General features: G+C 55.4%; 55 protein-coding genes and 2 pseudogenes (2 of these 57 running past the window's edge). 22 read left to right on the top strand and 35 right to left on the bottom strand.

Annotated elements, in window-relative coordinates:
- From mnmG to OLX72_RS06665, 4 genes are all read right to left on the bottom strand, one after another.
- On the bottom strand, nucleotides 1-1,565 hold the 5' portion of the coding sequence (gene mnmG / locus OLX72_RS06680; protein WP_433990092.1) for a tRNA uridine-5-carboxymethylaminomethyl(34) synthesis enzyme MnmG. 316 nt of this gene lie to the left of the window's left edge; 1,565 of the gene's 1,881 nt are visible here — the first part of the coding sequence; its start codon is at nucleotides 1,563-1,565; its stop codon lies off the left edge, out of view.
- A 4-nt stretch (nucleotides 1,566-1,569) separates the two neighbouring features.
- Complete coding sequence (gene mnmE, locus OLX72_RS06675) at nucleotides 1,570-2,856, bottom strand: tRNA uridine-5-carboxymethylaminomethyl(34) synthesis GTPase MnmE (protein WP_114871914.1); 1,287 nt, start codon at nucleotides 2,854-2,856, stop codon at nucleotides 1,570-1,572.
- Nucleotides 2,857-2,885: 29 nt separating this feature from the next.
- Entirely contained in the window at nucleotides 2,886-4,187 is a 1,302-nt protein-coding gene (gene rho / locus OLX72_RS06670; RefSeq protein ID WP_114871915.1) for a transcription termination factor Rho, read from the bottom strand.
- A 124-nt stretch (nucleotides 4,188-4,311) separates the two neighbouring features.
- The gene (locus OLX72_RS06665) at nucleotides 4,312-4,761 is read right to left on the bottom strand and encodes a CopD family protein (protein WP_205389313.1); all 450 of its coding nucleotides are present in this window, start codon (nucleotides 4,759-4,761) and stop codon (nucleotides 4,312-4,314) included.
- A gap of 417 nt (nucleotides 4,762-5,178) precedes the next feature.
- Here OLX72_RS06665 and OLX72_RS06660 point away from each other — a divergent pair, with 417 nt between their 5' ends.
- From OLX72_RS06660 to dnaQ, 4 genes are read left to right on the top strand one after another with little or no spacing between them, the layout of a single operon-like run.
- Nucleotides 5,179-5,778, top strand: a complete 600-nt coding sequence (locus OLX72_RS06660) for a Maf family protein (protein WP_433990440.1) — start codon at nucleotides 5,179-5,181, stop codon at nucleotides 5,776-5,778.
- A complete protein-coding gene (locus OLX72_RS06655; RefSeq protein ID WP_114871916.1) occupies nucleotides 5,775-6,608 on the top strand; it encodes a shikimate dehydrogenase in 834 nt (277 codons plus the stop codon). The genes OLX72_RS06660 and OLX72_RS06655 overlap by 4 nt, the downstream gene beginning before the upstream one ends.
- Nucleotides 6,605-7,198, top strand: a complete 594-nt coding sequence (gene coaE, locus OLX72_RS06650) for a dephospho-CoA kinase (RefSeq protein ID WP_114871917.1) — start codon at nucleotides 6,605-6,607, stop codon at nucleotides 7,196-7,198. Before OLX72_RS06655 ends, coaE begins: the two co-directional genes overlap by 4 nt.
- Nucleotides 7,191-7,880, top strand: coding sequence for a DNA polymerase III subunit epsilon (gene dnaQ, locus OLX72_RS06645; RefSeq protein WP_433990091.1), 690 nt, complete (start codon nucleotides 7,191-7,193; stop codon nucleotides 7,878-7,880). Before coaE ends, dnaQ begins: the two co-directional genes overlap by 8 nt.
- Here the strand turns inward: dnaQ and secB are convergent.
- The gene (gene secB / locus OLX72_RS06640; protein ID WP_114871919.1) at nucleotides 7,877-8,383 is read right to left on the bottom strand and encodes a protein-export chaperone SecB; all 507 of its coding nucleotides are present in this window, start codon (nucleotides 8,381-8,383) and stop codon (nucleotides 7,877-7,879) included. The genes dnaQ and secB overlap by 4 nt on opposite strands.
- Nucleotides 8,384-8,437: 54 nt before the next feature.
- Entirely contained in the window at nucleotides 8,438-8,932 is a 495-nt protein-coding gene (locus tag OLX72_RS06635) for an FxsA family protein (RefSeq protein ID WP_114871920.1), read from the bottom strand.
- A gap of 106 nt (nucleotides 8,933-9,038) precedes the next feature.
- On the opposite strand from OLX72_RS06635, the gene OLX72_RS06630 reads away from it, so the two are divergent.
- The 3 genes from OLX72_RS06630 to OLX72_RS06620 are packed head-to-tail and all read left to right on the top strand — an operon-like array spanning nucleotide 9,039 to nucleotide 11,310.
- Nucleotides 9,039-9,698, top strand: coding sequence for a Tim44/TimA family putative adaptor protein (locus OLX72_RS06630; protein WP_433990090.1), 660 nt, complete (start codon nucleotides 9,039-9,041; stop codon nucleotides 9,696-9,698).
- A 38-nt stretch (nucleotides 9,699-9,736) separates the two neighbouring features.
- A complete protein-coding gene (gene mltA / locus OLX72_RS06625) occupies nucleotides 9,737-10,732 on the top strand; it encodes a murein transglycosylase A (protein WP_433990089.1) in 996 nt (331 codons plus the stop codon).
- Entirely contained in the window at nucleotides 10,729-11,310 is a 582-nt protein-coding gene (locus OLX72_RS06620) for a Smr/MutS family protein (protein WP_114871923.1), read from the top strand. The genes mltA and OLX72_RS06620 overlap by 4 nt, the downstream gene beginning before the upstream one ends.
- Here OLX72_RS06620 and OLX72_RS06615 read toward each other — a convergent pair.
- From OLX72_RS06615 to hslV, 4 genes are all read right to left on the bottom strand, one after another.
- Complete coding sequence (locus OLX72_RS06615; RefSeq protein ID WP_433990088.1) at nucleotides 11,307-12,524, bottom strand: MFS transporter; 1,218 nt, start codon at nucleotides 12,522-12,524, stop codon at nucleotides 11,307-11,309. The two genes, OLX72_RS06620 and OLX72_RS06615, sit on opposite strands and share 4 nt — an antisense overlap.
- Before the next feature lie 35 nt (nucleotides 12,525-12,559).
- Nucleotides 12,560-13,534, bottom strand: coding sequence for an alpha/beta hydrolase (locus tag OLX72_RS06610; RefSeq protein ID WP_162798174.1), 975 nt, complete (start codon nucleotides 13,532-13,534; stop codon nucleotides 12,560-12,562).
- Between the two features lie 172 nt (nucleotides 13,535-13,706).
- Nucleotides 13,707-15,014 carry an ATP-dependent protease ATPase subunit HslU gene (hslU, locus tag OLX72_RS06605; protein ID WP_114871926.1) on the bottom strand — a complete coding sequence of 436 codons (1,308 nt, stop codon included), beginning with the start codon at nucleotides 15,012-15,014 and terminating at the stop codon, nucleotides 13,707-13,709.
- A 45-nt stretch (nucleotides 15,015-15,059) separates the two neighbouring features.
- Nucleotides 15,060-15,617: an ATP-dependent protease subunit HslV gene (gene hslV, locus OLX72_RS06600; RefSeq protein WP_433990087.1), complete on the bottom strand. Its 558-nt coding sequence runs from the start codon at nucleotides 15,615-15,617 to the stop codon at nucleotides 15,060-15,062.
- Between the two features lie 97 nt (nucleotides 15,618-15,714).
- On the opposite strand from hslV, the gene OLX72_RS06595 reads away from it, so the two are divergent.
- On the top strand, nucleotides 15,715-16,632 hold the full coding sequence (locus tag OLX72_RS06595; protein ID WP_114871928.1) for a hypothetical protein: 918 nt from the start codon (nucleotides 15,715-15,717) through the stop codon (nucleotides 16,630-16,632).
- 50 nt (nucleotides 16,633-16,682) lie between these two features.
- Here OLX72_RS06595 and trxA read toward each other — a convergent pair whose 3' ends face one another.
- From trxA to regB, 8 genes are all read right to left on the bottom strand, one after another.
- Nucleotides 16,683-17,003, bottom strand: coding sequence for a thioredoxin (gene trxA, locus OLX72_RS06590; RefSeq protein ID WP_114871929.1), 321 nt, complete (start codon nucleotides 17,001-17,003; stop codon nucleotides 16,683-16,685).
- 39 nt (nucleotides 17,004-17,042) lie between these two features.
- Nucleotides 17,043-20,426 carry a double-strand break repair helicase AddA gene (gene addA / locus OLX72_RS06585; protein WP_433990086.1) on the bottom strand — a complete coding sequence of 1,128 codons (3,384 nt, stop codon included), beginning with the start codon at nucleotides 20,424-20,426 and terminating at the stop codon, nucleotides 17,043-17,045.
- A complete protein-coding gene (gene addB, locus OLX72_RS06580) occupies nucleotides 20,426-23,371 on the bottom strand; it encodes a double-strand break repair protein AddB (RefSeq protein WP_433990085.1) in 2,946 nt (981 codons plus the stop codon). The genes addA and addB overlap by 1 nt, the downstream gene beginning before the upstream one ends.
- The gene (locus tag OLX72_RS06575) at nucleotides 23,364-24,056 is read right to left on the bottom strand and encodes a nucleotidyltransferase family protein (protein WP_114871932.1); all 693 of its coding nucleotides are present in this window, start codon (nucleotides 24,054-24,056) and stop codon (nucleotides 23,364-23,366) included. Before OLX72_RS06575 ends, addB begins: the two co-directional genes overlap by 8 nt.
- Nucleotides 24,032-25,054: an aminoglycoside phosphotransferase family protein gene (locus OLX72_RS06570; RefSeq protein WP_433990084.1), complete on the bottom strand. Its 1,023-nt coding sequence runs from the start codon at nucleotides 25,052-25,054 to the stop codon at nucleotides 24,032-24,034. The genes OLX72_RS06575 and OLX72_RS06570 overlap by 25 nt, the downstream gene beginning before the upstream one ends.
- Complete coding sequence (tsaE, locus tag OLX72_RS06565) at nucleotides 25,051-25,524, bottom strand: tRNA (adenosine(37)-N6)-threonylcarbamoyltransferase complex ATPase subunit type 1 TsaE (protein ID WP_114871934.1); 474 nt, start codon at nucleotides 25,522-25,524, stop codon at nucleotides 25,051-25,053. The genes OLX72_RS06570 and tsaE overlap by 4 nt, the downstream gene beginning before the upstream one ends.
- 40 nt (nucleotides 25,525-25,564) lie before the next feature.
- Nucleotides 25,565-27,124 (bottom strand): PAS-domain containing protein, encoded by a 1,560-nt coding sequence (locus tag OLX72_RS06560; protein WP_114871935.1) that lies wholly within the window; start codon nucleotides 27,122-27,124, stop codon nucleotides 25,565-25,567.
- Between the two features lie 110 nt (nucleotides 27,125-27,234).
- On the bottom strand, nucleotides 27,235-28,626 hold the full coding sequence (regB, locus tag OLX72_RS06555; RefSeq protein ID WP_114871936.1) for a sensor histidine kinase RegB: 1,392 nt from the start codon (nucleotides 28,624-28,626) through the stop codon (nucleotides 27,235-27,237).
- Nucleotides 28,627-28,714: 88 nt separating this feature from the next.
- Between regB and OLX72_RS06550 the strand changes: the two genes are divergently transcribed.
- Both OLX72_RS06550 and OLX72_RS06545 read left to right on the top strand, forming a co-directional pair.
- Entirely contained in the window at nucleotides 28,715-29,341 is a 627-nt protein-coding gene (locus OLX72_RS06550; RefSeq protein WP_433990083.1) for an SCO family protein, read from the top strand.
- A gap of 73 nt (nucleotides 29,342-29,414) precedes the next feature.
- Complete coding sequence (locus OLX72_RS06545) at nucleotides 29,415-29,969, top strand: ActR/PrrA/RegA family redox response regulator transcription factor (protein WP_114871938.1); 555 nt, start codon at nucleotides 29,415-29,417, stop codon at nucleotides 29,967-29,969.
- On the opposite strand, the gene OLX72_RS06540 is transcribed toward OLX72_RS06545, so the two are convergent.
- Together OLX72_RS06540 and OLX72_RS06535 are read right to left on the bottom strand one after the other, a co-directional pair.
- A complete protein-coding gene (locus OLX72_RS06540) occupies nucleotides 29,966-30,445 on the bottom strand; it encodes an N-acetyltransferase family protein (RefSeq protein ID WP_433990082.1) in 480 nt (159 codons plus the stop codon). The two genes, OLX72_RS06545 and OLX72_RS06540, sit on opposite strands and share 4 nt — an antisense overlap.
- On the bottom strand, nucleotides 30,442-31,035 hold the full coding sequence (locus OLX72_RS06535; RefSeq protein WP_433990081.1) for an HD domain-containing protein: 594 nt from the start codon (nucleotides 31,033-31,035) through the stop codon (nucleotides 30,442-30,444). Before OLX72_RS06535 ends, OLX72_RS06540 begins: the two co-directional genes overlap by 4 nt.
- A 107-nt stretch (nucleotides 31,036-31,142) precedes the next feature.
- Between OLX72_RS06535 and ahcY the strand changes: the two genes are divergently transcribed.
- From ahcY to OLX72_RS06520, 3 genes are all read left to right on the top strand, one after another.
- A complete protein-coding gene (ahcY, locus tag OLX72_RS06530; protein WP_433990080.1) occupies nucleotides 31,143-32,531 on the top strand; it encodes an adenosylhomocysteinase in 1,389 nt (462 codons plus the stop codon).
- A gap of 165 nt (nucleotides 32,532-32,696) precedes the next feature.
- On the top strand, nucleotides 32,697-33,407 hold the full coding sequence (locus tag OLX72_RS06525; protein ID WP_433990079.1) for a transporter: 711 nt from the start codon (nucleotides 32,697-32,699) through the stop codon (nucleotides 33,405-33,407).
- Nucleotides 33,408-33,516: 109 nt separating this feature from the next.
- A complete protein-coding gene (locus OLX72_RS06520) occupies nucleotides 33,517-33,858 on the top strand; it encodes a DUF2853 family protein (protein WP_114871943.1) in 342 nt (113 codons plus the stop codon).
- Between the two features lie 229 nt (nucleotides 33,859-34,087).
- Here OLX72_RS06520 and OLX72_RS06515 read toward each other — a convergent pair whose 3' ends face one another.
- Genes OLX72_RS06515 through tsaD form a run of 5 tightly spaced genes read right to left on the bottom strand, consistent with a single transcriptional unit; the run spans nucleotide 34,088 to nucleotide 37,288 of the window.
- On the bottom strand, nucleotides 34,088-34,486 hold the full coding sequence (locus OLX72_RS06515; RefSeq protein WP_114872497.1) for a DUF1761 domain-containing protein: 399 nt from the start codon (nucleotides 34,484-34,486) through the stop codon (nucleotides 34,088-34,090).
- A gap of 52 nt (nucleotides 34,487-34,538) precedes the next feature.
- The gene (locus OLX72_RS06510; protein WP_114871944.1) at nucleotides 34,539-34,958 is read right to left on the bottom strand and encodes an EVE domain-containing protein; all 420 of its coding nucleotides are present in this window, start codon (nucleotides 34,956-34,958) and stop codon (nucleotides 34,539-34,541) included.
- Nucleotides 34,958-35,230 carry a YciI family protein gene (locus tag OLX72_RS06505; RefSeq protein ID WP_114871945.1) on the bottom strand — a complete coding sequence of 91 codons (273 nt, stop codon included), beginning with the start codon at nucleotides 35,228-35,230 and terminating at the stop codon, nucleotides 34,958-34,960. Before OLX72_RS06505 ends, OLX72_RS06510 begins: the two co-directional genes overlap by 1 nt.
- Nucleotide 35,231: 1 nt before the next feature.
- Entirely contained in the window at nucleotides 35,232-36,194 is a 963-nt protein-coding gene (locus OLX72_RS06500) for an NAD(P)H-dependent glycerol-3-phosphate dehydrogenase (protein WP_114871946.1), read from the bottom strand.
- Entirely contained in the window at nucleotides 36,191-37,288 is a 1,098-nt protein-coding gene (tsaD, locus tag OLX72_RS06495; protein ID WP_114871947.1) for a tRNA (adenosine(37)-N6)-threonylcarbamoyltransferase complex transferase subunit TsaD, read from the bottom strand. Before tsaD ends, OLX72_RS06500 begins: the two co-directional genes overlap by 4 nt.
- An 84-nt stretch (nucleotides 37,289-37,372) precedes the next feature.
- Here tsaD and OLX72_RS06490 point away from each other — a divergent pair, with 84 nt between their 5' ends.
- From OLX72_RS06490 to OLX72_RS06470, 5 genes and pseudogenes are all read left to right on the top strand, one after another.
- The gene (locus OLX72_RS06490) at nucleotides 37,373-38,089 is read left to right on the top strand and encodes a uroporphyrinogen-III synthase (RefSeq protein ID WP_114871948.1); all 717 of its coding nucleotides are present in this window, start codon (nucleotides 37,373-37,375) and stop codon (nucleotides 38,087-38,089) included.
- Between the two features lie 64 nt (nucleotides 38,090-38,153).
- Nucleotides 38,154-39,368 carry a COG4223 family protein gene (locus tag OLX72_RS06485; RefSeq protein ID WP_114871949.1) on the top strand — a complete coding sequence of 405 codons (1,215 nt, stop codon included), beginning with the start codon at nucleotides 38,154-38,156 and terminating at the stop codon, nucleotides 39,366-39,368.
- 9 nt (nucleotides 39,369-39,377) lie between these two features.
- Complete coding sequence (locus tag OLX72_RS06480; RefSeq protein WP_114871950.1) at nucleotides 39,378-40,853, top strand: heme biosynthesis protein HemY; 1,476 nt, start codon at nucleotides 39,378-39,380, stop codon at nucleotides 40,851-40,853.
- 105 nt (nucleotides 40,854-40,958) lie between these two features.
- Nucleotides 40,959-41,807, top strand: coding sequence for a flagellar motor protein MotB (locus OLX72_RS06475; RefSeq protein WP_114871951.1), 849 nt, complete (start codon nucleotides 40,959-40,961; stop codon nucleotides 41,805-41,807).
- 84 nt (nucleotides 41,808-41,891) lie between these two features.
- Nucleotides 41,892-43,206: pseudogene (locus OLX72_RS06470) on the top strand (flagellar hook protein FlgE).
- Here the strand turns inward: OLX72_RS06470 and OLX72_RS06465 are convergent.
- The 3 genes and pseudogenes from OLX72_RS06465 to OLX72_RS06455 form a co-directional block, all read right to left on the bottom strand.
- Nucleotides 43,149-43,286: pseudogene (locus tag OLX72_RS06465) on the bottom strand (flagellin); the annotation flags it as partial. The pseudogenes OLX72_RS06470 and OLX72_RS06465 sit on opposite strands and share 58 nt — an antisense overlap.
- A 210-nt stretch (nucleotides 43,287-43,496) precedes the next feature.
- Nucleotides 43,497-43,856: a hypothetical protein gene (locus tag OLX72_RS06460; RefSeq protein ID WP_433990078.1), complete on the bottom strand. Its 360-nt coding sequence runs from the start codon at nucleotides 43,854-43,856 to the stop codon at nucleotides 43,497-43,499.
- Nucleotides 43,853-44,134, bottom strand: a complete 282-nt coding sequence (locus tag OLX72_RS06455; protein WP_433990077.1) for a rod-binding protein — start codon at nucleotides 44,132-44,134, stop codon at nucleotides 43,853-43,855. The genes OLX72_RS06460 and OLX72_RS06455 overlap by 4 nt, the downstream gene beginning before the upstream one ends.
- Before the next feature lie 260 nt (nucleotides 44,135-44,394).
- Here OLX72_RS06455 and OLX72_RS06450 point away from each other — a divergent pair, with 260 nt between their 5' ends.
- Together OLX72_RS06450 and OLX72_RS06445 are read left to right on the top strand one after the other, a co-directional pair.
- Complete coding sequence (locus tag OLX72_RS06450) at nucleotides 44,395-45,792, top strand: flagellar hook-length control protein FliK (RefSeq protein WP_433990076.1); 1,398 nt, start codon at nucleotides 44,395-44,397, stop codon at nucleotides 45,790-45,792.
- Between the two features lie 9 nt (nucleotides 45,793-45,801).
- Nucleotides 45,802-46,467: a flagellar hook capping FlgD N-terminal domain-containing protein gene (locus tag OLX72_RS06445; protein ID WP_433990075.1), complete on the top strand. Its 666-nt coding sequence runs from the start codon at nucleotides 45,802-45,804 to the stop codon at nucleotides 46,465-46,467.
- Between the two features lie 34 nt (nucleotides 46,468-46,501).
- On the opposite strand, the gene OLX72_RS06440 is transcribed toward OLX72_RS06445, so the two are convergent.
- From OLX72_RS06440 to OLX72_RS06415, 6 genes are all read right to left on the bottom strand, one after another.
- Complete coding sequence (locus OLX72_RS06440; RefSeq protein ID WP_114871957.1) at nucleotides 46,502-47,821, bottom strand: UDP-glucose dehydrogenase family protein; 1,320 nt, start codon at nucleotides 47,819-47,821, stop codon at nucleotides 46,502-46,504.
- Nucleotides 47,822-47,941: 120 nt separating this feature from the next.
- Complete coding sequence (locus OLX72_RS06435; protein WP_433990074.1) at nucleotides 47,942-49,261, bottom strand: NAD(P)/FAD-dependent oxidoreductase; 1,320 nt, start codon at nucleotides 49,259-49,261, stop codon at nucleotides 47,942-47,944.
- Nucleotides 49,258-50,076, bottom strand: a complete 819-nt coding sequence (locus tag OLX72_RS06430) for an ABC transporter permease subunit (protein ID WP_114871959.1) — start codon at nucleotides 50,074-50,076, stop codon at nucleotides 49,258-49,260. Before OLX72_RS06430 ends, OLX72_RS06435 begins: the two co-directional genes overlap by 4 nt.
- Entirely contained in the window at nucleotides 50,073-50,954 is an 882-nt protein-coding gene (locus tag OLX72_RS06425; RefSeq protein ID WP_114871960.1) for an ABC transporter permease subunit, read from the bottom strand. Before OLX72_RS06425 ends, OLX72_RS06430 begins: the two co-directional genes overlap by 4 nt.
- A 4-nt stretch (nucleotides 50,955-50,958) precedes the next feature.
- Nucleotides 50,959-52,086: an ABC transporter ATP-binding protein gene (locus OLX72_RS06420; RefSeq protein WP_114871961.1), complete on the bottom strand. Its 1,128-nt coding sequence runs from the start codon at nucleotides 52,084-52,086 to the stop codon at nucleotides 50,959-50,961.
- 69 nt (nucleotides 52,087-52,155) lie between these two features.
- Nucleotides 52,156-53,241 (bottom strand): polyamine ABC transporter substrate-binding protein, encoded by a 1,086-nt coding sequence (locus OLX72_RS06415; RefSeq protein WP_205389009.1) that lies wholly within the window; start codon nucleotides 53,239-53,241, stop codon nucleotides 52,156-52,158.
- 143 nt (nucleotides 53,242-53,384) lie between these two features.
- Between OLX72_RS06415 and OLX72_RS06410 the strand changes: the two genes are divergently transcribed.
- A complete protein-coding gene (locus OLX72_RS06410) occupies nucleotides 53,385-54,080 on the top strand; it encodes a GntR family transcriptional regulator (protein ID WP_114872498.1) in 696 nt (231 codons plus the stop codon).
- A 91-nt stretch (nucleotides 54,081-54,171) separates the two neighbouring features.
- A complete protein-coding gene (locus OLX72_RS06405) occupies nucleotides 54,172-55,569 on the top strand; it encodes an aspartate aminotransferase family protein (protein WP_114871963.1) in 1,398 nt (465 codons plus the stop codon).
- Here OLX72_RS06405 and OLX72_RS06400 read toward each other — a convergent pair.
- On the bottom strand, nucleotides 55,566-56,617 hold the 3' portion of the coding sequence (locus OLX72_RS06400) for a lytic murein transglycosylase (protein ID WP_433990073.1). Its footprint extends 247 nt past the window's final position; 1,052 of the gene's 1,299 nt are visible here — the last part of the coding sequence; its start codon lies beyond the right edge, outside the window — the gene reads right to left on this strand; it ends in the stop codon at nucleotides 55,566-55,568. The two genes, OLX72_RS06405 and OLX72_RS06400, sit on opposite strands and share 4 nt — an antisense overlap.

The raw sequence follows: 56,617 nt of genomic DNA, 5'->3' as shown, positions 1-56,617 counted from the left end.
TCCAGATCTTTGCAGCCGACATTGGGGAAGGCCAGAATATCAAAGCCGGTCCTCTTCGAACCGTCCTCTTTTACGGTCAGGCCAGCCTTGTTTGCTTCCTTCGGCGTAAATGTCCGCGCAGAAAGCACCATTCTGCCCCGATCAAGTTTGTCCATTTTTGTGTTGAACGCCGCATTCCGCCGGTCCGACACGCATCCAAGTGCCTGCGCAACAGGTGTCAGCCTTTGGTCCGCATTGTCTGCGCGCAAAGAAAGCCGGAATTCCGCCCGCGATGTAAACATGCGATAGGGCTCTGACACACCACGGCTTGTCAGATCATCGATCATCACACCGATATAGCTGTCAGAACGGCTGAAAACAGTCGGCTCTTTGCCAGTCACTTCAAGCGCCGCATTCAGGCCTGCGACTAGCCCCTGCGCTGCAGCTTCTTCATATCCTGTTGTGCCGTTGATCTGTCCGGCCAGATATAGCCCCTCGACATCCTTGAGAGACAGACGCGGCGTCAACGCCCGGGGATCGATATAATCGTATTCGATGGCATAGCCCGGCTGCAGAATGACGGCCTGTTCCAGGCCAAAGATCGAACGCACATATGCTTCCTGAACATCCTGGGGCAGCGAAGTTGAAATGCCGTTCGGATAAACGGTTGGATCATCTACACCTTCAGGTTCAAGGAATATCTGATGCGATTCCTTATCTGCAAAGCGAACGATCTTGTCCTCGATAGACGGGCAGTATCTTGGCCCGATCCCGTCGATATGCCCGCCATACATCGCAGAACGATCAAGGTTTTCACGAATGATTTCATGCGTTTGTGCGTTTGTGTGCGTGATCCCGCAAGACACCTGCGCCGCCTCGGGTCGGTCAGACAGGAAAGAGAACATCGTCGGGTCTTCATCGCCCGGTTGCATTTCAAGCGCGTCCCACCGGATCGTCCGACCATCCAGCCGCGGCGGAGTACCCGTTTTTAGCCGGCCCATCGAAAGTCCGAATGAATCAATCCTTTCGGCCAGCTTTACAGATGGCTTGTCGCCCATTCGCCCACCCGGGCGCGAAACGTTCCCGATATGAATGACGCCGCGCAAAAATGTTCCAGTCGTCAGAATGACCGCGCCACATGAAATCTGGCTGCCGTCATCAAGCACGACGCCACAAACACGGTTGCCCTGCATCACGAAATCAACAATCTCGCCGATCAGGATAGAAAGGTTTTCCCGGCTTTCAGTTTCCTGCAACATCGCTGTCTGGTAAATCTTGCGGTCCGCTTGCGCGCGCGGCCCCTGCACCGCTGGCCCCTTGCGCCGGTTCAGCAGCCGAAACTGGATGCCTGCCCGGTCCGCAACGCGGCCCATAACACCATCCATTGCATCGATTTCGCGTACAAGATGACCTTTTCCTAGCCCGCCAATGGCAGGATTACAGGACATTACGCCAATACCGATTCGTGTCAGCGTAACGAGCGCGGTTCTTACGCCCATACGCGCAGCAGCATGGGCGGCCTCGGCGCCTGCGTGCCCTCCGCCAATCACGATTACATCAAAATCCGAATGTTTCACGTGAAACATCCCCTCATTTACCAAGACAGAAGCTGGCAAAGATTTCATCCAGCAGGTTTTCTACATCGACATGCCCGACAAGAGATTCAAGGGCTCGAATCGCCGATCGCAACTCCTCTGCGGCAATATCATATTGATCACTGCCCTGTCCCAGAACTTCTTGCGCCTTGGCCAACCCCGCATTTGCTCTTTCCATCGCTATTCGGTGCCGTTCGCGGGTTGCGATCCCGGCCTGCGCCGTTCTGGTTGATAGGGTGCTCGTCAAGCGCGTCACCAATTCGGAAATCCCCTCGCCCGTCTTACCCGAAACAGCATCGGTTCGGTCAAACAACATGTCGGCCTTGGGTCGAAGAACGATATCTTCCGGTTTGATCGAGATCCCCAAATCTTCTGAAGTCTCGCCCAGAAAAACCCTGATATCAGCCAGATCAGCGCGCTGGACCGCCCTCGAAATTCCGATACCTTCGACAAAGTCATCTGTTTCCCGCAAGCCAGCGGTATCAAGAAGCGTCACAGGCAGCCCGCCCAGTTCCATCCGAACTTCGATAACATCTCGCGTGGTGCCGGCATATTCTGAAGTAATCGCCGCATCCCGTCCGGCCAACGCATTCAGCAACGTGGACTTACCAACATTCGGGGCGCCAACAATAGCCACCTCGAACCCGGAGCGAATGCGTTCGTTGATCTGGACCCCGACAATTTCCTTTTCCATGTCGGTCTGCACAGAAGTCAGCAGCGCGCTCACCTCCGGCGTCACGTCGGTAGGAACGTCTTCATCGGCAAAGTCTATTGTCGCTTCCAGCAATGCGGCAGCGCGGATCAGTTTCTGGCGCCAGTCCTGCGCCAGTCGGCCCAGTTCGCCCGACAGGACACGCTGCGCCTGCCGTCTTTGCGCTTCTGAATCCGCATCAATAAGATCGGCCAGGCCTTCGACCTGCGCCAGATCAAGCCGCCCGTTTTCCAAAGCGCGCCGGGTGAATTCCCCCGGCTCGGCCATCCGCAGCCCCGGTTGCTGTGACAGAAGCCGCAGCACGGCAGATGTAACCGCGACGCTGCCGTGCACTTGAAGCTCTACCACATCTTCGCCGGTAAAGCTGGCCGGCCCCTGAAAGCACAGAACCAAAGCAGTATCGATCAAATTTCCTTGGCTGTCGCGCACATCACGCAAAGCCGTATGCCTTGGTTCAGGCAAAGATCCACATAAAAGCGTACCTGCCTGATGCGCCAAAGGCCCCGATATCCGGACAACAGCAACGCCCGCCTTACCGGGCGCCGTTGCCAGGGCAAAAATTGTATCCATCAGCTTAACACACTGTTATTAAACAGTTATTACGTGTTCATCGAGTCAAAGAACTCTGAGTTTGACTTGGTTTGCTTCAGTTTCGAAAGCAGAAATTCGATCGCATCTGTCGTTCCCATCGGGTTCAGGATACGACGCAGCACAAAAGTTTTCTGCAAGTCTACCTTATCGACAAGCAGTTCTTCTTTTCGGGTTCCCGATTTCAAAATGTCGATCGCAGGGAATACGCGTTTGTCAGCAATCTTGCGATCCAGAACAATTTCAGAGTTACCGGTACCCTTGAATTCCTCAAAGATAACTTCATCCATGCGCGAGCCAGTATCAATCAGTGCGGTGGCAATGATTGTAAGCGATCCGCCCTCTTCAATGTTGCGGGCCGCACCGAAAAACCGTTTCGGTCGTTGCAGCGCATTGGCATCCACACCACCGGTCAGAACCTTGCCCGATGACGGAACAACCGTGTTGAACGCACGCCCCAGACGGGTAATCGAATCCAGCAGGATAACTACGTCGCGCTTGTGTTCGACCAGACGCTTTGCCTTTTCGATCACCATTTCGGATACCGCAACATGTCGTGTCGCTGGTTCATCAAATGTCGAAGACACCACCTCGCCCTTCACAGAGCGTTGCATATCGGTGACCTCTTCAGGCCGCTCATCGATCAGCAGAACGATCAGATAGCACTCCGGATGGTTCTTTTCGATCGAGTTGGCAATATTCTGCAAGATCACCGTTTTACCCGTTCTTGGCGGAGCAACAATCAATGATCGCTGGCCTTTCCCGATCGGCGCAACCAGATCGATGATCCGCGCTGTACGATCCTTGATCGTCGGGTCTTCGATTTCCATTGTCAGACGCTCGTCCGGGTAGAGCGGCGTCAGGTTGTCGAACGCGATCTTGTGCCGGGCCTTTTCGGGGTCTTCGAAATTGATCCGCGTCACATTGGTCAGCGCAAAATAGCGCTCGTTGTCGCCCGGCGCGCTCATCACGCCTTCGATTGTATCACCGGTGCGCAAGGAGTGCTGACGTATCATATCAGGGGACACATAGATATCATCCGGACCCGGCAAATAGTTCGCCTCGGGCGACCGCAGAAAACCAAACCCGTCTTGCAAAACCTCCAGCACGCCATCGCCGGAAATTTCCCATCCCTCATCCGCGCGTTCGCGCAGGATCTGGAACATCATGTCGCCTTTGCGCATGGTCGATGCATTTTCGATCTCAAGCTCTTCCGCCATCGAAAGAAGGTCTTTGGGTGTTTTTGCCTTCAGATCGGCAAGGTTAAGCGTTTCTGGTGTTTCGTCGGAAACAGGATCAACAACATCTGTCATTATAAACAGTCCTTAAGTCGCACCACTTTCGTGAGCGCAAAGATGAAAATTCGGAAAGTACCGGTACCCGGACGGGCTGGATTGCCTGCTGTGTAATCCGGCCAGCAGGATCTGTCAATTCTGGCTAGAATTTCACAACCACAGACAGGACAATCACAATCAGCAGGATTGTCGGAACTTCGTTCATGATCCGGTAGGTGCGGCCGGTTACAACATTCTTGCCTGCCACAAAATCCTTGCGGCGTAACGCCAGCCAATGATGAAACCATGTCATGGCCAGTACGGCGATTGCCTTGGTCCAGGGCCAGACCGATGACCAATCAACAATACCGGGCGTGAACACCAGACATAGACCGGCGATCCAGACGGCGAACATTGCCGGATTCATGATCAGCCTAAGCAGCTTGTATTCCATCATTTCAAACACTGGGGAAAGGCCGTCAACCTTGTCGGCCTGTTCAACGTGATGAACAAACAGTCTTGGAAGATAGAACAAACCTGCCATCCATGCGATCACTGCGATAATGTGAAAAGACTTTGTCCATGGGTAAAGGCTGGCCAGTAAATCTGTCATCATCAGTCCCGTTCTAAGCTTTGGCTTACTTAATAATAAATAAAGAAAAGAAAAAGGATGATGATTAAGTAGGGATCGCAAAACCTGTGGATCATATTCTTATCCCATGTTTCATCCTCAACGGGATAACTTTCTGCATGATACCAAGGCGTGGTGAGTGTCAGAGTATTATTATTATTTATCAGATGTTTATGAGAAAATTGCCAGCAGAAGCACTGTGGACGAATTTGGTATAACCGGTGGAAACCACATGCCACGCACAGAGATGCCGTTGTTCTTGTTCCATGCTTAACAAAACATGAAAGGATCCCTGAAAATCCGTCACTTGTTCGATCTATTGTCCGCGATGGGAATTTCCGGCAAACAGGCATGCAGCAAAACAAAGGCATCCCGACAGATGCAAACAGGGTTATCCACATGAACACCACGCTGGTGCTGGCATCAGGGTCCGAAATCAGGGCGCAATTGCTGAAAAATGCCGGAGTTTCGTTCGTTAAACAGGTGGCGCGCGTGGACGAAGATATGGTGCGACGGTCGCTAGAGGTCGAACTGGCCAGCCCACGCGACATCGCGGACGCGCTGGCAGAGATGAAAGCACGGAAAGTCAGCGAAAAACACACTGACGCGCTGGTTCTGGGGTGCGATCAGGTTTTGGATTTTCAGGGCACAATACTGGCCAAGCCCGACAGTCGGGATACGGCGCGCGCACAGCTCAAGATGATGCGGGGACAGCGGCATATGCTTTTGTCCGCGGCCGTGATTTATGAAAACGGTCGCCCGATCTGGCGACATGTCGGACAGGTTCGCATGTTGATGCGCCAAAGCAGCGATGCGTATATCGACGCATATGTTGACCGGAACTGGCAAAGCATTCGCCACGCGGTGGGGTGCTACAAACTGGAAGAAGAAGGCGTGCGTCTTTTCACCCGGGTTGATGGCGACTATTTTAATGTCCTGGGCCTGCCCCTGCTGGAGTTGCTGGCTTTTCTGATGTTGCGAGGGGACCTGGAACAATGACACATCCAAGAATTCCGCTGGCTGGCGTTATCGGCAGCCCGATCGCACATTCCCGATCACCTGCCCTGCACCAGTTCTGGCTCCGAAAATACGGTATTCCCGGGTTTTACATTCCCATGGACGTCGCGACAGATAACCTGGAACAGGTTATCAGAACCTTGCCAAAAATGGGATTTGTCGGTGTGAACGTTACAATTCCGCACAAGGAAACCGTGATGAAAGTCGCTGATCTGGTGACAGACAGGGCAACGCTGATCGGTGCTGCAAACACTCTGATATTCAGAAAAGATGGAAAAATTCACGCCGATAACACCGATGGCTTCGGGTTTATCGAAAACCTGAAACAGGGCGCGCCGGCGTGGAACCCGAAATCGGGGCCAGCTGTGGTTCTGGGTGCAGGCGGGGCTGCGCGAGCAGTTGTTGCGTCTCTTGCCGATAGCGGTGTTCCGGAAATCCTGCTAACCAACCGAACCCGCGTTCGCGCTGAAAAACTACGCGATGATTTCGGAAAACGCGTGACTGTGGTGGATTGGGTGCAGGCGGGCAACCTTATGGAAGACGCGGCAATCGTCATCAATACCACGTCTCTTGGGATGATCGGAAAACCGGAATTGCGGGTTCCGCTGGATGGGTTGAGAAAGGGCACAGTGGTGACGGATCTGGTATACACCCCCTTGAAAACCAACCTGCTGACCGAGGCCGAAGCGGCGGGATGCATAACGGTGGATGGCCTGGGTATGTTGTTGTATCAGGCCGTGCCCGCGTTTGAACGCTGGTTTGGAAAGCGACCGGAGGTCGACAGCGAAACCAGAGCGGTCGTTCTGAAATGACGTTCCGGCTGGGTCTGACCGGATCAATCGGAACCGGAAAATCCACAACGGCAAAGCTGTTCGAAAAAGAAGGGTGCGCCGTCTGGGATGCAGATGCGGCTGTGCACCGGCTCTATGATGTGGGTGGCGATGCCGTGGACCCAATTGGGGCAGTGTTTCCTGATGCCATCAAGGACGGTGCGGTTTCCAGAGCCGCTTTGAAGCAGATTATCGAAAAAGACCCCGGCGCGCTGAAAAAGATCGAACAGATCGTGCATCCGCTTGTCGCGCAGGACCGCGCGGCCTTTCTGGCAAAATCGGATGCTGATGTGACGGTTTTTGATATTCCGCTTTTGTTTGAAAACGGGACCGATGCACAGATGGATGCGGTCGTTGTTGTTTCGATCGGGGCAAAGCAGCAGCGCGAAAGGGTCTTGCAGCGCGCGACCATGACGGAAGCCCAGTTCGAACATATCCTGTCCAAACAAATGCCGGATGCTGAAAAGCGCGCGCGTGCCGATTACGTTGTGATCACGGATACGGTTGAACATGCCGCCGCACAGGTGCACGATATTCTGAAAGACATACGGGGAAAACAGGCTGATGCGTGAAATCGTACTGGATACCGAAACCACAGGTTTTGATCCCGAAAGCGGGGACCGTATCGTGGAAATCGGGGCCGTTGAACTATTCAATCACGTCGCAACGGGCGCTACGTTTCACCAATATATTAATCCTGAACGTGCAATGCCGAATGAGGCCTTCGAAGTGCACGGTCTGGGCGACGATTTCTTGCGCGACAAGCCGGTTTTTGCGCTTATCGCCCAAGATTTTCTGGATTTCATCGGAGATGCCCAACTGGTTATTCACAACGCCGCTTTTGATATGAAATTTCTGAATGCAGAGCTTGGCTGGGTCAAAAAGCAGGCTCTGCCGTGGGAAAGGGCGATTGATACCCTTGCAATTGCCCGAAAGAAATTCCCCGGTTCACCGGCGTCGCTTGATGCCTTGTGCCGCCGGTTCAACATCGACAATTCGTCGCGCACACTGCACGGGGCGCTTCTTGATTCTGAAATTCTGGCCGAGGTTTATCTTGAACTGGTCGGCGGGCGGCAGCCTGATTTCGGCTTGAATACCGCAGCTTCGCAAACGGAGTCAGACGCATCAGAGCAGGTCTGGCGACCGACGGCGCGCCCGCATCGGCTTGCATCAAGGGTGACACCAGAAGAACGCGCCGCCCACGCAGAGTTTGTAAAGACGCTGGGCGACGCGTGTTTGTGGTCGAAAGCTTAAGCGTCGGCTTTGGGCGCGGCCTCGGCCGCCTGACGGCGCGCGATTTCACTGCGATATAACTGCAGAAAATCGATGTTTTCCAGATTGAGGGGTGGGAAACCGCCATCCCGGGTCACATCGCTGACGACGCGCCGCAGGAAGGGGAAAATCATCCGCGGGCATTCGATCAAAAGATACGGGTGCATCTGATCTTCCGGAACGCCTTCGACGTGGAAAATGCCGACATAGTCGATTTCCAGCAGGAACAACTCCGCGCCGCTTTCCTTGGCCTTTGACGTGACATTCAGTTTGATCGAAACTTCAAACTGATGCTCGACGCCGCGTTTCTTGGCATCAAGGTTTACCTGAACCTGAATGTCCGGTTGTACATCGCCACTTACGCCCTTTTGGGCCATGATGTTTTCAAACGACAAATCGCGAATGAACTGGCCCAGAATACGCATTTGTACCTGCGGCGGTTGTGCTTGTTCGTCTTTTCCTGCGGTTGTGCCATTCTCGGCCATGATGATCTCCTGATAAACTGTTTGCCCGCGCCTTATCAGCTTGATCGGGCAGTCTCAATCCTTGGGTATACGTGTATTCTTCCGGTTGTCGGGCTGATCTGACGGGGTTTTGACCTCTTCGAATTCGCCATCGATCACGTCGCCGCCTGTTGAGTGGTCGCGCGGCCTTGGATGCGTGTCGCCGCCCATATCAAAGCTTTGTACTTTAATGTGCGATCTGAGAAACTGGTAAATCGCAGACCGTATGGGCGGAACCAGCAAAGAAAACCCCACCGCATCCGTAAAAAAACCAGGAGTCAGCAGCAATGCCCCGGCAAACAGGATCATGGCACCATGGGCCAAAGGCTCTGTCGGGTCCTGCATCTGCGAAAAAGAAGACCGCAACTGCCCCATCGCCATGAGCCCTTGGGTGCGTACAAGCCACGCCCCGAGAATTGCGGTAAAAACGACAATCGCAAGCGTCCAGCCAAGACCAATAGCACCGCCAATCTGGATAAACAGCGCGATCTCGACCAGTGGAATGGCTAAAAAGGCTAATAACAACCACATGATCGGCGTCCTTTCGACTTGGGCATAGTGGACTTGCCCCTATCGCTCACCTACATAAGAGCGACAGTTGTATGATACCATGCCTTTTGCGCAAAATGAGGTTCCTATGAATTCACCCATGATCCAGTTGCTGGTGCTTGCCGCTATCGCAGTATTTCTGATTCTGCGGTTGAAAAACGTGCTGGGAACCCGCGAAGGCTTTGAAAAGCCGCCGGTGCCAAAGGGCGGAACCGAAACAGGAGCCCGCCGGGATTTCGAAGTGATCGAAGGTGGGCCGGACAGGGATATCATTGATCATGTTCCCGAAGACAGCGATGCCGCGGCCGCCCTGGCAGAAATGAAGCGGATCGAGCCCTCTTTCGGGGTCAGTGATTTTCTTCAGGGCGCCCGCAGCGCCTATGAAATGATATTGATGGGCTACGAGCGCGGCGACCTTTCTGCGATTCAGCCGTTTCTGGCCGAAGATGTTTTCGAAATTTTTGTCGACGGTGTAAGCGCGCGGGAAGATCAGGGCCTGACCATTGAGGCCGAATTTGTCGGTGTGCGAGAGTTGACTCTGACAGACGCAACGCTTGATCCTGAAACCAACATGGCAGAACTGACAATCCGCTTTGTCGGAGAGCTGACTTCGGTTGTGCGGGACAAGGGTGGCGACATCGTGGAAGGCAGCCCGACGAAAGTGAAGCGTCAGAAAGACAATTGGACATTTGCGCGTGTCATGGGCACCGATGATCCCAACTGGCGCCTTGTCGACACGGACGCATGATTGGGGCGGTTCGTGCAATTGCAGTAGCGGGGTGGATTATGTCCGCAACTGCCACTGGCGCCGAACCGTCCTATGATATCCTTACGTTTCAGGACCTGGATGGCTGGGAAAATGATGATCATTCCGCCGCTTTGGCCACGTTCCTGAATACATGCGCGGATCTGAAAGAGCCTGATTGGCGATCTCTTTGCGCCGTGGCGCAAAACCAGAAAGACGCAAAATCGTTCTTTGAATTGTTCTTTCGTCCGATCCAGATTTCTGATGGAAACGCGCCGTTGTTCACCGGCTATTTCGAACCGGAACTTAACGGGTCGCTGCGGTATTCATCGCGTTACAGATATCCGGTTTATTCAATGCCACCCGAGGCAAAGCTGTCCAATCCCTGGCTGACGCGTCGCGAAATTCTGGATGGCGACGCGATGCAGAACAGAAGGCTTGAAATCGCCTGGGTCGATGATCCTGTGGAACTGTTCTTTCTTCAAATTCAGGGATCCGGGCGGATCAAACTGCCGGGCGGTCAAACAATTCGTGTTGGATATGCCGGCGCGAACGGACACCCTTATCGGTCAATCGGGGTCGAACTGGTGCGGCGTGGAATCTACGATGCACATCAGGTCAGTGCCGAAGTGATCAAGAGCTGGGTCCGGCGGAACCCCGAAGAAGGCGAAGAACTGCTGTTTCACAACCCGTCATATGTTTTCTTTCGCAAGGTCAGCCACGTACCTGCCGAGAAGGGGCCGCTGGGCGCGATGAACCGTTCCATCACGACGATGCGAACAATTGCTGTAGATCCGGCCTTTACCCCGCTGGGTGCCCCCGTCTGGATTGAAAAGGACGGAGAAAACCCGCTTAGGCGGTTGATGATCGCGCAGGATACCGGATCTGCGATCAAGGGCGCCCAGAGGGCAGATGTATTCTTTGGAACCGGTGATGCGGCCGGTGAAGCAGCCGGTAAACTCAAGGATCCGGGCCGCATGGTTGTTCTGATGCCCATTCAGCGCGCATATGCCATGTTGCCGGAAGGCGATCTATGAGCAGAAAAAAGCTAAGCGCCGAAGATCTGGAGCTTTGGCGCAAGGTAACGGAACAGACCCGCCGCACGCAGCCTAAAAAACCAACAGAACTGTTTACGCCACAGTCAAAGAAACAGGTTCGTGTTGATGCGCCACGATTTCCGGCGTTTGAAGTGGGCAGCAAGCCGCGCAAACAACCGGTTGCCCATGACATTCTTCCGTCTCTGTCGGACAGGTTGGCCAGCAAACCGGTACAGATGGACCGCAAGGCGTTTGGCCGTATGAAACGCGGCAAGCTTAGCCCCGAAGGCAAAATCGATCTTCACGGAATGACATTGGAACAAGCACATCCGGCGCTGAACCGGTTTATCATGTCGGCCCACAGTGCCGGAAAACGGCTGGTTCTGGTGGTTACGGGCAAGGGGAAATCCGGGCGCGATACCGGGCCGATCCCTTTGCGAAAGGGTGTCTTGAAACACCAGGTTCCGCAATGGCTGACAATGCCGCCCTTGGGTCAGATCGTGATGCAGGTCACGCCGGCACATATCAGCCATGGTGGTGACGGTGCTTATTACGTCTATCTGCGCCGTGCGCGCTAGGCGATCAACGCTGTCTTGTAGCGCGTAATCCCGACCGTCATCATAACTGTCGTAAGAACGAAATACGCAGCGATTGCAACCATTTGCGTGTCCCATCCCATGCCAAGATCAATCAGGACTCCGGTAATGCCCGGCCCTATGGCCGATCCGAATACCATGACAGCCGCAGCCATCGCCTTGATGGAACCAATGTTCTGCGTTCCGTAGAACTCGGCCCAAAACGCATTTGGCAGGGTCGAGTTGGCCCCTGTTGTCAGCGCCATGAAAAAGAACCCGATCAACGCACCTGAAATGCTGGTTGTCATGCCGAATGCGACAAAGGCCAGCACCATCGGCAGTTGGAAAAAGGGCATCAGGCGTGGTGTTCCAAACCTGTCCAGAGCCCAGCCGGATATCAACATGGACCCGATTCCAAACAAGGTATAAAGCGGAAACAGGGATACCAGCTGGACATGTTCCCAGCCTTTGATCTCGGCATAATGTACCTGATGGAAAAACAGTGCGGTGCCAAAAGCAGATGGCCCCAACAGGGCCGGAACCATGAACCAGAACAGCGGGTGCCGCAAAGTCTGGTTTCGCGTCCAATGCCGCCCGAACATGCCAAGGCTGGGGTTTTCATGCGCCATGGATTGGGGCGTGCGTTCGTTGCGCAACAGCAAGGACAGAACCGGAATACCTGCCAGCGCGATGATCGCTGCGATAATCCACAACACCCGCCAGTCAACAAAGGCCATGAGCGCGACAAACAGAACAGGCAACAGCGCCTCGCCCACGGAAAACCCCAGCGTTGCGATCGCCAGGGCCCGCCCGCGTGTCGCAACAAACCAGCGCGCCATCGCGACCACCGCTATGTGGCTTGTCATGCCCTGCCCGGTAAAGCGCAGCGCGAAAATGACAAATACCAGCGCCCAGGCTGCTTTGACCGAAGCCATCGCGATGCAGGCACCTGCCAGCGCCAACAGGATCAGCGCGCCCAAACCGCGCACGCGAAACCTGTCGGTCAGCGCGCCAGCCCATATCATCACAATGGCCGATGTGGTTGTGCCCAGCGAATAGATGCCGCCCCATTCGCCGTGGGACAGTCCGAATTCAGACCGGATTTCGCCGGCAAAAATGGAAATGAAAAACGTCTGTCCGAAACTGGACAGAAATGTCAGCAGCCCGCCCGCAGCCAGCCACGGCGCATTCAGGCGTAAAAACGGGCCCAGCTTCATGCAGCCAAAACCCGGTTCGGTACCGCGAGCATTGCTTAACGCCCGGGTTCAAGGGTGATTTCTGTAAAGCCACCTGTGGAATTAAGGCTGACCGGCAATAAATCTGACATCCCGGAATCACCAGACATGAACCCCCGGTCCAGTTTTCGGGCGCCTTCGATCAGTGCGATCAGGTCAGGAGAGCTTCCGACGACAAAGTGGCTGGTGCTGCTGTCATCCGAAAACGCGGTTACGTCGATCACGGACACGGGCAAGTCTGATATGTCAGACGTGTTGCTGATATTGCCCAGGCGCGCCGGCTCTCCGGTAATTCTGGCCGACAAACGCAATGCAGCATCCTGACTGGACACGAAGATGACAAACGGTTGCGGCACCGGTTCAAGATACGAAACCTGATCGCGGAATACATCAACATCAATGTCCGGCGAAATCAGCACAAGCCTGTCCAAAGACCGCGCCGACCATCCCCGATCTTGCAGATCAATCTGCCGCAAGGTTTCCATCGTCAGAAAACCACCCATAGAGTGGCCGACCAGATTGATGCGTCCTATGCCGCTTTTGCTGAGCGTGACGAGCAGGTTTTGCAATTCGGTCCGGGCCGCCAGAACCGAATCCTTGTCGTATTCATATCCAAACGCGCTGCCGCGACTGGGCCACGCGAAGGTCAGAAACTCACCCTCTATCTCCAGATCGTGCTTCAGCTGGGCAGCGCGGAAAACAGCCTCGGAAAACCCATTGTTATATCCGTGGACAAATACCGTTACCTCACGCTCTAGCGGTGGCTGCGACCGTAGACCTTTTTTCAGGTCAGATATGAATGATGATTGCGAAGCGATGGGCCTGCGTTCGGCGATCACAAAATCCTTCTGTGGATCGGCGCGCTCGCCCCCTGTCGGAACCTGCCCGACGGCACGATCAGGGGGAACGGACACTGTCAGATCAAGATATTGAACGGAACGCGACCGCTCAATCGTGAACTGGCCGTTGGTGTCGATTGATCGGTTTGTCACCACAAACACCCGTTCATTTTCCCGATATTTATAGCTTTGGGCACGGGTTGTTCATCAATGACATTCGTACACGCGGCCAGTACCAGCAACGGGGCCAACCAGAATGATTTGCGCATCATAGGTACTTTCGAACATTTCATCGTCAAGCCGTACCCGATTGGCGCATTTATCGCTAGAGCACGTATCGGCTTAGGTCGGCTGACTTTGTCAAAGCGCCAAGGTTCGCATCTACGAAATCTGCGTCGACCGTTACGCGATCACCTGCCCTGTCGGGCGCGGCAAACGAAAGCTCTTCGAAAACACGCTCAAGGACCGTGTACAAACGACGCGCACCAATGTTTTCAATCGACTGGTTCACATCGGCTGCAATTTTGGCAAGCGCAGCAATACCTTCAGCGGTAAATTCGACCGTCACGTCTTCGGTGCCCATCAGAGCAGTGTATTGCAGGGTCAGTGCGTTGTCGGTTTCTGTCAGGATGCGCACAAAATCGGCCTCTGTCAGGGCGCGCAACTCGACTCGGATTGGCAATCGGCCCTGAAGCTCTGGCAGCAGGTCGGATGGTTTGGCGATGTGAAACGCGCCCGAGGCTATGAACAGGATATGATCGGTCTTGATCGGGCCGTGTTTGGTGCTGACAACGGTGCCTTCGATCAACGGAAGCAAATCGCGCTGCACGCCTTCGCGGCTTACATCACCACCCCGCGCATCGGAGCGGGCACAGACCTTGTCGATTTCATCCAGAAAGACGATGCCGTTCTGCTCTACCGCGTTTAGCGCGGCGCGCGTTACCGCTTCGTCATCCAGAAGCTTGTCGGCCTCTTCACCGATCAGAACATCATAGCTTTCCGAAACTTTCATACGGCGTTTTACGGTGCGCCCGCCCATCGCCTTTCCGAACAGATCGCCAAGGTTCAACATTCCCATATTGGCGCCGGGCTGTCCGGGGATATCAAACATCGGCATCGGGTTTGATGTATCCGCAATCTCCAGTTCGATTTCAGTGTCGTCCAGTTCCCCCGATTTAAGCTTTTTGCGGAACATTTCGCGGGTGGCTTCCCGCGCGTCTTCTCCGGCAATTGCTTCGATCACACGGGCCTCGGCGGCGGCATGCGCGTTGGCTTTGACGTCTTCGCGCATCTGATCGCGCGTCATCGCGATGGCGCTGTCGACCAGATCGCGAATGATCTGTTCAACGTCCCGGCCAACATAGCCGACTTCGGTAAATTTCGTCGCTTCAACTTTGATGAAAGGTGCGCGGGCAAGTTTCGCCAACCGCCGGCTGATTTCGGTTTTGCCAACGCCGGTCGGGCCGATCATCAGGATGTTCTTTGGATACACCTCATCGCGCAGATCATCAGGCAATTGCTTGCGCCGCCAGCGGTTTCGCAAAGCCACCGCAACTGCGCGTTTCGCATCGGACTGGCCAATGATAAACCGGTCAAGCTCTGATACGATTTCTCGTGGGGTAAGATCGGTCATGTTTTGTCCTTCCCGAAGCGGTACTTTGGTGCGCTGGGCCGCGCGTTATCTGGAAATGGTTTCGACAGTCAGATTACCGTTTGTGTAAACGCAAATATCGGCTGCGATGGCCATTGCATTTCGGGCGACCTGTTCGGCGGTGCGGTCGCTATCCATCATGCCGCGCGCGGCGGCCAAGGCATAATTGCCGCCAGACCCAATCGCAGCCACATCATGTTCCGGTTCCAGAACGTCACCGGCGCCGGTAATGACCAGCATTTCCGATCCATCCGAAACGATCAGCATCGCCTCAAGCTTTTGCAGATACTTATCGGTGCGCCAGTCCTTGGCCAGTTCCACGCTGGCGCGCGCCAGTTGCCCGGGCGTCGCCTCAAGCTTGCTTTCAAGACGCTCAAGCAGGGTAAATGCATCGGCTGTCGAACCGGCGAAACCGGCAACTACATCAAACCCGCCCGGAGAAAGGCGGCGCACCTTGCGGGCACTGCCCTTTATCACGGTTTGACCCAACGAGACCTGACCGTCACCGGCAATCACAACCTTGCCGTCTTTTTTGACACCGATGATCGTGGTGCCGTGCCACCCCGGAAAATCCTGCTTTGACATGCCTGCCTCCTGTCGCTTTGGTCTTATATGAAGTGGTGACGCCACAGGTACAAGACCCGGGCTTGTCCAGCCCCCCTGCCCCAGTTAGCGTTTGTTCATGGCTGAACCTAAAATTCTCAGGATTTATCTGGACGATGATTTGCGGCAAAGCGCAAAGCACGGAGAACACAATTTTCTGGGCAAGGTTTCCACTGTTTTACATGATTCAGGATACCGGGTTGAGTATCTGCCAAACACCGCGTCAAATCATGTGAAGGCGACGCGCCGTGATGGATACTGCATGTTTCACATGGATGGCCCGGTTGGTGATCGTTCGCTCGTCTTTCGTCGCGTCTATGCTTATCCGTTCTGGGCGATAGAACACAGTCCGGCGCGATGGGACTGGCATGTGGCGAAATCGGCGTTCGAACCAAACGAAATAGCCGGCGAAGCCGCAGAAAAATTTCACGCCTTCTGGAAAAACAGATTGTTCAACCCGCCCGTCGAACCGGCCGGGATGGACGAATTCGTCTATGTACCCTTGCAGGGCAAATTGCTGGATCACCGATCATTTCAGGCCTGTTCCCCACTTGAAATGATACGTTCTGTTCTGGAATACGATCCGCACCGCCCTGTTGTCGCGACCCTGCATCCGCGCGAACATTATGCACCGGCTGAACTGGATGCCTTGCAAGCCTTGCAAAAAGAAACCGACAGGCTGATCGTAAGGACCGGAGAGATGGCGCGCTATCTGCCGGCCTGTGACTACGTTGTCACGCAAAATTCAAGCGCTGCCTTTTTCGGGCATTTCTTTGAAAAACCCAGCGTTCTGTTCGCGAAAATTGATTTTCACCACATTGCCCAGAACGTGAACAAGGTGGGCGTGAAAAACGCGATTTGTGCCGCGCCGCAATCACGACCGGAATTCAAGAAATACATTTACTGGTTTTGGCAGATTATGTCGATCAATGCCGGGCGGCCCGAGGCCGAGGCCAACATTCGTTCAGCGTTCACCCGCGCCGGTTGGCCAATGTAAAAAGGCGCCCGATAAGGCGCCCTTTCAACTCAAGCTATTTTTAGCGATGTTCAGATCGCGCCTTCGATCCAGCTTTGCAATGCAGCCTTGGGCCGCGCGCCCGCCATGTTCGAAACAACTTCGCCATTCTTGAAGATAAACAAAGCCGGAATACCGCGAACGCCCATCGCCGCAGCAGAGTTGGGGTTGCTGTCAACGTCAACTTTGACAATTTTGACCTTGCCGCCCATTTCTGCGGATAATTCTTCCAGTGCGGGGCCGATCTGTTTGCACGGGCCGCACCATTCAGCCCAGAAATCGACCACTACGGGAATTTCTGAGTTTTTCACTTCAGCATCGAATGTGTCATCTGTCACAGCAACGGTGGCCATCTTCGGATCTCCTGGCAGGAATGCGTTTGAGGCCTGAACCTATGTAGCGGCAGAAGCATCGTCAAGATATGGTGTGCGTTTCAGGGCATCTGTCACAAGATCGTGCGGTAATCGCATAAGAGTTGGTGTGGCGGTCCACAAAATTGCGGTTTCAATTTCACGACCCGGAAAGACCTGCGATAGCGCATGCGCATAGGCCCCCAACTGACGCAAAATGCCTTCGGGAACCTCGCTGGCTGTGCCCGGCGCTGTGGCGTTGGTTTTGAAATCAATAGCCGTTACGCGATCATCGGCGACAATCAGGCGGTCGATTGTTCCGTGCAATCGATGCCGCCCCAGTTCGGCGGTAACCGGTACTTCGCGCAGCGCTGATCGCGTGAACACGCCTGACAGGTTCTCTTCACTCAAAACATTCAACGCTTCGCCGATTAGGCCGGGCGCGTCTTCCGGCGTGGCCGCATCCGGACCGTTCTGTAACAACTGCGCGGCAAGCGCGGCGCGCTGGGCGGGCGCGATATCTTCCAGGTGTTCCAGCAACAGATGGATTTGCCGCCCCTTTTTCAAGGCGCTTTCCTCGTCAGCGCCAGCGTCGCCGGGCAATGCCTTGGCGCCGCCCAGATCAGACGGGCTGATCGTTTTATGTGCTGGCGGCAAGGTCGGCACCGGAGTTTCAAAGAAAGCTTCAAGCACCGGATCGGGTGTATCGGTTTCGTCTTCGGTTTCAATCCGCAAGCCGGCCCAATCACCGTGCGACAACCGAAGCCCTTGCCCGCCTTCAAAATCATGAGACACCGCACCGGCCTGTTTCATCGCATTCTGGATCATTTCGTACCAGCTGCTGTCATCCTTTGTCAGCTCGCCAGCCGCCGCTACGATAAGCCATTTTTCCGCCCGCGTCATGGCAACATACAACAGGCGAAGCCGTTCATTCAGTTCGGCGTTCTTCAAATCGTCAAGCGCCGATGTCAGGACTTCGGGGGCTGTGTCGGCGGCCGTTTTCCAGATTGCATGTTGGCCAACCGGGATGATCTCCTTTCGGAGGGGTGGTGCATATCTGGCCGTTTCGGGCAGGATGACAATGGGCGCTTCCAGACCTTTTGCACCATGCACCGTCATCACCCGGATCTGGTTGCTTGCCCCATCCATCTGGCGCTTGATGTCCAGATCATCCGTTTGCATCCACACCAGAAAACCGGTCAGGCTGGGCACGGAATTGCGCTCGTAAGACAGGGCTTGCGACAAAAGCGCATCAATCCCGTCTTCGGCCTCGTGCCCCAGACGCGCCAACAGGTTTTTCCGGCCTTTGTGCCGTGTCAGAATACGTTCGATCAGATCATAGGGGCGCAAGAAGTCCGTTTGATCGCGCAGGTCTTGCAGGATTGCCAGCGTTTCAGGATAGGTTTCGGGTTTTTCACGCAGCGCCTGCCACAGAAAGTGGGTTGTGCGACGATGTGAAAGGCTGAAAAGATTCTGTTCGCTCCAGCCGAACAGCGGAGAACGCAGTGCGGTTGCCAGGGCAAGATCGTCTTCCGGCGTGGCCAGAAATGACAGCAAGGCCCCAAGATCCTTGACGGCGGTTTCTGCCCCGACCCGCAACCTGTCCGCACCTGCGATAGGAAGGTTTTGCCCTTTACAGGCTCTGATAATTTCGTGAAACAGAGCGGAACGGCGTTGCACCAGAATTAGAAAATCACCGGGCCGGACAAGCCGACCGGCACCTGTAGACGCACCTTTGGTTTCGTCGGGTATCACGGTTTGATCATCGATCATCCCGCGAATGGTGCGTGCAATCTGTTCCGCCAGAACAACGGTGTGGTGTTTCTCGCTTTTCTGATCCAGCGGATCATACCAAGCCCGCTCTTCGCTCTCATCGCTTTTTTCGACCACAGGCCAAAGATCAACCCGACCTGGCAAGTCCGTCTTGAACGCCTTGTGCAGGGCGTCTTTGGAAAAACCGGCAGCGCCCTGCGCGTCAAAGGTTTTATCAACAAGCCACAATATCGCTTCGGAAGACCGGAAAGAGTGCTCTAACGTCAGATCCTGTAATGCCAGCCCGACCCCGTTCAGGCGCGCCTTGAATTCGTTTTGCATCCGGTCAAATTCGTTCGGGTCTGCGCCCTGAAACGAATAAATGGATTGCTTCTTGTCCCCGACCACAAAAATGGTGCGGGTCGCATCTGTTCGTGCGCCCTGCCCGCTGGTGAATTCCTGCGCCAGTTTTTCAATCACATCCCACTGCGCCGGGCTTGTATCCTGCGCCTCGTCCACAAGGATATGATCAATCCCGCCATCCAGACGATAAAGCACCCATTGTGCGACGTCTGAATCACGCAGCAACTGGCGCGCTTTCATGATCAGATCGTCGAAATCCAGCCAGCCGCGCTGTTGCTTGCGCATGTCGTAGGTTGGCAGAAACTGGCGGGCAAATGTGTAAAGCGCTTGCGTTCTGCGTGCGGCCATCAGGCCCAACCGCATCTGCCGCCCGCGCTCAACGCGCTGCATTAAAGCATCAAGTTCCGGCATGACATGGGCCAGATCCTTTTGTCGAGGTTTTGTCGGAACAGTGCCTAACTTGGCCGAAAATGGTGATTTTTTCAGCAAAAAAGCCGATTCCAGAACGGGCAAAGCCGACCAATCCAGACGCGTTACCGATTGCAGCAACCGCCCGGTCTTTTGATCATTTGTCGAACTGTTCAGAAGGGGCCCGATCAGCGCGTCCAGCAATAATTGTTCCGACCCAAGCATGACGGACGCAAGCACGGTGTCTTCGGTAGTATCGGCGGGCAGACCGAACAGGCCCAGCAAGTCTTTGAATTTGACACCGGCTTGGAAAAGATCGCGGTTGCGCACGATTTCATCGGTCAGTTTTGTAAAATCCTCACCGGTGAAATGCTGGGCGACCTTGCTGACGCAGCCGTCTACATCAGCCTCTGCCAGCTCATCGACAATCTCGGCGCGCAACAAAGCCGCTGCCCGGTCTTCGATCTCTGCAAATTGCGGGCTTACCCCTGCTTCCAGCGGAAACCTTCGCAGCAAAGACGAACAGAAAGAATGGATCGTCTGAATTTTCAGCCCGCCGGGGGCTTCGATTGCGCGGGCAAACAGGGTACGCGCGCTTCGCAGACGTTCCGTATCAAGCGTGCCTTCCAACCCAAGATCTAGCAGCGCTGCACGCAGGGGCGCATCTTGCAGCATCGCCCATTCGCCCAGACGACCAAATAGCCGGTTTTGCATCTCGCTTGCTGCGGCCTTCGTATAGGTCAGGCACAGGATGTGCTGAGGCTGCACATTGTTTAGCAAAAGACGCGCCACACGATCCGTCAGAACCCGTGTTTTTCCTGAACCGGCATTGGCTGCAAGCCAGGTCGATTCAACGGGGTTTGCTGCCTGTACCTGTCGTTCGGTTGCTTCGTTCCGGCGCATCACGTCAAATCCTCGGGTGTTGGATCGTCGCTGTTGTCCCATTCACCAAACCGCGACAATTGATCGTAATCGCCTTTATCAGTGTCTTTTTGCAGCATGCGCCGCGCCGTAAACCCTTGGGCAGGATCCAGATAGGCAGCGATCAGTTCTTTGAGCTCTTCCCAGATTTTTGCCGCCGGTTCGTCCTGAAGCGGCGCTTCAACTTCGGTCGGTTTGGAACCCAGACCGATGAAAACGGCACGCGCAACAGTTGCCGGCCCGACGCTTTCGAAACCACCGGCTTCGATCATCGCGGCTTCCAGCAGCAACTGTTTATCGAATTTCCGCTGTTCGGCCGCGCTGGGCGGTTGGCCGGTTTTGTAATCATAAAGATAGACAGTGCCGGTTTCGTCCTGATCAATCCGGTCTGCAAACCCCTTTATTTCAAAACCCAGTTCCGGCAGCACAACGATACCGCGGGCGTCCTTTTCAAAAACCAAAGGCGTCGCGTGCCGGCGCCGTTCTTCTTCACGCTCCAGAAACCAGTCGGCGACGCGTTCCAGCCGCGCACGCCAAACCAGTTTCGTTGCGGGCCACGGCGCTTTTTCATCCAGCACCTGATCTGCAATCTGCATCAACATGTCTTTGGTCAAGCTGGATGGGTCTTGCACCGTCTGGCGTACGAATTGTTCCAGAATCGTGTGTATCAATGTCCCCCGCAACGGCGCATCGGCGGACTGAACCAGTGGATCAAGCGGACGCAGTTTTAAAATATGTTTGGCATAAATCGCATAAGGATCCCGGATCAGACGCTTAATGTCAGTCACGGCCAACTTGCGCGGTCTTGCTGCAACGGGGGGTCTTGGCGATGGGCGCGGGGCGGGGGCAACGGGTGAAACACGCTCCAACTCTCGTGTTCTGGCAAGCCATTCATCGCCGCGTGCGGTCATGTCCGCCAGGCATTTCAGACCGCCCTGTTCCGGCAAACCCCGCATCAGATTGGTCAGGCGGTTGATCCATCTGGAGGCAACGGTTTCAGCGTCTTCCGACCGCACTGAACGTGTCAGCCAGATTTCCTTTGCCGAAACGGCTTGTTGATAATCATGTGCGGACAGGCCGATACGCCGTTCCGGCAGTAGCAATCCGGCGCGATCGCGCAATGTCCGGTTCAACCAGGGATCGGGGGTCGGGGCGGCAGGCCAGATGCCTTCGTTCAAACCGCCCAGGATCAGCAGTTCGGCGCCTTGCACCCGCGCCTCAAGCGTACCCCAGATCATGATGCCGGGCGTGTTGTCATCCCTGTCGCGCACCTCGCCCTGAGACAGCAGGTTGCCGATCAGATTGTTGTAATCAAAGGCCGACATATCCCCGGCAGATGCGGCCTCGCGCTCGACCGATTGCATGACCTGAAGCGCCGACTGCCCCGCATTCTTAAGCCACAGTTCGCCGGAATCTTCCGGCGCGGACCCTGCCGAAAGCCGTTGGGAAAGATCGATGTGTATCTGTGACCAGACGGACAAGGGGCGTGCGTCACCGGTGGCATTGCCCGGCACCGTGTTGCCCAGCCAGTTGGCCCAGTCCGGCGCGGCGGGATGGTCGTGCTGGCTCGCCCAGGCCCTGAAATCGGATTCCTTGGGGTAGGGCGGGGCAGTCCTGCGCAAATAAAGCTCAAGATCCCGCGTGAACAACAAGTGCTGATTGCGGCTTCCGCCACTGTGACACAAGGGATGCTTGAGCAGTGTAAACAGGAGTTCCGCAGACATTTTCTGTGAAAAAAGCTGTGCGACATGGCGCAAGAACCGGCCCGGCGGCGAAAGGTGCAAGGGCTGGCCCGCACTGTCATCAGGTGTGATGTTCCATTGATCAAGCGCCGCCGTAACACGTCGTGTCAGCATTCTGTCAGGCGTAATCAGCGCGGCGGTCTGGCCATCCTCGGCGGCTTGACGCAAGCGCAACGCAACGGCCAGCGCCTCATCTCTGGGATGACGGGCCTGAACCAGGGTCACGCCTTGTGTCGCGCCAGCGATATCCGGCAGGGCAGGGCCTTCGGCCAGCCAGGCATCGGTGAACGGGGCAGGGCGCAAAGACAGGGAAACCAACCGGTTGCGGGCTGCGACATCCGGCCCGATATCAGCACCCCAGTTTGATATGTCGGCAGGTCGCAATCCCAATGCCAGCATCAGCTTGCGGTACCGGTATTGCGGGTGATCCTCGGACAGCAGCGGATCGTCCAGCTTGGTCCACACGTCTTCCGGAAGATCAAAGTCGAATCCCGGCAAGATCAGCGCGCCTTGGGAGAGCTTTGCAACGGCCTGCATCAACATCATCGTCGTTCCCCGCGATCCGGTGGAACCGGCGACGATAACAGGGTCTTTGGGCGGGTTTGACGCCCAATGCGCGGCCAGCGCGGAAACGACAAGGCGCTGGCGGGTTTCCACATCGGGTTCGGATGTGGCTCCGTCAAAATACTTTTTGATAATGGAAATGAATGTCTTAGTGCGCTCCCAGTGTCCTGACTGATCAGAAACATCCAGTGCCGATATGGCATCGGGGGAAACGCCTTCGCCGTGCATTTCGTCCATTAGTGCGGCCAGACTATCGGAAAGGTCGAACAAGGCAGCGCGGGATGCAAGATCAGGTTCTTTTTCCAGCAAAGTGCCAATCAGTTGCGACAACTCCAGCCGCCGGCGCAAAGCGGGAACAGCCGGCGGAATGCCCGCACCAACAGCGCCTTGCCCAAGGTCTGTGATGACCTGAATGCGCGGCAATAACATCGGTGGTCCGGCATCAAACAGATCGCGGATACGGCGGGCCATCCGCTGTGTGTTCACGATCACTGTGACGCGCGTCAGCGTTTCGGGTGGTTGGTCTTTGTGGCGTGCAATCAGGCCATCAACCAACGCCTTGGGAAAATCTGCACCCAATGGCAGGCCGAAAACCCTTGGGCGGTCTGTCGGATCAAACATTGCGGGCCGTCAGGGCGGCTTCGGCCAGTGGGATGCTTTCGGGTTGGCCCACATCACACCACTTTCCGCGGTATTCCAGACCAAACAGGCGCTGATGCTTCAGCATTTCCTCCCACACAATGTTCAAAGAGAATGCGGCCTGCGGGACATCGTGCAGCATGTCCGTCTTGATGATTTGCGCACCAGAATAAATCAGGCCCTTGCCGCGCGAAAGACGCCCGGATCCGGCCAGAAAAAAATCCCCTGCACCGGAATGTCCAACTGCGTTTTCGGGGGAAACACACATCAGCAGCGCGTCCATGCTGTCCGGTTCCCACGCTTGTGACAAAGCTTGCAGCGGATTTGAACCAACCCAGATTGCATCCGTGTTCATCGTGAACACCGGTCCGCCCCCAAGATACGGCAGCGCCGCCCGCAAACCGCCGCCGGTTTCAAGAATGTCGGGGCTTTCGCGGGACAAAATAACGCCGTGTTGTGAAAGATGCGCGGCCAGCACGTCGGGCTTGTAATGCAGGTTCGCAACAACTTTTTCGAACCCCATGGGGCTTACCTGATCCAGCGCATGATCAACAAGTGGCCTGCCTGCGACGGGCACCATGGGCTTTGGCTGCTCGGCGGTCAGGTTGCCCATACGGGTTCCAAACCCTGCCGCGAACAACATTATGCTGGTTGGTGTGTCGCGCATTGCGTCCTTAGTTTTGCAAGGATTTCAGGGGTTGGGACGGGCAGGGGGACCGTAACAAGCGGACCAAGATGCTGTAATGCAGGATGACGCAGATTGCGCTCGATAAACTCCCACACGCGCGGGATCATTTCGATATATCCCGGTTTTCCGGACTTGAGGCACAGCCTTGAAAAAACGCCGAGGATTCGCAGGTTCCGTTGCAAGCCCAGCAGAGCGTAACTGATGCGGAAACTTTCGGGTTCGACCCGGGCGCGTTCGATGTAATGCGACAACATTGCCTGTTCCAGCGCGGGCGGAACATCGCGGCGCGCATCCTGCAAAAGAGACACCAGATCATAAGCAGGATGCCCCAACATCGCATCCTGAAAGTCCAGCAGGCCGACCCGAGCAACGCCGTGTCTGTCGGGAAGCCAAAGCAGGTTTTCCGCGTGGTAATCACGCTGGATCAGAACCGTCGGTGCGGCAACGTGTTCGCTCAGTGCAGCATGAAACGCGGATCGGAAATCAGATTTTGCCTGTTCATCCGTCTGACCCAGTGCCCCCAACTGGTACCAGTCAAACGCAAGGGCCGCCATTTCCGTCATGAGGATCGAATCATAAGCAACCAAAGCTGGCGGTTTCGCAGCATGAAGGGTGATTAGCGTGTCTGTTGCAGCCTGATAAAGCGTGCCTTCCAGCTCGGGTTTTGCCATCGCAACTCTGGCAAACAGATCATCCCCCAAATCCTCAAGAAGCAGAAATCCGTTTTCCCTGTCTTCCGCCAGAATGCGCGGCGCACTTAACCCGATGTCGCGCAGATAACGCGCGATGCGAATGAACGGCGCGATATCTTCGCCTTTTTCCGCGGGTGCGTCCATCAAGACTGCTGGCGCGCCGTTCTTTGCCTTAAGGCGTTCGTAGCGGCGGCTTGATGCATCCCCCGCAAGTGCAGCGCGGTCACATCCGGCCCAGGCCGTGCCGGAAATGAAAACAGCTGCCTTTTCTTCACGCGGTGTCATTTGGTTATGGCCTTTGACAGGTTTGCCCATCGATCATTCTGCCAGCTGAAGGTCAAGGTTCTGGCTGTTTCGGTGTCGCCCAGCTCAAACCGGATCAAAAGCGCATCTTCCGGCGCAAGTTCGCCCAGACGATCCGGCCATTCAATCAGGCAGATTGCAGTTTGAAACGCGTCTGACAATCCCAACTCCTCAACGTCATCCGGGGATGACAGACGATACAGATCGGCATGCCATATCTGTCCGGGTTTGGTGTCATAGACCTGAACCAAAGTAAAACTTGGCGAAGGTACATCTTCTGTCAGGCGTTGCTGTGACTGGATAAGATGCCGCGCGAAACAGGTTTTACCAGTTCCAATGTCCCCCTCAAGAAGAACAACATCCCCCGTTTCAAGCTGTTTGCCCAATCTGACCGCCAGTTCGGCAGTTTCAGCTTCGGTCGCCAGATCAAAAATCAGGGAGTGTTCATTCATGCCGCCAAACTATCGCCTGTGACAGCGCTCGCAAGTGGGATCATGCGGTCTCGGCTGTTATCGTTCGCTGTGCTTTCCGGATGAGGGGCGTTTCCGAATTCTTCTGGAACCTGACAAGCGTTGCCCCATTTGAAATCGGATGGACGCCGCACACCAATTCATGGCCGCAGTTCATACGCACAAGCCCGTCCCATTCGGCGCGTTCGGTACAATCCAGAACGTAGTCGCGCAACTCTCCAAACAGGGGGGTTGCTTGGCACTGCGTCTGAAAATGCCGTATGGCGTCCAGAATTGTCATGTCGACAAAGCTGCTGTCCGGGTCCGTCCGCCAAAGATCGCGATATGCGGTATTGGACAGGGTCAGAATGCCGGTCGAGGAAAAAACGACAAGCGCGTCGTCCAAAGCATCAAGCAGGGATTGCCCCTGTTCCAGTTCCGACCGGAACCGGCGGGTTAGCGAAACCTCGGCGCTGATATCTTCGATCAGGAATGCGATCGCACCATCCGGATGGGGCCGCCCGCTGACCTTGTAAGTCGGACCAGAGGGCAGGGTCCAGGTTTCGACGTAGTCGCCGTTTCGTGCGCTCGCCACCAGATCGGCAATCTGTTCGCGCCAGGATTTATAGTCCTTGGGCTCGGGCATCATTCTGTTGTCGCGCAAGCGGTCAAAGAAAGACAAAAGATTCGGGCGCGCGCTCAAAAACTCGGCTGAAAGTGCCGTCAAGTCGATCAGGGCCGGATTAAACAGCGCCAATTGTCGGTTCCGGTCAAATATAGCCAGCCCACTGGATAGCTCTGCAAAGGTTTTGGTCAGCGTCTGGACAAAATTCCGCCGCGCGACTTCGGCATTCACAACCATGTCCACGTTAACAGCGTAACAAAAGCTGCGATCTTCAGCCCGCGACACGAAAACATCAAACCAGGCCGTTTGTTTTCCGCTGTCAACACTAACCGAGGTCCGGATCTTGCCTGTCTTGACCCTGTCAATTTCGCCCAGATCAAACACCGGTTCGTTTTCTGAAATCCCCAGTTTGTTGCGCAGCACATCATAGGCCGGATTGTGCCATCTTGGCATGCTGTCATCACCGATTTGCCAAACAGGATAGGGTGCGCTTTCCATCGCCTCGCGCGCCATGGATTGTTCGGTGATTTGAACGGCCTCAACATGCTGACGTATCGCATTCCCGCTTGCGTCAGATGGTTCGATCACTTCAAGCCGGATGATTCCGTTATTCCATTCAACCGACAGCCTGGCCGGATCACCATGATCTCCGTCCGCATAGTCACAACGGCCAGAACCGGAAAACGTTTCGATGCTTCGTGGCAATTCCGGGAAACGGGGGCGCAGCACCTTGCCTATCCGGGTCCAGCCGTCATCGTCGATGATATCTTCGATCAGGGCTTCTGCGTCAGGGGATACATCGCGCAGATTTGTTCCATCCAGCAAAAACACCAAACCGTCCGGTGAAACGGAACGGATGTTTTCGACAGGTGCCGCCGGTTCGGAAGCGGTGCGGGCGATCCACAATAGGGCCAGCGCTGCAACGCCCGAACACACCAAGACAAGCAAAACCAAGTCACCCCAATACAGTCCTGTCACGGATCAGCCTTCCCTCGACACGGTCGCCAATCCCAACCTGTCCAAAAATGGTTAATGCCGGGTTAATGTCGAAAAAATGCAAGGGAAATTCAGGGTCAAAATAGACCGGATCAGATTTCGATAGGTTGATTGCGACCCGTCGTGAGAGAGATGTTTTCAACGGATTTCGCGTCGATCCGGCCCCGTGGCCAGGTGACTTTCACAATCGCGCCGCGTTTCTGCTTGGATGATTTTGACGGCCGGTCAGGGTTGGATCCGTTGGCAAAGCTCAACTCGGCACCCGACCTTTCCAACAATGTCTTGGCGATAAACAGGCCAAGCCCCATACCTTCGTATTCCGGTCGAGAGCGCCCGTCGGCACGGCGGTTTTTCACAAACGGGTCGCCGATCCGGCCTATAAGATGTGAAGGAAAACCGCGCCCGTCATCAACGATCCGCACTGATATCGTTTCATCATTCCAGCGGGTTTCGATCCATATGTTCGCACTGGCAAAATCGACTGCGTTCTGGATCAGATTGCGCAGCCCGTGAATGACTTCCGGACGGCGCAGGATCGATGGCTGGAGCGCATCGTTTATATGATCGCCTTCCTGAAAGTGGATCGTCTTTCCGCGGCTCATATGAGGCTCGGCGGCTTCTTGCAGAACAGTTACCAGAGGCGCTTGTCGCAACAGCAGATCGTCTTTTCCCACCCGCCCCATATCGCGCAGGATATCCCTGCACCGGTCTGCCTGCTGTCGTATCAGTTCCGCATCTTCGCGTAGTTCATCACGGTCGTGCAGTTCTTCAATCAGTTCGGCGCTGGCAAGTTTGATTGTCGCCAAAGGCGTGCCCAGTTCGTGGGCAGCTGCTGCAACAACCCCGCCCAGATCTGTCAACTTCTGTTCGCGGGACAGGGCCATTTGCGTGGCCGCCAACGCATCCGACATCGAATGCATTTCGGACGTGACGCTGCGCGCGTAGACAGACAGGAACACAATCGCGATCACCAGCGCGACCCAGTTGCCGAAAACAAACACATCCGGAATGCGCAGGATAAACCCCTGTTCCGTGCGCAACGGCAAATGAAATTCCGTAAGCAGCGTAGCGATCACAATTGCCGTACCTGCAAGAACGATGGTTGAACGTGGCGCAAGAACCGCAGCCGAGATCGTGACCGGACCCAGTAACAAAAGGGCGAACGGGTTATGCAACCCGCCGGAAAGATACAAAAGAAAGCTGAGCTGAAGCAGGTCAAACAGCACCATCAGGAAATTTTCGGTTTCCGAAAGCCGTTTATTTTCCGGAAAGACAAAGATGGCGATCAGGTTTCCGATCACCGAGACACCGACGGCCATGTAACACAGACCAAGCTCAAGCTGTAGGCCATACATGCGCTGGGCAACTGTAATGGCCGTTAACTGCCCGACAATGGCTGCCCAGCGCAAAAGGATCATCGTGCGCAACCTGATCCAGTTGCTGCGATCGTCCCCGAATAAGATGCCAGTGTTTGAATCGGTCATTTGTGCCCTAAGTCTATTGCATCAGCCGGATGGATTGATAGGTGTCTTGCGTCACCAAGGTAATGAATGTCGGATTGAAGGAAACCATATGCTTCGCGCTTTTGCAGTTGCAGCCGTTTTAGCGACTGTCGCCCTTTTGGGCGCGGTCTGGTTCGTAAGCCGCTCTGGTTCAGAAGCGGATCAGTTTGCGCAGTGCCGCACGTCCCAGATTGCGGGCGGAACGGGTTCAATCGGTGGCCCTTTCGAACTGGTGAATTCCGCAGGCGAAACGGTGACGGACAAAGATGTGATCACGCAGCCTTCGCTGATCTACTTTGGATACGCGTTTTGCCCGGATGTCTGCCCCCTTGATACGGCACGCAACGCGGAAGCGATCGATATCCTTGAAGAACGCGGTACGATGGTCACGCCCGTTTTCATTTCGATCGATCCAAAACGCGACACGCCCGAAGTTGTTGGGGATTTTGCGTATAACCTGCACGAACGGATGATCGGATTGACCGGATCCCCCGAACAGGTGAAAGCGGCAAGTCAGGCTTACAAAACCTATTACAAGGCGCATGACGCCGAAGACGAATACTACCTCGTCGATCATTCCACATTCAGCTATCTCGTTCTTCCGGAAGCTGGGTTCGTCGAATTTTTCCGGCGCGAGATTTCGCCACAGGAAATCGCTGACAAGATACAATGTTTCGTTGATGCTGCGCAAAATTGACGCAGTGTTTGACGTTTGCACTGCGCCAGTTAATACTCTGAAAACCAATAAGGTCTGACGGGGAGAGGACTGTATGAGCGCACCAACGTCGCAGAATATCGGGGCAGACAAGTCATTGCTGCTGGTGGATGATGACGAGCCCTTTCTTCGACGTCTGGCAAAAGCGATGGAAAAGCGCGGTTTTGAAATCGAAACGGCCGGATCTGTCGCTGCGGGCAAAGCTATCGCAACAGCGCGTCCGCCAGCCTATGCAGTGGTTGATTTGCGACTAGAGGACGGTAACGGCCTTGATGTCGTCGAGGTGCTGCGTGAAAAACGCCCCGACAGCCGTATAGTGGTTCTGACCGGATATGGCGCAATTGCGACCGCCGTTGCCGCAGTAAAGATTGGCGCGACAGATTATTTGTCCAAACCTGCGGATGCCACCGACATTACCAATGCACTTCTGGCCAACGGCGATGAAATGCCGCCGCCGCCGGAAAACCCGATGAGTGCGGACCGCGTAAGGTGGGAGCATATCCAGCGCGTTTACGAGCTATGTGACCGGAATGTCAGCGAAACGGCGCGACGTCTGAACATGCACCGACGGACATTGCAGCGTATATTGGCGAAACGATCACCACGCTAAAGATCGAACCGCTTGCTGATCTTTCCGGTGATCCGCCCGTCTGACAATTCGGCAGCCGGGTCGATGTGCCAGTCTTTGAATCCCATGGCGCTGTAATAGGTCAGCCCGCTTTGGTTGTCGGCGCGGATCGTGGCGTTGATCCACTTGTATCCCAGATTTCTGCATGCATCGCGGGTCGCCGCAAAAAGCGCCCGTCCGGTGCCCTGACCTGTGATGCCGGGTTTGACGAAACTGGCGATATCGGCCGCATCGGGCGGCAGTTGTGAGTGAGGTTCGGCGAATTGAAAGCCGATCACCGCGCCGTCCTGCTCTGCCAGCACCCAGGATGACGCTTCGGGATCATGATCCATCCATTGCCTTATGATTGGCCCAGACACGGGTGTCAGATGTGCAGTTGTTCCGCCAAGCGCGATAATTTCATTCAGAATGGCCGCAAGATCAGCCGCATCGGAATACTCAGCCGTGCGGATCATCATGCCATTGCGCCCAGCAAGACCTGATAGCGGGCAGTGAACGCATTGCGTGTTTCAACGGGCGGCCGCAATGTAATGTCCAACCCTTCGGTCAGGTTCAATTCGGGTTTGCCGAACAGTTTGTTGGCTTCGTCAGTGGTGAAGCCAGCGATCTGCGTCGCTTCCATCCAGGCGCTGATTCTGTCTGCTTTCTTGATCTGTTTCTTGATTTTGGATGGAATCGTCGCCGGCAGCCCGAACCTGATATGTATGGCGGCGGTCAATCGATCATCCAGGACGCCATAGCCCGGCCCCACTGCGGATTTTACCGGCGAAATCATATCCCCGATCACGTATTCCGGTGCATCATGCAAAAGGGCGGCCAGGCGCCATTTTGCCGGGGCGTTGGGAGCGATACGACCAAACAGCGTTTCCACCAGCAGTGAATGTTCAGCAACAGAATAGGCAAACTGCCCCTGTGTTTGCCCGTTCCATCGCGCAACAAAGGCCAGACCATGCGCGATATCTTCGATTTCGATATCAAACGGGGTCGGGTCCAGCAGGTCCAGTCTGCGGCCGGATAACATGCGTTGCCATGCGCGTGGTTGTTTCATGAATACCTCTGGGTTTTGACGCGACACTACGCAAGGCGCGCTGCCATTGTCGAGACAGTAAGACAGTGCTATCTGACCCGCTAAATCATCTGCAAGGAGACCGGCCAATGCCGAAGGATTACATCGTAAAAGATATCGCTCTGGCTGCCTTTGGCCGCAAGGAACTGGATATTGCGGAAACCGAAATGCCGGGGCTGATGGCATTGCGCGACGAATACGGCGAGACAAAGCCGCTGAAAGGCGCGCGGATTGTCGGATCCCTGCACATGACCATCCAAACGGCGGTTCTGATTGAGACCCTTGTCGCGCTGGGTGCCGATGTGCGCTGGGCGTCATGCAATATCTTTTCAACGCAGGATCATGCGGCGGCAGCAATCGCGGCAGGTGGCACACCAGTTTTTGCGATCAAGGGCCAGACGCTGGAAGAGCATTGGGACTATCTGGACAAGTCGTTCATGTTTCCCGAAGGGCCAAACCTGATTTTGGATGATGGCGGCGATGCCACGCTTTATATTCTTCTGGGGGCGCGCGCAGAGGCGGGCGAAGAAATTATTCCGGTGCCCACATCCGAAGAAGAAGAAGCCATCAAGGCGCAGATCAAAAAACGGATGGCGGCCAGCCCGGGCTGGTTCACCAAAATGCGCGACCAGATCGTTGGCGTATCGGAAGAGACAACAACCGGCGTGCACCGTCTTTACGAACTGGTACGCGAAGGCCGGCTGCCTTTTCCTGCCATCAACGTGAACGATTCAGTCACCAAATCGAAATTCGACAACAAATATGGCTGCAAAGAATCGCTGGTTGACGGAATCCGGCGCGCAACAGACACGATGATGGCCGGTAAAGTTGCCGTCGTGATGGGCTATGGCGATGTTGGCAAGGGATCAGCAGCGTCTTTGCGCGGCGCCGGTGCGCGCGTTAAAGTGACCGAAGTCGATCCGATCTGTGCGTTGCAGGCGGCCATGGACGGGTTCGAAGTTGTTCTGCTTGAAGACGTTGTCGGGTCGGCAGATATTTTCATCACGACCACTGGCAACAAGGACGTCATCCGCATCGAACATATGCGGGCGATGAAAGACATGGCGATCGTTGGCAATATCGGCCATTTCGACAATGAAATTCAGGTTGCGGCGCTGAAAAACCACAAATGGACCAATATCAAGGAACAGGTGGACATGATTGAGATGCCGAATGGCAATCGCCTGATCCTGCTGTCCGAAGGTCGTTTGCTGAACCTTGGCAACGCAACAGGCCACCCGTCTTTCGTGATGTCGGCGTCTTTCACTAATCAGGTACTGGCCCAGATCGAACTTTGGACCAAAGGCGATCAGTATAAAAGCGATGTCTACATCCTGCCCAAGCATCTGGACGAAAAAGTTGCGCGCCTGCATCTGGACCGTATTGGCGTGAAACTGACGCAACTGGACGCTGATCAGGCGGCCTATATCGGCGTGAAACCGGAAGGCCCCTTCAAGCCGGAACATTACCGGTACTGAGTATCTCGGGATGTGACAAACATCTGATAAGGTCTATTGTTAGGATAAGGCAGGTCAATTCGGAGGTTTGAAAATGGGACGTCTGTTCAGGTTTTTGCTCTAGCGGCCGGTGTTACGTGCGCCGGATGGACCACCGCATCGGCCCAGGGTACCGCATCAGAGGAATTGGCGAAAAGCCTTTCAAACCCGGTTGCGTCGCTGATCAGCGTTCCGTTCCAGTATAACTATGACGAAGGGTTTGGCCCGAACGGCAACGGGTCGCGCACAACGGTCAATGTTCAACCCGTCGAGCCGATCAGTATCGGCAAGAACTGGAACCTGATTTCACGAACGATCGTTCCGTTTATCACCCAGGATGACGTGATCCCCGGAACATCGCAGTCAGGTATCGGCGATATCGTTCAAAGCTTTTTCTTCTCTCCGAAGGAACCGACAGCAAACGGGTTGATCTGGGGCGCCGGCCCGGCTTTCTTGCTGCCAACAGCCACGTCTTCGGCATTGGGCGCAGATCAGTTTGCGGCTGGCCCGACGGGCGTTGTGCTACGTCAAAGCGGCCCCTGGACCTACGGCGCATTGGGCAATCACCTGTGGGATGTCGGCGGCGGATCGACGGAAATCAACGCCACATTCATTCAGCCTTTCCTTTCCTACACAACGCCTGATGCCTGGTCATTCACGCTAAACTCGGAATCCACATATGATTGGGAAGCGGATCAATGGTCTGTCCCGCTGAATTTTGTGGTGGCAAAAGTGGTCACGATCGCAGGCCAACCGGTGAGTGTAGGTGGCGGTGTGCGCTATTGGGCGGAATCGCCAACCGGTGCTGCGGATGATTGGGCCGCAAGGCTGGTCGTGACTTTCCTGTTTCCGAAATAGTCAGGCATGGCTTGGCCGACGGATAATTTCCCCTTTGTCATGGCCCGTTTGGTTGTTACCTTTCCATCACTTGGCCTGCGGGCCGTTCACAATAGGCGGGAGATCCCAGATGGGTAAACGTGACGAGTTGATCGCGCAATATGCGGATGATCTGAGAAACAAATGCGGTATGACACCGGACATGGACCTTTTGACCAAGGTCACGATTGGTTGTGGTCCTGCGATTTACAATGCGGATGCATCTACGGTTGCGGCGTCGCAACAAAGTGAGCTTGAAACCGTAAAAGACAATTTTCTGGTCAAAAAGCTGGGTTTGGCAGACGGACCAGAGCTTATGGCGGCGATCCAGAAAGTCATTGAAACATACGGCCAGTCAGAGCGGAACAAGTACCGCGCGGTCGTCTATTACATGCTGACAAAGCATTTTGGCAAAGAAGCCGTTTACGGCTGAATGCAGCGAAAAACAACCTGAACGCCTGCTTTGTTAAGCAGGCGTTTTTTTTGGCGGGCATTTGAAATACTCGATGATTGCCCGTGCGAACGCATTGCTTTAGACCTGCAGACATCCGGCCAGTAAGGCCAGAACCGAATTTCGATACACGTGTGGTGGCTTTGGGAGCACGTGGGGTACGAAGGGTTCTGGTTTGCGCCGGAACCCTTCGTCATTATTTGACCAAGCATCAGAACAGGGTCAGGACAAGGCCGATGACCGTGCAGCCCAGCGTGGCATATCCGCCGTCAATCAAAAGCAATTGTCGTGGCTTGCCGCCGAACCCGTAAAACGTTGCAATCCACGGCGTGACCAGAAACAGCCCGATGCCAAACCCGGCCATGATCCCTTTGCCAGCGCTGTCGATGCTGCTGAGCACAAAGATGTGCCGCATCATGCCTGCAACAAGAACAGATGCCAGAAAGCTGGTGATATAGGGAACCGGGTCAGACCGGTTTGCAGGTTGTTGCCCTGTGGGATCCAGTTCAACCCCTGACAGCGACATCCAGGGTTTTGCAAAAACAGTGTACCAGACAGCCCCAAATGCAAAAGATGCGATTGCCGCCGCGACAACGTTCAGAAATTCCATATCCACCTCCCTCTTTCACAGGGGGAAGATTGCCTAAAAATTGGGCATCAGACTAGGGGGAAACACCACCGAGGTGACAGACAATCGCCCACTCTTCTTCGCTGACCGGTTGCACTGACAGACGTGAATTGCGCACAAGCGTCATGCCGTCCAGTCGCCCATCCGCCTTGATCATGTCCAGCGTCACGGGTTTGGCAAAGGGCGCCACAGCCTTGATATCAACGCATTCCCAACGGTCATCATCTGTCGTGCTGTCGGGGTGTGCCTTGGTGATTACCTCGACAATGCCGACAACGGCCTTTTCAGTCTGCGAGTGGTAAAAGAACCCTTTATCGCCAACGGCCATCTGGCGCATGAAATTGCGCGCCTGATAATTTCGCACACCATCCCATTCTTCGCCCCGGTCGCCGCGGGCCACTTGCTGATCCCAACTCCAGGTGCTGGGTTCAGACTTGAAAAGCCAGTAGGCCATTAGCCGATCACCTTGTTCCACTGGATCAGTTCGACCGATTTGAACAGACCAGCCTTGGCATAAGGATCATTTGAGGCCCATCGTTCGGCTGCTGCCAGATCTTCAAGATCCAGCACCACAAGCGATCCGGCCATGGCGCCGTTTTCGTCAAGCAGCGGCCCGGCATGAACAACAACACCGGTTTCTTCAATATAGCCTAGATGCGCTGCACGATTGTCTTTGCGTGTTTGCAATGCGCCGTCTTTATCCCGTGCGATCAAAGCGATCAGCATATCATTCCTCCCTCAGCGGTCGTGCCAGCAACATTGCCAGCGCATCCCGAATATCTATCGTCTGGTCAAGCAAACGCACAACCACATCTGTGATCGGCATATCCAGACCGCGATCTGTTGCAACCTTGTGTACTGCGCGTGCAGTTGCCGCGCCTTCTACGGTGATCTTTGGATCAAACCCGGTTTGCAAGCCGATCGACAGACCCAATTGGTAGTTGCGCGACTGTTCTGACGTGCAGGTCAGCGCCAGATCGCCGAACCCCGACAACCCGGCCAGTGTTTCTGGCTGCGCGCCGAATGATGCAGCGATGCGCTGCATTTCTGCATAGCCGCGTGTCATCAGCGCAGCGCGTGCACTATCACCCAGACCGGCGCCAATTGTCGCGCCACATGCGATGGCAATAATGTTTTTCAGCGCCCCGCCCAATTCCGCGCCGATAGTGTCTGATGTGCGATACAGTCGGATATTCGGTGTTGTCAGCTGTTGTTGCAAGCTTTGCCCCGTGCTGGGGGATGCGCAAGCCAGCGTCAGGGCTGTGGGCAGACCCCTTGCGATATCCAAGGCAAAGCTGGGGCCGGTCAGAATGGCGGGTACAGCTGTTGGAACCTCATCCATGATGATCTGCACCGAACCTGTGCCAGTGTTCAGTTCAATCCCCTTGCAGCATGCCACCAGAACCTTGTTCTGCAGATCATTTGCATGGTCGCACAGCAGGCCCCGCAAGCGTTGCAACGGCACCGCCAGCAACAGTGTCTGGTGTTCTGACAAATCGGAAAAATCCGAAGTTACGGATAAAATATCGGGGAAAACACAGCTGGACAGATACTGTGCATTCATCCGCGCGGCTTGCATTTTGCGCGCCTGATCGGTGTCGCGCGCCCAAAGCGTAACAGGTTGGGTCTGAGCCAGCGATATGGCCAATGCTGTCCCAAAAGCGCCCGCGCCGATGACACCAACAGTCATGCCTTGGCCCCCTTTTTGCCGCTGCCCAACATGGAAGGGCTTGCCGTATCAAGCGGCCAGCGCGGCCGCGCGGAAAGCGTGAAATCATCGCGATGGCCCGCCTGAAACAGTTCCAGCCCGGCATAGGCGATCATCGCTGCGTTGTCTGTGCATAACGCGAGGGGGGGTGCAAAGAATTCGACCTTCAAATCATCGCAAACAGTCTCTAATGCAGCGCGAATTGCGGTATTTGCCGCCACTCCGCCAGCAAGGGCGAACTTCGCCCGATCCGGGTTTTCATCCAGATAAAGCGCAAGAGCACGCCGTGTTTTTTCCCCAAGAACATCAGAAACTGCGGCCTGAAACCCTGCACACATGTCTGCGCGATCCTGCCGGGTGAGTCCGCCCTTTTCGTCTACGATACTGTTACGCGTTCGCAGCAGTGCCGTCTTCAGGCCGGAAAACGAAAGATCACATCCCGGTCGGTCCAATAGCGGTCTTGGAAACGCAAAGCGATCGGCATCTCCGGACTTTGCTTCGATTTCGACAGACGGGCCTCCGGGTTGCGGCAGGCCCAGCAGTCTGGCGGTTTTATCAAACGCTTCGCCTGGGGCATCATCAATGGTGCCGCCCAACCGGCGGAAATCTTCAGGACCGCGTACAATCAAAAACTGACAGTGACCGCCGGATACAAGAAGCATGAGATAAGGATAAGGGATCTGATCCGTCAATCTGGGTGTCAGCGCATGTCCGGCAAGGTGATTGACGCCGATCAAAGGCATACCCGACGCGGCGCTTAAGCCTTTGGCGCACATCACGCCGGACAATACGCCGCCAATCAGGCCGGGCCCTGCTGTTACGGCGATTGCATCAAGATGTTTGAGATCGACGCTCGCCGTTTCAAGGGCCGTTTTTACGCAGATATCAATCTTTTCAGCGTGCGCGCGGGCCGCAATTTCGGGAACCACACCGCCAAAATCACGGTGCAGTTCAGTCTGACCATAAACAATCGAAGACAGAATTTCAGGCGGATTGCCGTTTTCCTGACGCACTACGGCGGCCGCAGTGTCATCACAACTGCTTTCTATTCCCAGAATGGTCAGGCTTTGCGTCATATTCAGAAGCGGTCCGGATCCGTTGCAACGTGTTGTCTGCGGAGGTATCACCCTAGTTCGTGGCGAACAATCCCGGGCCTTTTGATGCGTGTGTCTGAACCGATCCTGTTACTGACCAGACCACTGGACGCATCACAACGTTTTGCGACACTGATGCAGGACAGACTGGGCCGAGCGGTGCGAATCTGCATATCCCCGCTTTTGGACATTGTGCCTGTTTCGCAGGCGGTTGATTTTGGCAATGCGAACGGTCTGGTGTTCACGTCTGCAAATGGCGTTGTTGCGTTGTCGAGGTTAACACAGGACCGGACATTGCCGGCGTATTGCGTTGGAGCGGCCACTTGTGAGGCCGCGCGCACGCATGGATGGGTGGCTACGGTTTCGGGTCAGGATGCACAATCATTGATCGCAGGCGTTTCGGCATCAGGGATCAAAGGGCCGCTGATGCACATCAGGGGTGTCCACAGCCGCGGCGATGTTGCAAAAAACCTGACAGAGGTGGGCGTTCCGACTTCCGAGACGATTGTTTACGATCAGGTTGAACTGGAATTGAACCAGGACGCCAAAACCTTGCTGTCAGGATCAGACGCGGTGTTCGTTCCTTTGTTTTCCCCCAGAACCGCGGCAAGCTTTCAACGTCAGGTGTCGGGGACAGCGCCCGTATATCCTGTTGCGCTAAGTCAGGCGGTTGCTGACGAATTGCGCGATAAATGCCCCGTGGCGGTCAGTCCGGGCGCGCAAGCACTGGCTTTGGAAACAGAAAAGTTGATCAACAAGGTCTGTCCGCTTGAGGCGCGCTAGGTCGCACAGTAAGGTTCAAGTGTTAGTGATTGACGAATAAACAGAATCGAAAAGGTGCGGCACAGTGGCAAAGGCGACAAAATCCTCAAAAGAAACGGACGCTAAAGCTGATGATGCCCAGACAGATGAAAGCTCTGCTGCGTCTGCAATTGATACGCCCGAACCTGATGCCCCAACGGAACAGAATGACGTATCGGACGATACCCAAGACATCGTCGAAACAGGTCAGGATGCTTCGGAACCTGTTGCGGAAAGCAATGAAGCTGTGCCGCAATCCGATGCCCCCGAACAGACATCCAGATCTAGTTTCTTTCCGATGCTTCTGGGCGGACTCCTTGCTGTATGCATCGGCGTTTTGGTGGCAAAAAGCCCAATGTTCGAGACGTTTTTACCCGAAAACTGGCGAACTGTCAGCGCAAGTGACCTGAACGATCTTTCACAATCCGTCCAAGCCCAAAACGCACGGATTTCCGATGTTTCGGACAAACTGGCGGCAGTGCCAGTGCCCGATCTGTCCGGTGTCGAGGGCGCCATCGCAGCGCAGGCGGACAAGATTTCAGAATTGGGAGCGCAGATCGACAATCTGGCAGGTACTGTGAATGCGCTTGATGCGCGTTTGACGGCACTGGAAAAACAGCCGATTTCCCAAGGTGTATCGCAAGGCGCAATCGACGCCTACGAGCGCGAGTTGAAAGCACTGCAGGATTCGGTGGCCGCCCAAAGAAGCGAGATCGAGTCGCTACTGACAGATGCGCGCGCCATGGAAGAAAACGCCGAGATGACGGCCCAAGAGGCCTTGGCACGGGCTGCACTGACCCGCGTCTTGTCCGCAATCGACAGCGGCGGCGCGTTTGACGCCGCTCTTGGTGATCTTGAAGCTGTGACAGGTACGCAAGCACCCGAAGAACTGGCTTCGGTGGCGCAAACCGGCGTTACACCGATGATTCAGTTGCAAGACGCGTTTCCCGATGCCGCACGAGAGGCATTATCGGCAGCGCGTTTGGCCGAGCCCGATTCCGAACACAACCTGCGTTCTTTTCTTCAGCGGCAACTTAGCGCCCGGTCTGTAACACCCAAGGAAGGCGCGGACCCTGACGCGGTATTGTCGAGGGCAGAAGCGGCCCTGAAAGAAGGGCGATTGAACGATGCACTTGCCGAAATCGAAACACTGCCGCCAGAGGCGAGCGCTGCAATGGACGCTTGGGTTACACGCGCCCGGGCACGACGCGATGCACAGGATGCGGCAGAATCATTGGCGCAAAGCCTGAACAGCAAATAGGGTCCCATTATGCTTTGGTCATTGATTAAGATTGTCTTGTTTGTTGTCGTCGTAGCGGGCCTGGCGCTGGCGGCGATGTCTCTTCTTGAGACCGAAGGCGGGGTGCAAATCACTGTCGGCGGAGCCGAATACACCCTTGGGCCGCTGAACTCCGTGATTGCCGTGGGTGTGCTGATTGTTGCCTTGTGGCTTGTGCTGAAACTGTTGTCGTTGCTGGTGGCCTTCTGGCGGTTTCTGAACGGTGACGAAACTGCCATGTCGCGCTATTTCGATCGCAACCGAGAGCGAAAGGGGTTTCAGGCCCTGTCCGAAGGCATGATGGCGCTCGCCTCGGGAGAGGCACGGCTAGCCATGTCAAAGGCGGACAAAGCCGAAAAATATCTGCGCAAACCCGAGTTGACGAACCTGCTGACCGCTCAGGCCGCGGAAATGGCTGGCGACAGAACCAAGGCCGAAGAGGTCTACAAGAAACTCGTTACCGATGAAGCGACACGCTTTGTCGGCGTGCGCGGCATCATGAAACAAAAACTGGCAGCCGGCGACACCGACACCGCCCTGAAGCTTGCCGAAAAAGCATTCGCACTCAAGCCGCGGCACGAAGAAACCCAGGATGTTCTGCTGAAACTGCAGGCCGGCCACCATGATTGGGCCGGGGCACGCAAGACGCTGAGCGCCAAGCTGAAACACGGCTCTATGCCAAGGGATGTGTACAAGCGCCGCGATGCCGTTCTGGCCCTGTCCGAAGCGAAGGATATTGTTGACGAAGGCAATTCGATCGAGGCGAGGGAGGCCGCAATTGTCGCGAACCGGCAGTCGCCCGATCTGATTCCTGCCGCTGTGATGGCGGCAACGGCCTATATCGATCAGGGTAAAATGCGGTACGCGACCCGCGTTTTGAAAAAAGCGTGGGAGGCACAACCCCATCCCGATCTGGCCGCCACGTTTGCGGCCATTGCGCCCGATGAAACCCCGCAGGAACGGATCAAACGTTTCACGCCCTTGTTGCGACTGAAACCGGATCATCCTGAATCCCAAATGCTAGCGTCGGAATTGCATCTTGCCGCCGAAGATTTTCCCGAAGCCCGCCGGACCCTGGGGGATTTGGTTGAGGTCGCACCAGATGCACGGAACGTGACGATCATGGCCGCGATCGAACGGGGCGAAGGCGCATCTGATGCGGTGGTCCGCGGCTGGTTGGCCAAAGCGCTTCGCGTCCCGCGTGGCCCACACTGGGTTTGCGACAATTGCCAGCACATCCACGGGGATTGGGCGCCGGTATGCGAAAACTGCCAGAGCTTTGACACGCTAAGCTGGAAAACGCCGCCAATGTCGGAAATCGTATCCCCGTCGGGATTGCAGATGCTGCCGCTTATTGTGGGCGCGCTGGAAGACACCAGCACAGATGCGGACGAAACAGATTCTGAAATACCGGATGCGGAACTGGTCGAGGACGATGCCACTGACGAAGGTAATGCAAAACCCTAACCCTATGGCACCGATGTTGGCAAAACGCCTACATTTCGATCTGTTAAGCTGCTCGTAACGCGTTGGCTGCTACCTGTTCGCTTGGGTGAATAAAGGTGGTGACGAATGGCAGCGCAAAACAATGCGGCGCCAACAATCATCAAACGTAAAAAAGTTGTCAAAGGTGGCGGGCATCATGGGGGTGCCTGGAAAGTCGCCTATGCGGATTTCGTAACTGCGATGATGGCATTTTTCATGTTGATGTGGCTGTTGAACGCGACAACCGAAAAACAACGCAAGGGATTGGCCGATTACTTTTCGCCAACAATTGCAATCGCGCGAGTCTCGGGCGGCGGTGATGGAGCGTTTGGTGGCGACAGTGTGTTTTCAGAAGAAACATTGCCCCAGAACGGGACAGGGGCGACCAGTGATCGCCCGACCGACCAGTCCCAGGCACGCGGCGCGCGCGGCCTGGATGCGGACGGGCAAGAGATATCCCAGGACAAGGAATTTGCTTCTGTGCAGGCGGCGCTGACCGGGTATGGCGGTGAATCGCAAGTGTTGGAAAACGCACTGCGCCAGATCGTTACACGGGTCACTGATCAGGGTCTGGTCATCGAAGTGTTCGAAACTGACGAAGCGCCCCTGTTCCTTGCAAAGACGGCCCAGCCAACACAATTGCTGCGCGATATTTCCGGCATAATCGTGAAAGCCAGTCAAATTGTTACGAACCCGATTGCGATCGAGGCGCATGTAGCGGCCGAACCGGTCGTTGTCGTCCGCAACACTGTATGGGAATTGTCCGTAAGCCGGGCAGGCGAAATGCGTGTGTTGATGGAACAGGCAGGCCTGCACGCCCCCCGCATTCACCGTGTTACGGGGCATGCGGATAGCGCGCCGGCCATTCGTGATCCGATGCGGTCACGGAACAACAGAATCGAAGTGGTTTTGCTTAGGCCGGACCCAACCAGATAGGATTTTAGCTGTTAGCCCGATGTTAACGGCAAGGCCGGTATCTGTTGCGCCATTCTTTAGGTGGTGCAGCAGAAAGGCGTATCCATGACCATTTCTTCAGCTTTGAATGCCGGTGTCGCAGGGTTGTCATCCAATGCGACACGTCTTGCATCGATTTCCGACAACATCGCCAATTCGTCTACATACGGGTACAAGCGTGTCGAAACGGATTTTCATTCCCTTGTGATTTCATCATCGGGGGGCACCTATTCGGCGGGGGGGTGTCCGGTCCACAACCCAAAGGCTGATTGATCAGCGCGGCGCGCTGGTTTCCACGTCGAACGCTACCGATCTTGCCGTGCGCGGGCGCGGTATGCTGCCTGTCGCTCAGGCGTCCGAGGTTGAGGTCGGCAATGGCGAAACCCAGATGTTCCTGACCACTACGGCATCGTTCCGAACGGATGCCGCAGGATATCTGCGGTCTGAATCAGGATTGATCCTGCTGGGCTGGCCTGCATTGCCGGATGGTACCGTTCCGACCTTTCCGCGCGATACGGCTGATGGTCTGGAGCCGGTGCAGATCAACGTGAACCAGTTTTCCGGTGAACCGACAACGCGGATGTCCCTTGGCGTGAACCTGCCGGCAACCGAAACAGAGGCGGGTGCATCCGGGGATGTCCAGAATCTGGCGGTTGAATACTTCGACAACCTTGGCACTTCGGAAAGTATACAGGTCAGTTTTCAACCGACTGTCCCTGCAATCGGCTCAACAAATGAATGGACAATGACGCTTACCGATACCGCATCGCCCGGCGTGACGATCGGGGAATATGTCCTGACATTCGATGACAGCCGCGCCGCCGGTGGCACCCTTGCAGCAATCACCGCGACAACCGGTGGGGCCTATGATCCGGCCACCGGAACAATCATCGTGAAAGTCGGCGGGGGCCCGATGGAAATCAACATCGGACAATTGGGGCAAAGCGACGGGTTGACCCAGCTATCGGATAAATTCGCTCCTGTTTCCATCTCGAAAGATGGAACACCCGTCGGGAACATGACAAGCGTGGAAGTCGATGCAAACGGGTTCGTTCACGCGTTTTTTGATACTGGCATCACCCGCACGATCTATCAGGTGCCTTTGGTCGATTTACCAAACCCAAACGGCATGGTTGCCCTTGATCACCAGACCTATCTGCCATCGCCGGAAAGTGGGTCGTATTTTCTGTGGGATGCGGGTGATGGCCCGACCGGCGATATCGTTTCTTATGCGCGTGAAGAATCCGCAACCGATGTTGCCGGTGAACTGACGGCCATGATCCAGACGCAACGTGCCTATTCGTCCAACGCCAAGGTCATACAGACAGTGGAATTGTCTTTGGCACTGGCGATGGACTTACCGGTTGAAATTTCACCCTGAACCTGGCCCAGATTGGCATTGATTGATTTTAGGGTCTGCAACGCAACCATTGCGCTGTTGTTTGTAAGAATGCTGGACATTCGCATTTCCTTTCTAGTCAGGCGCTTTGCGCCTATTGGTTTTCCACCCTTTCGGGCAAATGGGATGTCATTCTGAGCACTGCGACCAGCGGATTACCCCGTCGGTGCGCCATCCGTTTTCCGATGCAGGCCATGAATGAACCCTGACGCGCTAAAGGAGTCTTAAGGCACAAAACTCTTTTACGTGGCATTTGATGCAACAGCCGGTCGTCAGGTCCGCTTTTCAAAGGAGGGCGGTGTGCCGGATACCGAAACAGCCTTGTTTCCGCGCGAATCGTATGTGCCAAGGGAATTTCGTACCCGTCGCAAGTCCAAGAGTCGTTCGGAAATGGAACGCACCCCGTTCATCGCCTGCCGCAGAAGAGTTTGATTGCGCAAAAGGGCTTCACGTATCTGTTCAATGCGTGCGGATGTTGCCGGCGGGTGCGCATTGATCCTGCCGATCAGGTGTTCTTTCCGGTTCGCCAGTGCGCGAAGCTGTTCAAGATCGCCGGTCAGCAGGGCGGTTCGTTCGGTCAAAATCACCGTTTGCAGATCCGACAGATCCTTTTCACAAGCGGCGCTGTTCATGTCGCGGAGTCCCGAAGCGCCATAAACAAGGATTCGGCCAATCCGATACCTCCTGCGCGGACCATTTCTTCGGCCTGTGCCTGCATCAGAAAAGACTGGAACTGGTCTTCTCCCGCGCCTCCACCAAACGCATCTTGTGTCTTTCCAAAACCGGACGCCTTTAGCATTTCCGCCAGAAACACAGCTTCCAGTTTCTGGGCGGCTTCGCGCAAAGCTGCGTCTTGACGCGCTGCGGCTTTCACGGGCGCTGATTGGGCCGCTGTAACGATATCAGACATCTGATCCCTCGAATTAGATCGATTTTCCCGACTCTGCATGACAATCGGTAAAGAAGTCGTAACGGGTGATGTGTCTATTGGTGAAAGACCAGCGCGGAGCTTTCATGCATATCGACCCATCCAGACAAGCTGCGATGAACAGCGGACTGCCCATTGATAAGGGCGATACGCCAAATACCGGCTAACATCTTGATGCGGTTTTTGGCCGGCTTTTCGCCGCGTTGGAGCTGGCGGAACAGGGCGATAAAACGGATCCTGCCTTGCCGGCCTTTGACCTTTCGGATGACCCGGTCGAGCCTTTGGAAAATGCCGATGCAGGTACTCAGATGTCATCACGCTCGCACGAGCCCAAGTTGATGCAAAATGAAATGCCGACGGGTTCTTTCATCCCCGCGGGCCCGCAAAACGCCGGAAGCCAGACCCGTTCGGGCGTGGCGCATTCAATTGCCGGGGTTTCCAGCGGCACCACAGGTTTTCATGGCAAAAGCGATGCAGGTTCCGTCGGGTTGCAGCCGCCACAAAGCCAGACTGACCAGCCTTTGGCCGAAATTCACAGTGCCCATTCGGCGCAGGCAGGTACAGAAAACCGGCATGCAGGCAAGAGGATTGCGCCGGAAACACCAGCGTCACAGACAGATGATACAAAACCGTTTGGGCAGGCCGGTTTCAAAGTAAAATTGGACATGGAAACCATCGTCCGGTCCTTACAGGAAGAACCCCGTAACCGATCGCCAATGGCGCAGTTTGAGGATGCCAAGACTGCTCCGATCCTGCGAACGGCTGAAGGTGCACCAATGTTGCCAGTGATCAACCAAAGCAAAGATGGTTTGCAAATTGACCCACCTGATCCACAGATTGTGAAGCATCAGGAAATGATCCCTTCCAACGGTCCGCCGGTGCAAAAGGTAGCAACCCGGTTGCAGGCTTCGGGAAAACCCGAATCGGCGCAGTTCCCTGTCGAGTCTTCGCAGACCGAGACACATCGGTTGTCTCCCGACATCAGGGATATTCAAGGTCCTGAACTGTCCACGCCCCCCGATGAAAAAGCGGGTCATCCGGCGCAACCGACAGAGACAGGTAAATTCGAACAGGCAAGACCGGCTTTGCCGATCATTTTTGCACAAACCGCGCCGGTGCCAGCTGACTTGATGACAGAAGCAGCGGCTTTTGGAGGCATTGCGACGGAAGAGCTGGGATTAATTGCAAATACAGCACCGACAGGTTCGTCAGACATGCGGCTGGCAATGCCCCCGGTGGCCAGGGCAGACCTGCCCCAGACGGTCACAAGACAGTTGATCGAGGTGATAAGAAGCGGCCCGGATACACCGGTTGAGGTTTCACTAAACCCCGAAGAACTGGGACGCGTGCGGGTGGCATTATCGGCGCAGGACACTGGCGTTGTTTCCGTGACAATTGCGGCTGAACGCCCGGAAACGCTGGCGTTGCTCAAACGGCATATCGATCAGTTGGTTCAGGATTTTCAGGCCTTGGGATACTCTGGTGCGGAATTTTCGTTTGCTCAGGATAACCGGTCATGGGGTGCAAGCGACGGATCGCAAGAAAATTCATCATTCGCCGGACAGGCGGAGATCACTTCGAATGCACCGCCAGATTCACCACTCCTGATCCAGACAAGCGGGCTGGATCTTCGGCTATAAGGAACCAAGATGGAAACGAACGTAATTTCACAACAACAGTCTTTCAGTTCAAGGGCGGTGTCAGCGCCACAATCCGGCTCTGTTCTCTCATCGGATTTTGAAACCTTTCTGAAAATGCTGACTGCGCAAGCCCAGTATCAGGATCCGCTCGAGCCGATCGACTCGACACAGTACGCTTCGCAGCTTGCGCAGTTTTCCGCAGTCGAACAACAGGTGCTGAGCAATGATCTTTTGACGGCCCTTGTCGGGCAAATGGGGGGGTCTGATTTGTCTCGCCTTGCCGGATGGGTCGGGATGCAGGCGCGCAGTGACGCACCTGCGATGTTTGACGGCCAGCACATCGTTTTGAACCCAAAACCGGTGGCGATTGCGGATCAGGCGTTTCTTGTCGTGCGTGACCAAGAGGGCAAAGAAACGCAACGGATTGAAATTGCCGTCTCGGACAACCCGATTGAATGGACAGGAAAGACCGGCGATGGCGGGCAGGTGCCTTACGCGGCATACAGCTTTTCCGTCGAAAGCTTTGCGGCCGGGAAGCTGGTCTTGTCAGATACTCTTGAAACCTATGCGCCGATTGTCGAGGCGCGCAATTCAGGGGGCCAGATGGAACTGGTCCTGCGTGGCGGCCAGACAGTGACGCCGCAGCAGGTTACGGCTCTCCGATCCGGACCCTGATCGCCGTTACCTTGGACCCGAAGGTTTGCATCCGCTAGGCGGAATAATCGCGCCGCCCGACCGATACGTATCCTACAAACCCGGCCTGCTGGGCATCTTTTTCTGAATAGATGTTACGCAAGTCCGCCATGATCGGATTTTCCATGCGGTTCGCGAGCCGTTTCAGATCAAGCGCGCGGAATTCATTCCATTCGGTCAAGAGAACCAAGGCATCTGCATTCTGGGCGGCCTTATAGGCATCTTCCATCCAGTTCACGCCGGGCAGCAGGGCTTCGCCTTCGCGCCGGCCTTGCGGGTCAACGACCCGTACTTTGGCGCCCGAACCCACCAGCGCAGGTACAATTGTAAGCGAGGGCGCATCACGCATGTCGTCCGTGTTCGGTTTGAAGGTCACGCCCAGCACAGCAATGATCTTGCCATTCACAGACCCCCCGCACAGGTCCATGATCTTGTCGGTCATCCGCCGCTTGATTTCATCGTTTACCTTGATCACCGTCTCGGTCAGCTGCATCGGCACCGCGTTTTCCTGCCCGATCCGTGCCAGCGCTTTTGTGTCTTTGGGAAAGCATGATCCACCATAGCCGGGACCGGCATGCAAAAACTTGTTTCCGATCCGGTTGTCTAGCCCCATGCCTTTGGACACCATTTTTACATCCGCGCCGGTGCGTTCACAAAGAGCAGCGATTTCGTTGATAAAGGTGATCTTGGTCGCCAGAAAAGCATTGGCCGCGTACTTGATCATTTCGGCGCTTTCCAGATCGGTGCTCATGATCGGAAATTCGCGCAGATAAAGCGGGCGGTATATCTGCGCCATGACGTCGGCCGCTTTTTCATTCTCGACACCTACGACGATCCTGTCCGGCCGCATGAAATCATCGATTGCCGCGCCCTCGCGCAAAAACTCGGGGTTTGATGCGACATCAAAATCGGCCTCTGGACGGGCTGCAGAAATCACCTGTTTGACCTGTCTGTTCGTACCGACAGGGACTGTCGATTTTGTGACAATCACGGCATATCCGGTCAACGCTTGTGCAATCTCTTGGGCGGCGGCCATTACAAAAGTCAGATCGGCATGGCCATCTCCGCGGCGCGTCGGTGTGCCCACGGCGATAAAGATCGCATCGGCCCCATCTACTGCCGCGGCAAGTTCCGTTGAAAACGAAAGACGGCCAGCGCTGACATTCTTGGCCATCAATTCATCCAGGCCGGGTTCATAAATCGGAACCACACCTTTGTTCAGCTTCTCGATTTTCGCGGGGTCTTTATCGACACAGATAACATCATGGCCAAAATCGGAAAAACAAACGCCAGAAACCAACCCGACATAGCCGGTCCCAATCATCGCAATTTTCATTGGCTTACCTTTACCTTACGTTCTGCCAAAGGCATGCGCGATGCAAACTGGCCTGTCAACGCGTAGAAAGATCGAATGTCAGGGCGTGTTGCCGGGTTGCGAACCCGACAGCACCAGCGCCTAAAGATCGGCCAGAGTATACGTAGCATACATCGGCAGCATCACGGCCCGGCGGGCACGGCCAAATGGAAATGTCGCCATCGGTTTTTGCATGACGTGCGGGACAACCCCGTGTCCCTGCACCAGTTCCGCCAGCATTTTTCCGGTATAACTGCCCATGGCAACCCCGTTGCCGTGAAACGCCAGCCCTGCAAACACACCCGGCATATTCGGAACGGGCCCGATATAGGGTGTCAGGTTACGGGATACACAGACCATTCCGGACCAACTGTTTGGGGTTTCAACATGGGCCCAGGCCGGGAACATGGTTTCAAAATCCCGGCGGTTTCGCTGTGCGGATCGCCGATCGGCGGACGGGGAAGACTGGAAACCGCCGCGCATGCCAAAAAGAAAGCGGCGATCAGGCAGTAGGCGAAAATAGTGCAGCAGATTGCGTGTGTCGTAACACATCTGATGCGATGTCCAGCCCTGATTGTTCAGTTCTTCATCGCTGAGCGGGCGGGTGACAATTACATTCGACTGGGTCGGCAGATATCGCGATGCCAGCCAGTCGGGAAGATCGTCACTGGAATAGCCGTTTGTGGCGATCAGGACATTTTCGGCCCGAATTTCGTGACCGTTTATGTTCAGGCACCACCCACCCGAGGATGGCTGCAGCTTTGCCACTGGGCTGTTGGCATAAATCTGTGCACCCGCTTGCGCCGCGGCCTTGGCCAAGCCGGTCAGGTATTTCAATGGATTGAGGGCAAAGCCGATCGGGTTGGTCAAAGCCCCGAAAAACGGGCCGCCCATGCCACTTTGCCTTAGCTTGGTTTTTTCAATCAGGGTTGGTTCTACTTTGTATTCATCACGGATGAACTGCGCCTGTTTTTGCAGATCGTGCATATCCTTGGCGCGGTGTGCCAAAACCGTTTCGCCATGGGAATGTGTGTCGGCATCGATACCCAAACGATCAAGCAGGCCAGCGACCAGTTGAACCGAGTCCATTTCCGCCTGATGAAATTCCCGGGCGTGCTCCGTGCCAAATCTGGAAACCAGTTCCTTGTGGCTCAGCTTGCTGCCACCCAGACAACAAAACCCGCCATTGCGCCCTGACGCTCCCCATCCCGGGTGCTGTGCATCCATAACTGCAACGCTTACGCCTGCTTCGGCAAGGTGAAGCGCGGCAGACAAGCCAGTGAATCCGGCCCCGATTATAGCCACATCGACCTGTTTGTTTTCGTCAATGCTCGGCCATTCAGGTGCCGCGCAGGTTTCATCCCACCAGCAGCTGTGACGTGGCCCCGCCCCGTACGTGTGCGTGGGGTAAATTCGTTTCATGCCGTCCGGGCGGCTGCTTGCTCGTCGCGTTGTTGGCGCACGCTTGCGCTTTTTGAAACAAGCGATGCAGTGATAACACCGACGGTTACAATTCCGATCATGATGGTCGACAAGGCGTTGATTTCGGGGCTGACCCCTAGGCGCACGGCGCTGAAGATCTTGATCGGCAGCGTTGTCGCGCCCGGACCGGAAGTGAAGGATGCAATCACCAGATCATCCAGCGACAATGTGAAGGCCAGCAACCAGCCCGAAATCACAGCCGGGGCGATGATCGGAAGTGTCACCAGACGAAAGGCATCTAAGGCTGAACATCCCAGATCAAGGGCCGCTTCTTCCAGCGACCGGTCAAATGTGATCAGGCGGGACGACACAACAACCGAAACATAGCACATCGAAAACGTAGTATGGGCCAAAACGATTGTTAGAACGCCGCGATCCAATCCGATACCGATGAACAACAACAGCAGGGACAGGCCGGTGATAACTTCGGGCATCACCAACGGCGCGTAAATCATTCCGGAAAACAGGGTACGGCCCATAAACCGGCCACCACGCACCAGAACATAGGCCGCCATCGTGCCCAGTACGGTTGCAAATGTGGATGACAGAACGGCAACCTTGATGGTGACCCATGCAGCATCCAGAAATGCTTCGTTCTGCATCAGTTCGCCATACCATTTTGTGCTGAAGCCCGCCCAGACTGTCACCAGTTTGCTTTCGTTAAAACTGAAGATGATCAGGATCAGCATCGGGATGTACAAAAACGCAAAGCCAAGCGTCAGGGCGGTGACATTAAACCACGAAAAACGGTTCATTTTTCTGCCTCCGCCTGCTTTTGCTGGTTCCGCTGAAACAGAACAATCGGAATGATCAGGATCAGAAGAAGAACAACCGCTACGGCACTGGCCACCGGCCAATCACGGTTGCTAAAGAATTCTTCCCACAACACCTTGCCGATCATCAGGGTTTGCGACCCACCCAGCAGGGATGGAATGACAAATTCGCCCAGCGCCGGAATGAAAACCAGAAAACAACCCGCAATAATTCCGTTTCGGGACAGCGGAACGGTGACCAGCCAGAACGCCTTGATACGGGAACACCCCAGATCTTCGGCGGCTTCGATCAGGGACCCGTCCAACCTGTCGAGCGCCGAATAGATCGGCAGGATCATGAAGGGCAGATAGGTATAGACGATACCGATGTAGACGGCCGTGTTTGTGTTCAGGATGGTCAAGGGATCATTGATGATCCCCACCCATAAAAGAAACTGGTTCAGAAACCCTTCCTGACTGAGAATGCCCATCCACGCATAGACCCGGATCAGGAAGCTGGTCCAGAACGGCAGGATCACCAGCATCATCAGCGTTGCACGCCACTCCTCTGGGGCGCGGGCCATCGAATAAGCAATGGGATAGCCGATAATCAACGTGAAGATCGTTGATAATACCGCGATTTGCAGACTGCTCAGATAAGCGCGCCAATAAAGATCATCAGACGTGAGAAAGGCAAAGTTTTCGAAATCCAATTCCGCCAGAAAGGCGCCTATGCCTGCACTCCAGTCGAATGTCGGGGTGTAAGGCGGGATCGCCAGTGCGGTATCGGACAGCGAGATTTTCAGAACTATCAGGAACGGCACCAGAAACAGGGCCAGAAGCCAGAAGTACGGAACCGAAATCAAGAAAAAGCGGCGCATGGCGTTATTGATCCAAAAGAACGCCGGCGGTGGCGGTCCATGAAATCCAGACGGGGTCTTCCCAAGTGAAGCTGCGCCGCGCGATGCGTCTTGTGTTTGCCATTTGCGATTTGATGATGTCGCCTGACGGCAATTCCACGTGATACGTGGACAGGTTGCCCAGATAGGCGATGTCCAGAATTTTGCCCTGAACTGCGTTCTCGGCTTCTGCGGGCTTTTCTGTTGAAATCGTCACCTTCTCGGGCCGGATGGCAAGATGGCATTCCTGACCTTCCGAAAGGGAAAGGGTTGAAGATGCGTTCAAAGGCGGCTGTGACTCGCTCCAGTTCAGATGGAACATGTTTTTACCGGCAGGGCTGACAGTGCCTTTGATCAGGTTCACATCACCGATAAAGTCGGCCACATAGACCGAATTGGGTGTCTCGTAGATCCGGTCCGGGGTTGCCACCTGCACCACGCGGCCTTCGTCCATGACAGCAACGCGGCTGGCCACTGTCATGGCCTCTTCCTGATCGTGGGTCACAATCACAAAGGTCGTGCCGGTTTTTTCCTGGATATCCATCAGTTCGAACTGGGTATCCTGACGCAGCTTTTTATCCAGCGCACCCAAAGGTTCATCAAGCAGCAAAAGCTTTGGCGCCTTGGCCAGCGATCGCGCCAACGCCACACGCTGTCGCTGTCCGCCGGAAATCTGGTGCGGTTTGCGCTGGGCGAATTTTTCCAACCGGGTCAGTTTCAGCATCTCTTCGACACGGTCGATGATATCGTTCTTGGGCATGTTGCCGCGCCGCAATCCGAAGGCGATATTTTCAAAGATCGTAAGGTGGGGAAACAGCGCATAGGACTGGAACATCATGTTCACCGCCCGCTTGTTCGGCGGCACCGGTCCGATATCCTGCCCGGCCAGAAGAATAGCCCCTTCGCTGGCTGTTTCAAACCCGGCCAGCATCCGCATCAGGGTGGTTTTTCCGCATCCGGACGGGCCCAGAAGGGCAAAGAACTCTTGCTCGAAGATATCCAGTGTCAGGTCTTCGATCGCGGTGAAATCGCCAAATCTTTTGGTAACGTTCTGAAACCGGATCAAAGGTTTTGCGTCGGGATCGTCCCAAGGCGCGAACACTTTGTTATTCATCTTTGTCCCCTTTGGTCAGTATGGGGCAGGCGCTTCTTGTGTCGCCTGCCCTTTTCTTGTCAGACCGTATCAGGTCCCGGATTTGACCTTGGTCCAAAGACGCGTCACGCCGCGCTGAACCTTGGCGGAGTAAGGCGTCGTTGTATACAGGTTTTCAAGCGTTGCCTCGTTCGGGTAAATCGCCGGATCGCCGATCACATCGTCTTCCAGAAACTCTTTGGACGCCGCATTGCCGTTTGCATAGTAAACGTAGTTCGATGCAGCAGCCATGTTTTGCGCGTCCATGATAAAGTTCAGGAACTTGTGCGCTCCGGCAGGGTTTGGCGCATCAACCGGAATGGCCATCTGGTCAAACCACATCAGCGCACCTTCGGTCGGGGCGTTATAGGCAATTTCCACACCATTGTCGGCTTCGGCCGCGCGATCACGCGCCTGAAGAATGTCACCCGACCAGCCGAATGCGACGCAGATATCGCCGTTTGCCAGTGCGTTGATATATTCCGAGCTGTGGAATTTCTGCACATAGGGGCGCACACCCATCAGCACCGGTTCAGCCTTGGCAATGACATCGGGGTCCTGGCTATCGGGGTTTTCGCCAAGATACTTCAACGCCGCCGGTATCATTTCCGCCGGTGCATCCAGGAAATGCACGCCGCATTCTGCCAGTTTGGACATGTTTTCCGGGTTGAAGACCAATTCCAGAGAATCGATCGGAGCATCGTCGCCCAAAATTTCGGTTACTTTGCCAACGTTCACGCCAATACCTGTGGTGCCCCACATGTAGTTGATGGAATGCGTGTTGCCGGGGTCGTATTGTTCGGTTCTTTTCTCAACAACGTCCCACATGTTTTCAATGTTGGGCAGTTGCGAACGGTCCAAAGGCTGGAAAGCACCGGCAACGATCTGGCGTTGCAGAAAGGTGCCCGAAGGAACGACAACGTCATATCCCGAACCACCCGACAGCATTTTGGTTTCCAGAACCTCGTTGCTGTCGAAAACATCATAAATCAGTTTGATGCCGGTTTCTTCTTCGAACTGGGTCAGCAAGGCTTCGTCGATATAGTCGGACCAGTTGTAAACTCGCACTTCCTCGGCCGTCGCAGCCGCGGCGCTCAGCAATAGCGATGCTGTCAGCGTTAGTGTCACATTTTTCATGATATACTCCCATTGGGTTGCCGGACTTTTTGCCCGATCAGATTATATTTGATCAAGTTTTGCGTCTTGGGGCAAGATGATTTATGTTTCCATGCAGTGCAGCGATGCGCAATACACGTTGCAGCAAGACAGGGCAGGCCGAAATGACGATGCTTAAAAACCAGGCACAGACGCAGATGGCGACGGGCGCAAACCTGCCTGCGCACGAAGTGGTGTACCGGCAATTGCGCCGCCGAATTTTGTTCGGTGATATCGCGCCCGGTCAGGCGGTCACGATACAGGGCCTGGTCGAAACGCTGGGTGCCGGCATGACTCCGGTGCGCGAAGCCATTCGGCGCCTGACATCGGATGGCGCGCTTGAGTTTTTGGGCAATCGCCGTGTCTGCGTCCCTAAATTGACCCCCGACAGTATAGAAGAGATTGCTTTTATGAGGAAATCTCTTGAACCGGAACTGACGCGCCGCGCCGTTTGCCGGGTTGATGAAGCGCAGGTCGAGGTGTTGATGAAGATCGATAACGGGTTGGATCTGGCCATTTCGAACGGCGATGTAAACGGATATCTGGAGCATAATTACCGGTTCCACACGACGCTTTATGCCATGGCGGATGCGCCGGTTATGGCGGCGGTGGCTGACCGGCTTTGGCTGCGGTTCGGTCCTTCGCTTCGTGTTGTGTGCGGCCGATTCGGAACGCAGAATCTGCCGGACAAACATCACGAACTGCTGGATGCGCTGCGCGCCCGGGATTCCGAACGCGCAGCGCAGGCCATGAGCGATGATGTTGAGCAGGGAATGAGCCAGATCGGCGACGTTCTAGAGGCCGTTGCCCTCCGAAGCTGATTCGATTGACACTTATTAATTTGATCATATTCTGGCTGTCAGCTAGAGTAACTGACAACGCGATGCCCCCGAATCTAGAAAGGCTTTTCCCATGCCCGTAATTTCGAATCACATGCCAACTGCAGAACTTCAGGCGCTGGATGCTGCCCACCATATGCATCCCTTCACGACGCAGGACGAACTTGCCGAAAAGGGCGCGCGCGTCATTACCCGGGCCAACGGTGTCTGGTTGACGGATAGTGAAGGTAACGAAATTCTAGACGGAATGGCGGGTCTTTGGTGTGTCAACGTCGGATACGGCCGGACGGAAATGGCTGACGTGGCGGCGCGGCAAATGCGTGAACTGCCCTATTACAACACGTTTTTTCAAACCACGCACGTGCCGGCAATCGCACTGTCGCAAAAGCTGGCCGAACTGGCGCCGGAACATCTGAACCATGTGTTCTATGCCGGTTCGGGATCTGAAGCGAACGACACCAACATTCGCATGGTGCGCACCTATTGGGCGCAAAAGGGTCATCCCGACAAGAAGGTGATCATCAGCCGCCACAATGCCTATCACGGCTCAACGCTGGGGGGCGCAAGCCTTGGCGGCATGTCAGGCATGCATGCCCAGGGCGGTCTTCCGATTCCCGATGTGCACCATATCGGACAACCCAACTGGTGGGCCGAAGGCGGCGACATGAGCCCCGAAGAATTCGGTCTGGCCCGTGCCCGCGAATTGGAACAGGCCATTCATGAACTGGGTGAACACCGTGTCGCGGCGTTTATCGCTGAACCTATCCAGGGTGCTGGTGGCGTGATTATTCCTCCGTCAACCTATTGGCCGGAAATCCAGCGCATATGCGATGCCCATGATATCCTGCTGATCGCCGACGAGGTGATTTGCGGTTTTGGCCGGACCGGTAACTGGTTCGGTAGCCAGACCCTGAACATTCGTCCGGACATCATGACAATCGCCAAGGGCCTGAGTTCGGGGTATCAGCCGATTGGCGGCTCGATCGTCAGCGATGACATCGCCGAAGTGATCGGGGCGTGCGAATTCAATCATGGATACACCTATTCCAGCCATCCGGTCACAGCAGCGGTCGCGCTCGAGAATTTGCGTATTCTTGAAGAAGAAAAAATTCTTGAGCATGTGCGCAACGTTGCCGGCCCGCATCTTGAAACGAAATGGAAAGCGTTGCTGGATCATCCGCTGGTCGGCGAAGCGAACATCGTCGGCATGATGGGATCAATCGCACTGACCCCACACAAGGAAAGCCGCGCCGGGTTTGCATCCGAAGCAGGTACAATCGGATATATCTGCCGCGAGCGCTGCTTTGCCAACAATCTGGTGATGCGCCATGTCGGCGACCGCATGATCATTTCGCCCCCACTGGTCATGACACCGGACGAGATTGATACGCTGGTCGCACGTGCGACGGTTGCGCTGGATGAATGTTACAGCCGGATCAAAGCGGACGGCCTGCTAAAAGCTGCGTCCTAACGCAGCTTTTCAAGCAGGGCCAAAGACGCATAGCCGTCCGGATCCATTCCAACACTGCGTTGGAAGCTTCGGACGGCATCAATTGTTTTCGGCCCGATTTTTCCGTCGATACCTTTGGTATCAAAGCCTTTGCCGGTAAGGCGCTGTTGCATTTCCTTGCGCTCATCATAGGTCAGCGCGCGGTCGCCTTTGGGCCAGTCTGACTGAATTGCAGGGCCGCCTTTGATGCGATCACTTAGGTGGCCAACGCCGATCACATAGGCATCTGCGGTGTTATAGCGTTCGATAACGCTGAAATTCTTGAAGATCATGAAGGCCGCACCTTGCCCGCCCGCAGGCAACAGGATGGAGGCCTGCCCATAGTCGGGAACCGCCGTCCCGGCCATGCTGACAACGCCAAGCCGGGCCCAAGCCGACGGGGATTTCAATAATTCGCGGTTCGCCAGCGCATAATCAAACCCGCGCGGCAGTTTTACTTCGACCCCCCAGGGCTGGCCTTTTACCCAACCGAATCTTGCCAGATACGCTGCCGTGGATGCCAGCGCATCACTGGGGTCTTCTGACCAGATATCGCGTTTGCCGTCACCGGTAAAATCAACCGCATAAGACAGATAGGATGTTGGGATGAACTGCGTGTGCCCCATGGCGCCAGCCCAACTGCCGGTCATCTGCCTTGGGTCGGTATCTCCACTTTGCAATATTTTCAGGGCCGCGATCAGTTGTTCTTCGAAAAACGCACCGCGCCGACCGTCATAGGCAAGTGTTGCAAGCGACCGGATGATGTCATTCTCTCCGCGAAAGTGACCATAGGCGCTTTCAAGGCCCCAGACCGCTACAACGATCTCCTTGTCGACACCGAATTTGGCCTCGATCTGTTCAAGAATCTTTCGGTTGTCGCGCAGCGCGCTTTTTCCATTGGCGATGCGGGTTTCAGACGCAGCACTGTCCAGATAATCCCAGATCGTCTTGGTGAATTCCGATTGGTTTCGGTCGCGCTGGATCACCGCGCCATCATAGCGCACGCCGTCAAATGCACGGTTCAGAACAT

The organism is Sulfitobacter sp. TBRI5 (assembly GCF_051013555.1).
Lineage (GTDB): Bacteria > Pseudomonadota > Alphaproteobacteria > Rhodobacterales > Rhodobacteraceae > JL08.
This window is presented reverse-complemented; position numbering and strand designations above follow the sequence as displayed.

Excerpts from the sequence above, each read along its gene's own strand:
- mnmE (WP_114871914.1), bottom strand. The coding sequence starts at position 2,856 with ATGGATACAATTTTTGCCCTGGCAACGGCGCCCGGTAAGGCGGGCGTT.
- rho (WP_114871915.1), bottom strand. The coding sequence starts at position 4,187 with ATGACAGATGTTGTTGATCCTGTTTCCGACGAAACACCAGAAACGCTT.
- OLX72_RS06665 (WP_205389313.1), bottom strand. The coding sequence starts at position 4,761 with ATGACAGATTTACTGGCCAGCCTTTACCCATGGACAAAGTCTTTTCAC.
- OLX72_RS06660 (WP_433990440.1), top strand. The coding sequence starts at position 5,179 with ATGAACACCACGCTGGTGCTGGCATCAGGGTCCGAAATCAGGGCGCAA.
- OLX72_RS06655 (WP_114871916.1), top strand. The coding sequence starts at position 5,775 with ATGACACATCCAAGAATTCCGCTGGCTGGCGTTATCGGCAGCCCGATC.
- coaE (WP_114871917.1), top strand. The coding sequence starts at position 6,605 with ATGACGTTCCGGCTGGGTCTGACCGGATCAATCGGAACCGGAAAATCC.
- dnaQ (WP_433990091.1), top strand. The coding sequence starts at position 7,191 with ATGCGTGAAATCGTACTGGATACCGAAACCACAGGTTTTGATCCCGAA.
- secB (WP_114871919.1), bottom strand. The coding sequence starts at position 8,383 with ATGGCCGAGAATGGCACAACCGCAGGAAAAGACGAACAAGCACAACCG.
- OLX72_RS06635 (WP_114871920.1), bottom strand. The coding sequence starts at position 8,932 with ATGTGGTTGTTATTAGCCTTTTTAGCCATTCCACTGGTCGAGATCGCG.
- OLX72_RS06630 (WP_433990090.1), top strand. The coding sequence starts at position 9,039 with ATGAATTCACCCATGATCCAGTTGCTGGTGCTTGCCGCTATCGCAGTA.
- mltA (WP_433990089.1), top strand. The coding sequence starts at position 9,737 with ATGTCCGCAACTGCCACTGGCGCCGAACCGTCCTATGATATCCTTACG.
- OLX72_RS06620 (WP_114871923.1), top strand. The coding sequence starts at position 10,729 with ATGAGCAGAAAAAAGCTAAGCGCCGAAGATCTGGAGCTTTGGCGCAAG.
- OLX72_RS06615 (WP_433990088.1), bottom strand. The coding sequence starts at position 12,524 with ATGAAGCTGGGCCCGTTTTTACGCCTGAATGCGCCGTGGCTGGCTGCG.
- hslU (WP_114871926.1), bottom strand. The coding sequence starts at position 15,014 with ATGACCGATCTTACCCCACGAGAAATCGTATCAGAGCTTGACCGGTTT.
- hslV (WP_433990087.1), bottom strand. The coding sequence starts at position 15,617 with ATGTCAAAGCAGGATTTTCCGGGGTGGCACGGCACCACGATCATCGGT.
- OLX72_RS06595 (WP_114871928.1), top strand. The coding sequence starts at position 15,715 with ATGGCTGAACCTAAAATTCTCAGGATTTATCTGGACGATGATTTGCGG.
- trxA (WP_114871929.1), bottom strand. The coding sequence starts at position 17,003 with ATGGCCACCGTTGCTGTGACAGATGACACATTCGATGCTGAAGTGAAA.
- addA (WP_433990086.1), bottom strand. The coding sequence starts at position 20,426 with ATGCGCCGGAACGAAGCAACCGAACGACAGGTACAGGCAGCAAACCCC.
- addB (WP_433990085.1), bottom strand. The coding sequence starts at position 23,371 with ATGTTTGATCCGACAGACCGCCCAAGGGTTTTCGGCCTGCCATTGGGT.
- OLX72_RS06575 (WP_114871932.1), bottom strand. The coding sequence starts at position 24,056 with ATGCGCGACACACCAACCAGCATAATGTTGTTCGCGGCAGGGTTTGGA.
- OLX72_RS06570 (WP_433990084.1), bottom strand. The coding sequence starts at position 25,054 with ATGACACCGCGTGAAGAAAAGGCAGCTGTTTTCATTTCCGGCACGGCC.
- tsaE (WP_114871934.1), bottom strand. The coding sequence starts at position 25,524 with ATGAATGAACACTCCCTGATTTTTGATCTGGCGACCGAAGCTGAAACT.
- regB (WP_114871936.1), bottom strand. The coding sequence starts at position 28,626 with ATGACCGATTCAAACACTGGCATCTTATTCGGGGACGATCGCAGCAAC.
- OLX72_RS06550 (WP_433990083.1), top strand. The coding sequence starts at position 28,715 with ATGCTTCGCGCTTTTGCAGTTGCAGCCGTTTTAGCGACTGTCGCCCTT.
- OLX72_RS06545 (WP_114871938.1), top strand. The coding sequence starts at position 29,415 with ATGAGCGCACCAACGTCGCAGAATATCGGGGCAGACAAGTCATTGCTG.
- OLX72_RS06540 (WP_433990082.1), bottom strand. The coding sequence starts at position 30,445 with ATGATGATCCGCACGGCTGAGTATTCCGATGCGGCTGATCTTGCGGCC.
- OLX72_RS06535 (WP_433990081.1), bottom strand. The coding sequence starts at position 31,035 with ATGAAACAACCACGCGCATGGCAACGCATGTTATCCGGCCGCAGACTG.
- ahcY (WP_433990080.1), top strand. The coding sequence starts at position 31,143 with ATGCCGAAGGATTACATCGTAAAAGATATCGCTCTGGCTGCCTTTGGC.
- OLX72_RS06520 (WP_114871943.1), top strand. The coding sequence starts at position 33,517 with ATGGGTAAACGTGACGAGTTGATCGCGCAATATGCGGATGATCTGAGA.
- OLX72_RS06515 (WP_114872497.1), bottom strand. The coding sequence starts at position 34,486 with ATGGAATTTCTGAACGTTGTCGCGGCGGCAATCGCATCTTTTGCATTT.
- OLX72_RS06510 (WP_114871944.1), bottom strand. The coding sequence starts at position 34,958 with ATGGCCTACTGGCTTTTCAAGTCTGAACCCAGCACCTGGAGTTGGGAT.
- OLX72_RS06505 (WP_114871945.1), bottom strand. The coding sequence starts at position 35,230 with ATGCTGATCGCTTTGATCGCACGGGATAAAGACGGCGCATTGCAAACA.
- OLX72_RS06500 (WP_114871946.1), bottom strand. The coding sequence starts at position 36,194 with ATGACTGTTGGTGTCATCGGCGCGGGCGCTTTTGGGACAGCATTGGCC.
- tsaD (WP_114871947.1), bottom strand. The coding sequence starts at position 37,288 with ATGACGCAAAGCCTGACCATTCTGGGAATAGAAAGCAGTTGTGATGAC.
- OLX72_RS06490 (WP_114871948.1), top strand. The coding sequence starts at position 37,373 with ATGCGTGTGTCTGAACCGATCCTGTTACTGACCAGACCACTGGACGCA.
- OLX72_RS06480 (WP_114871950.1), top strand. The coding sequence starts at position 39,378 with ATGCTTTGGTCATTGATTAAGATTGTCTTGTTTGTTGTCGTCGTAGCG.
- OLX72_RS06475 (WP_114871951.1), top strand. The coding sequence starts at position 40,959 with ATGGCAGCGCAAAACAATGCGGCGCCAACAATCATCAAACGTAAAAAA.
- OLX72_RS06460 (WP_433990078.1), bottom strand. The coding sequence starts at position 43,856 with ATGAACAGCGCCGCTTGTGAAAAGGATCTGTCGGATCTGCAAACGGTG.
- OLX72_RS06455 (WP_433990077.1), bottom strand. The coding sequence starts at position 44,134 with ATGTCTGATATCGTTACAGCGGCCCAATCAGCGCCCGTGAAAGCCGCA.
- OLX72_RS06445 (WP_433990075.1), top strand. The coding sequence starts at position 45,802 with ATGGAAACGAACGTAATTTCACAACAACAGTCTTTCAGTTCAAGGGCG.
- OLX72_RS06440 (WP_114871957.1), bottom strand. The coding sequence starts at position 47,821 with ATGAAAATTGCGATGATTGGGACCGGCTATGTCGGGTTGGTTTCTGGC.
- OLX72_RS06435 (WP_433990074.1), bottom strand. The coding sequence starts at position 49,261 with ATGAAACGAATTTACCCCACGCACACGTACGGGGCGGGGCCACGTCAC.
- OLX72_RS06430 (WP_114871959.1), bottom strand. The coding sequence starts at position 50,076 with ATGAACCGTTTTTCGTGGTTTAATGTCACCGCCCTGACGCTTGGCTTT.
- OLX72_RS06425 (WP_114871960.1), bottom strand. The coding sequence starts at position 50,954 with ATGCGCCGCTTTTTCTTGATTTCGGTTCCGTACTTCTGGCTTCTGGCC.
- OLX72_RS06420 (WP_114871961.1), bottom strand. The coding sequence starts at position 52,086 with ATGAATAACAAAGTGTTCGCGCCTTGGGACGATCCCGACGCAAAACCT.
- OLX72_RS06415 (WP_205389009.1), bottom strand. The coding sequence starts at position 53,241 with ATGAAAAATGTGACACTAACGCTGACAGCATCGCTATTGCTGAGCGCC.
- OLX72_RS06410 (WP_114872498.1), top strand. The coding sequence starts at position 53,385 with ATGACGATGCTTAAAAACCAGGCACAGACGCAGATGGCGACGGGCGCA.
- OLX72_RS06405 (WP_114871963.1), top strand. The coding sequence starts at position 54,172 with ATGCCCGTAATTTCGAATCACATGCCAACTGCAGAACTTCAGGCGCTG.